At 69.6% G+C, this 56,716-nt stretch carries 50 protein-coding genes and 1 tRNA gene (2 of these 51 only partly in view); 20 read left to right on the forward strand and 31 right to left on the reverse strand.

The features are described from left to right. Positions 1-1,083: the 5' end (the start) of a ribonuclease R gene (gene rnr, locus F788_RS0107560; RefSeq protein WP_019589770.1), read on the reverse strand. Its footprint begins 1,659 nt before the window's first position; 1,083 of the gene's 2,742 nt are visible here — the first part of the coding sequence; its start codon is at positions 1,081-1,083; the stop codon falls past the left edge of the window. A gap of 211 nt (positions 1,084-1,294) precedes the next feature. Between rnr and F788_RS0107565 the strand changes: the two genes are divergently transcribed. Next, a tRNA-Leu gene (locus F788_RS0107565) sits at positions 1,295-1,381 on the forward strand. A gap of 140 nt (positions 1,382-1,521) precedes the next feature. On the opposite strand, the gene F788_RS0107570 is transcribed toward F788_RS0107565, so the two are convergent. The 12 genes from F788_RS0107570 to F788_RS0107625 all read right to left on the reverse strand — a co-directional run bounded on the left by F788_RS0107570 (position 1,522) and on the right by F788_RS0107625 (position 16,304). Further along, entirely contained in the window at positions 1,522-2,817 is a 1,296-nt protein-coding gene (locus tag F788_RS0107570; protein ID WP_018870346.1) for an adenylosuccinate synthase, read from the reverse strand. Beyond that, positions 2,817-4,007, reverse strand: coding sequence for an ATP phosphoribosyltransferase regulatory subunit (locus F788_RS0107575; RefSeq protein ID WP_019021774.1), 1,191 nt, complete (start codon positions 4,005-4,007; stop codon positions 2,817-2,819). The genes F788_RS0107570 and F788_RS0107575 overlap by 1 nt, the downstream gene beginning before the upstream one ends. Before the next feature lie 129 nt (positions 4,008-4,136). Further along, complete coding sequence (gene hflC, locus F788_RS0107580; protein ID WP_018946842.1) at positions 4,137-5,036, reverse strand: protease modulator HflC; 900 nt, start codon at positions 5,034-5,036, stop codon at positions 4,137-4,139. Beyond that, positions 5,036-6,250, reverse strand: a complete 1,215-nt coding sequence (hflK, locus tag F788_RS0107585; RefSeq protein WP_019589771.1) for an FtsH protease activity modulator HflK — start codon at positions 6,248-6,250, stop codon at positions 5,036-5,038. Before hflK ends, hflC begins: the two co-directional genes overlap by 1 nt. A gap of 175 nt (positions 6,251-6,425) precedes the next feature. Continuing rightward, positions 6,426-7,859 (reverse strand): MBL fold metallo-hydrolase, encoded by a 1,434-nt coding sequence (locus F788_RS0107590; RefSeq protein ID WP_019589772.1) that lies wholly within the window; start codon positions 7,857-7,859, stop codon positions 6,426-6,428. A 161-nt stretch (positions 7,860-8,020) separates the two neighbouring features. Beyond that, complete coding sequence (gene hflX / locus F788_RS0107595; protein ID WP_019589773.1) at positions 8,021-9,394, reverse strand: ribosome rescue GTPase HflX; 1,374 nt, start codon at positions 9,392-9,394, stop codon at positions 8,021-8,023. A gap of 53 nt (positions 9,395-9,447) precedes the next feature. After that, the gene (hfq, locus tag F788_RS0107600; protein ID WP_018870352.1) at positions 9,448-9,711 is read right to left on the reverse strand and encodes an RNA chaperone Hfq; all 264 of its coding nucleotides are present in this window, start codon (positions 9,709-9,711) and stop codon (positions 9,448-9,450) included. Positions 9,712-9,783: 72 nt separating this feature from the next. Further along, positions 9,784-10,719, reverse strand: a complete 936-nt coding sequence (gene miaA / locus F788_RS0107605) for a tRNA (adenosine(37)-N6)-dimethylallyltransferase MiaA (RefSeq protein WP_019589774.1) — start codon at positions 10,717-10,719, stop codon at positions 9,784-9,786. Beyond that, positions 10,719-12,617: a DNA mismatch repair endonuclease MutL gene (gene mutL / locus F788_RS0107610; RefSeq protein WP_019589775.1), complete on the reverse strand. Its 1,899-nt coding sequence runs from the start codon at positions 12,615-12,617 to the stop codon at positions 10,719-10,721. Before mutL ends, miaA begins: the two co-directional genes overlap by 1 nt. A gap of 93 nt (positions 12,618-12,710) precedes the next feature. After that, positions 12,711-14,087 (reverse strand): N-acetylmuramoyl-L-alanine amidase, encoded by a 1,377-nt coding sequence (locus F788_RS0107615; RefSeq protein ID WP_019589776.1) that lies wholly within the window; start codon positions 14,085-14,087, stop codon positions 12,711-12,713. 194 nt (positions 14,088-14,281) lie between these two features. Further along, a complete protein-coding gene (tsaE, locus tag F788_RS0107620; protein ID WP_018870356.1) occupies positions 14,282-14,746 on the reverse strand; it encodes a tRNA (adenosine(37)-N6)-threonylcarbamoyltransferase complex ATPase subunit type 1 TsaE in 465 nt (154 codons plus the stop codon). 25 nt (positions 14,747-14,771) lie between these two features. Next, the gene (locus F788_RS0107625) at positions 14,772-16,304 is read right to left on the reverse strand and encodes a bifunctional ADP-dependent NAD(P)H-hydrate dehydratase/NAD(P)H-hydrate epimerase (protein WP_019589777.1); all 1,533 of its coding nucleotides are present in this window, start codon (positions 16,302-16,304) and stop codon (positions 14,772-14,774) included. Between F788_RS0107625 and queG the strand changes: the two genes are divergently transcribed. Further along, the gene (gene queG / locus F788_RS0107630) at positions 16,303-17,553 is read left to right on the forward strand and encodes a tRNA epoxyqueuosine(34) reductase QueG (protein ID WP_019589778.1); all 1,251 of its coding nucleotides are present in this window, start codon (positions 16,303-16,305) and stop codon (positions 17,551-17,553) included. The two genes, F788_RS0107625 and queG, sit on opposite strands and share 2 nt — an antisense overlap. On the opposite strand, the gene pgeF is transcribed toward queG, so the two are convergent. After that, positions 17,550-18,347, reverse strand: coding sequence for a peptidoglycan editing factor PgeF (gene pgeF, locus F788_RS0107635; RefSeq protein ID WP_019021764.1), 798 nt, complete (start codon positions 18,345-18,347; stop codon positions 17,550-17,552). The genes queG and pgeF overlap by 4 nt on opposite strands. Then, the gene (gene rluD / locus F788_RS0107640; protein WP_018870360.1) at positions 18,344-19,306 is read right to left on the reverse strand and encodes a 23S rRNA pseudouridine(1911/1915/1917) synthase RluD; all 963 of its coding nucleotides are present in this window, start codon (positions 19,304-19,306) and stop codon (positions 18,344-18,346) included. Before rluD ends, pgeF begins: the two co-directional genes overlap by 4 nt. A 30-nt stretch (positions 19,307-19,336) precedes the next feature. On the opposite strand from rluD, the gene F788_RS0107645 reads away from it, so the two are divergent. Next, positions 19,337-20,239 carry an outer membrane protein assembly factor BamD gene (locus tag F788_RS0107645; protein WP_019021762.1) on the forward strand — a complete coding sequence of 301 codons (903 nt, stop codon included), beginning with the start codon at positions 19,337-19,339 and terminating at the stop codon, positions 20,237-20,239. A 28-nt stretch (positions 20,240-20,267) separates the two neighbouring features. Here the strand turns inward: F788_RS0107645 and F788_RS0107650 are convergent, their stop codons facing one another. From F788_RS0107650 to sucC, 4 genes are all read right to left on the reverse strand, one after another. Next, the gene (locus F788_RS0107650; protein WP_018870362.1) at positions 20,268-20,606 is read right to left on the reverse strand and encodes a P-II family nitrogen regulator; all 339 of its coding nucleotides are present in this window, start codon (positions 20,604-20,606) and stop codon (positions 20,268-20,270) included. Between the two features lie 70 nt (positions 20,607-20,676). Next, positions 20,677-22,380 (reverse strand): NAD+ synthase, encoded by a 1,704-nt coding sequence (locus tag F788_RS0107655; protein ID WP_019589779.1) that lies wholly within the window; start codon positions 22,378-22,380, stop codon positions 20,677-20,679. Between the two features lie 16 nt (positions 22,381-22,396). After that, positions 22,397-23,278, reverse strand: coding sequence for a succinate--CoA ligase subunit alpha (sucD, locus tag F788_RS0107660; protein ID WP_019589780.1), 882 nt, complete (start codon positions 23,276-23,278; stop codon positions 22,397-22,399). After that, on the reverse strand, positions 23,275-24,435 hold the full coding sequence (gene sucC, locus F788_RS0107665) for an ADP-forming succinate--CoA ligase subunit beta (RefSeq protein ID WP_019589781.1): 1,161 nt from the start codon (positions 24,433-24,435) through the stop codon (positions 23,275-23,277). The genes sucD and sucC overlap by 4 nt, the downstream gene beginning before the upstream one ends. Before the next feature lie 112 nt (positions 24,436-24,547). Here sucC and F788_RS0107670 point away from each other — a divergent pair, with 112 nt between their 5' ends. After that, positions 24,548-25,240, forward strand: coding sequence for an HAD family phosphatase (locus F788_RS0107670; RefSeq protein WP_019589782.1), 693 nt, complete (start codon positions 24,548-24,550; stop codon positions 25,238-25,240). 27 nt (positions 25,241-25,267) lie between these two features. Here the strand turns inward: F788_RS0107670 and F788_RS0107675 are convergent, their stop codons facing one another. After that, a complete protein-coding gene (locus F788_RS0107675) occupies positions 25,268-25,720 on the reverse strand; it encodes a hypothetical protein (RefSeq protein WP_018870367.1) in 453 nt (150 codons plus the stop codon). Positions 25,721-25,808: 88 nt separating this feature from the next. On the opposite strand from F788_RS0107675, the gene thiD reads away from it, so the two are divergent. The 5 genes from thiD to F788_RS0107700 all read left to right on the forward strand — a co-directional run bounded on the left by thiD (position 25,809) and on the right by F788_RS0107700 (position 30,064). After that, positions 25,809-26,600, forward strand: coding sequence for a bifunctional hydroxymethylpyrimidine kinase/phosphomethylpyrimidine kinase (gene thiD / locus F788_RS0107680; RefSeq protein WP_019589783.1), 792 nt, complete (start codon positions 25,809-25,811; stop codon positions 26,598-26,600). Then, positions 26,593-27,249 carry a thiamine phosphate synthase gene (gene thiE / locus F788_RS0107685; RefSeq protein ID WP_019589784.1) on the forward strand — a complete coding sequence of 219 codons (657 nt, stop codon included), beginning with the start codon at positions 26,593-26,595 and terminating at the stop codon, positions 27,247-27,249. The genes thiD and thiE overlap by 8 nt, the downstream gene beginning before the upstream one ends. Before the next feature lie 117 nt (positions 27,250-27,366). Further along, positions 27,367-28,650: a glutamate-1-semialdehyde 2,1-aminomutase gene (gene hemL, locus F788_RS0107690; RefSeq protein ID WP_019589785.1), complete on the forward strand. Its 1,284-nt coding sequence runs from the start codon at positions 27,367-27,369 to the stop codon at positions 28,648-28,650. Positions 28,651-28,677: 27 nt separating this feature from the next. Beyond that, on the forward strand, positions 28,678-29,217 hold the full coding sequence (locus tag F788_RS0107695; RefSeq protein WP_019589786.1) for a hypothetical protein: 540 nt from the start codon (positions 28,678-28,680) through the stop codon (positions 29,215-29,217). A gap of 22 nt (positions 29,218-29,239) precedes the next feature. Further along, positions 29,240-30,064 (forward strand): sulfite exporter TauE/SafE family protein, encoded by an 825-nt coding sequence (locus tag F788_RS0107700; RefSeq protein WP_019589787.1) that lies wholly within the window; start codon positions 29,240-29,242, stop codon positions 30,062-30,064. Between the two features lie 128 nt (positions 30,065-30,192). On the opposite strand, the gene pepN is transcribed toward F788_RS0107700, so the two are convergent. Next, positions 30,193-32,832 carry an aminopeptidase N gene (gene pepN / locus F788_RS0107705; protein ID WP_019589788.1) on the reverse strand — a complete coding sequence of 880 codons (2,640 nt, stop codon included), beginning with the start codon at positions 32,830-32,832 and terminating at the stop codon, positions 30,193-30,195. Positions 32,833-33,263: 431 nt separating this feature from the next. Here pepN and F788_RS0107710 point away from each other — a divergent pair, with 431 nt between their 5' ends. The 3 genes from F788_RS0107710 (at position 33,264) to F788_RS0107720 (ending at position 36,013) form a co-directional block, all read left to right on the forward strand. Beyond that, positions 33,264-34,085, forward strand: coding sequence for a TatD family hydrolase (locus tag F788_RS0107710; RefSeq protein WP_019589789.1), 822 nt, complete (start codon positions 33,264-33,266; stop codon positions 34,083-34,085). 93 nt (positions 34,086-34,178) lie between these two features. Beyond that, a complete protein-coding gene (rhuM, locus tag F788_RS0107715; RefSeq protein WP_019589790.1) occupies positions 34,179-35,192 on the forward strand; it encodes a RhuM family protein in 1,014 nt (337 codons plus the stop codon). A 50-nt stretch (positions 35,193-35,242) separates the two neighbouring features. Next, positions 35,243-36,013 carry an SDR family oxidoreductase gene (locus tag F788_RS0107720; protein ID WP_018870976.1) on the forward strand — a complete coding sequence of 257 codons (771 nt, stop codon included), beginning with the start codon at positions 35,243-35,245 and terminating at the stop codon, positions 36,011-36,013. A 102-nt stretch (positions 36,014-36,115) separates the two neighbouring features. Here the strand turns inward: F788_RS0107720 and F788_RS0107725 are convergent, their stop codons facing one another. Then, a complete protein-coding gene (locus tag F788_RS0107725) occupies positions 36,116-36,577 on the reverse strand; it encodes a UPF0158 family protein (RefSeq protein WP_019589791.1) in 462 nt (153 codons plus the stop codon). Between the two features lie 58 nt (positions 36,578-36,635). Continuing rightward, complete coding sequence (locus tag F788_RS0107730) at positions 36,636-39,272, reverse strand: PEP/pyruvate-binding domain-containing protein (RefSeq protein ID WP_019589792.1); 2,637 nt, start codon at positions 39,270-39,272, stop codon at positions 36,636-36,638. A gap of 134 nt (positions 39,273-39,406) precedes the next feature. On the opposite strand from F788_RS0107730, the gene F788_RS0107735 reads away from it, so the two are divergent. Further along, a complete protein-coding gene (locus F788_RS0107735) occupies positions 39,407-39,961 on the forward strand; it encodes a glycine cleavage system protein R (RefSeq protein ID WP_018870979.1) in 555 nt (184 codons plus the stop codon). A 19-nt stretch (positions 39,962-39,980) separates the two neighbouring features. On the opposite strand, the gene F788_RS0107740 is transcribed toward F788_RS0107735, so the two are convergent. Continuing rightward, complete coding sequence (locus F788_RS0107740; RefSeq protein WP_026332742.1) at positions 39,981-40,832, reverse strand: type II secretion system F family protein; 852 nt, start codon at positions 40,830-40,832, stop codon at positions 39,981-39,983. A 233-nt stretch (positions 40,833-41,065) separates the two neighbouring features. Between F788_RS0107740 and F788_RS0107745 the strand changes: the two genes are divergently transcribed. The 4 genes from F788_RS0107745 to F788_RS0107760 all read left to right on the forward strand — a co-directional run bounded on the left by F788_RS0107745 (position 41,066) and on the right by F788_RS0107760 (position 47,963). Beyond that, positions 41,066-41,389: a BolA family transcriptional regulator gene (locus tag F788_RS0107745; RefSeq protein WP_018870981.1), complete on the forward strand. Its 324-nt coding sequence runs from the start codon at positions 41,066-41,068 to the stop codon at positions 41,387-41,389. Further along, complete coding sequence (locus tag F788_RS0107750) at positions 41,389-42,576, forward strand: alkaline phosphatase family protein (RefSeq protein WP_019589794.1); 1,188 nt, start codon at positions 41,389-41,391, stop codon at positions 42,574-42,576. The genes F788_RS0107745 and F788_RS0107750 overlap by 1 nt, the downstream gene beginning before the upstream one ends. A gap of 64 nt (positions 42,577-42,640) precedes the next feature. Continuing rightward, positions 42,641-42,949 (forward strand): hypothetical protein, encoded by a 309-nt coding sequence (locus tag F788_RS0107755; RefSeq protein ID WP_019589795.1) that lies wholly within the window; start codon positions 42,641-42,643, stop codon positions 42,947-42,949. A gap of 283 nt (positions 42,950-43,232) precedes the next feature. Next, positions 43,233-47,963, forward strand: coding sequence for a DEAD/DEAH box helicase (locus F788_RS0107760; RefSeq protein WP_019589796.1), 4,731 nt, complete (start codon positions 43,233-43,235; stop codon positions 47,961-47,963). A gap of 59 nt (positions 47,964-48,022) precedes the next feature. Here the strand turns inward: F788_RS0107760 and F788_RS0107765 are convergent, their stop codons facing one another. Further along, positions 48,023-48,916 carry a PfkB family carbohydrate kinase gene (locus F788_RS0107765; protein WP_019589797.1) on the reverse strand — a complete coding sequence of 298 codons (894 nt, stop codon included), beginning with the start codon at positions 48,914-48,916 and terminating at the stop codon, positions 48,023-48,025. 227 nt (positions 48,917-49,143) lie between these two features. Between F788_RS0107765 and F788_RS0107770 the strand changes: the two genes are divergently transcribed. After that, the gene (locus F788_RS0107770) at positions 49,144-49,554 is read left to right on the forward strand and encodes a nuclear transport factor 2 family protein (protein ID WP_019021741.1); all 411 of its coding nucleotides are present in this window, start codon (positions 49,144-49,146) and stop codon (positions 49,552-49,554) included. Then, complete coding sequence (locus tag F788_RS0107775) at positions 49,554-49,994, forward strand: nuclear transport factor 2 family protein (protein ID WP_019021740.1); 441 nt, start codon at positions 49,554-49,556, stop codon at positions 49,992-49,994. Before F788_RS0107770 ends, F788_RS0107775 begins: the two co-directional genes overlap by 1 nt. A 12-nt stretch (positions 49,995-50,006) precedes the next feature. Here the strand turns inward: F788_RS0107775 and F788_RS0107780 are convergent, their stop codons facing one another. From F788_RS0107780 to F788_RS0107805, 6 genes are all read right to left on the reverse strand, one after another. Continuing rightward, positions 50,007-50,552, reverse strand: a complete 546-nt coding sequence (locus tag F788_RS0107780; protein WP_018870988.1) for a shikimate kinase — start codon at positions 50,550-50,552, stop codon at positions 50,007-50,009. 100 nt (positions 50,553-50,652) lie between these two features. Next, a complete protein-coding gene (gene pilQ / locus F788_RS0107785) occupies positions 50,653-52,773 on the reverse strand; it encodes a type IV pilus secretin PilQ (RefSeq protein WP_019021739.1) in 2,121 nt (706 codons plus the stop codon). A 19-nt stretch (positions 52,774-52,792) separates the two neighbouring features. Further along, positions 52,793-53,347, reverse strand: coding sequence for a pilus assembly protein PilP (locus F788_RS0107790; RefSeq protein ID WP_018870990.1), 555 nt, complete (start codon positions 53,345-53,347; stop codon positions 52,793-52,795). After that, positions 53,347-53,931 (reverse strand): type 4a pilus biogenesis protein PilO, encoded by a 585-nt coding sequence (locus tag F788_RS0107795; protein ID WP_018870991.1) that lies wholly within the window; start codon positions 53,929-53,931, stop codon positions 53,347-53,349. Before F788_RS0107795 ends, F788_RS0107790 begins: the two co-directional genes overlap by 1 nt. Before the next feature lie 12 nt (positions 53,932-53,943). Next, the gene (locus tag F788_RS0107800; protein WP_019589798.1) at positions 53,944-54,498 is read right to left on the reverse strand and encodes a PilN domain-containing protein; all 555 of its coding nucleotides are present in this window, start codon (positions 54,496-54,498) and stop codon (positions 53,944-53,946) included. After that, positions 54,495-55,562: a pilus assembly protein PilM gene (locus F788_RS0107805; protein WP_026279590.1), complete on the reverse strand. Its 1,068-nt coding sequence runs from the start codon at positions 55,560-55,562 to the stop codon at positions 54,495-54,497. Before F788_RS0107805 ends, F788_RS0107800 begins: the two co-directional genes overlap by 4 nt. A 142-nt stretch (positions 55,563-55,704) precedes the next feature. On the opposite strand from F788_RS0107805, the gene F788_RS0107810 reads away from it, so the two are divergent. Then, a protein-coding gene (locus F788_RS0107810) for a penicillin-binding protein 1A (RefSeq protein WP_019589799.1) crosses the window boundary here: on the forward strand, positions 55,705-56,716 show its beginning. Its footprint extends 1,358 nt past the window's final position; only the first 1,012 of its 2,370 coding nucleotides appear in the window; it begins with the start codon at positions 55,705-55,707; the stop codon falls past the right edge of the window.

A 56,716-nucleotide genomic window follows, 5' to 3' on the forward strand; every position in this document is an offset into this window, starting at 1 on the left:
GCATACCATGCTCAGGCGGTCGACGTCCGGATTCAGCGAGCACAGCCCATTGGACAGCGCCTCCGGCAGCATCGGGATGACCTGCTCGGGGAAATACGCCGAGGTCGCGCGGTTGACCGCCTCGCGGTCCAGCGCCGAGTCCGGCTCGACATAGTGTGACACGTCGGCGATCGCGACCCACAGCCGCCAGCCCTTGCCCTCCGGTTCACAGTACAGGGCGTCGTCGAAATCGCGGGCATCGCTGCCGTCAATGGTCACGAACGGCTTGTCGCGCAGATCGAGCCGCCCCTTCTTCGCCTTTTCCGGCACCGAATCGCCCAGCTTGTCCGCCGCTTCGGTGACCTCGTCCGGCCATTCGAACGGCAGACCCTGGGCACGGATCGCGATGTCGATCTCCATCCCCGGTGCCATGTGCTCGCCCAGGACCTCCACCACGTCACCGCGCAGACGCGACTTGCGCGAAGCCATCTCGCGGATGCGCACGACCACGATCTGGTCGTCCTGCGCCTCGCCCAGACCGTCCGGCGGTACCAGGATCTCGTGGGTGATGCGCTTGTTGTCCGGGGTCAGCAGGCCCACGCCGTCCTCGATGCGCAGACGCCCGACCACCTGGGTGGTGTTGCGCTCCAGCACCTCGACGATGCCGCCCTCACGACGCCCGCGCCGGTCCACGCCCATGACGCGCGCCACCGCGCGGTCCCCGTGGAACACCCCCCGCATCTGCTTCGGCGACAGGAACAGGTCGTCATCCTGCTCGTCCGGCACCAGGAAACCAAAGCCGTCGGGATGGCCGATCACGCGCCCGCGGATCAGGTCTTCCTGATTGACCGGGAGGTAGGCACCCCGACGGTTGCACAGCGCCTGACCGTCACGCTCCATCGCCTTGAGCCGCCGCCTCAGGGCCTCCAGCCGTTCCTCGTCCTCGATGCCGAGACGCCCGGCGATTTCCTCGAAGGACAGCGGGTTCCCCTCGAGCTGCAGCAGGTCGAGGATGTACTCGCGGCTGGGGATGGGGTTGTCGTACTTCTGCGCCTCGCGTTCGAGGTTGGGGTCGACCTGCGGCTTGCTGCGTTTTCCTGGCATTCAGTGAACTCTTTCTTCTGGTGTTGTGCCGCGCACCCGAGGTGCCCGCGGCAATGACAGGCCGGAGCCGGCCCGGTGCCCATTATGGCCCCGATGCGGCGCGGGCGCATTTCTTTCATCTGCGGAGCTCGCAGGGTTTGACAGATCCGCCAGCGCGGATTACCTTACGCGTTCCTGAAGCGCAGGCCCCCTCACAGGGCCGACCTCAAGTGCCGAGGTGGCGGAAATGGTAGACGCGCTAGCTTCAGGTGCTAGTGGGGGTAACCCCGTGGAGGTTCAAGTCCTCTCCTCGGCACCATTTTTATTCGCTTCCCGCTTCGTGCCCGAAGCAATCCTCAGATCCCGCGTCCGCAATCGCTCGCATGGCAATGGCCTGCGGGGCGTCTTTGCATGTGCGGTCGCCACCCGGCCCGCAACCGGACCGGACGGCCACCCCCGTCAGCCCCGGAACGGGTCGCGCATCACCAGCGTCTCGTCACGGTCCGGTCCGGTGGAAATCATGTCGATCGGAACACCCACCACCTCGGACAGGCGCTCCAGGTAGGCGCGCGCATTGGCGGGAAGCTGCGCATACTCCCGCACCCCGACAGTGGATTCCTGCCAGCCCGGCATCTCCTCGTAGACCGGCGTACACGAATCGTAGGCCTCCGCCCCCGCGGGCGGGATCTCCACGCGACGGCCGTCAACGTCGTAACCGGTGCAGATCTGGACCGTCTCCAGACCGTCGAGCACGTCCAGCTTGGTCATGCACAGACCACTGATGCTGTTCACCGCGACCGCGCGCCGCAGCGCCACCGCATCGAACCACCCGCAGCGGCGCGCACGTCCGGTGGTGGAACCGAATTCGTTGCCGCGGCGCGCGAGGTGTTCCCCCATGTTGTCGAACAGTTCGGTGGGAAAGGGTCCGGCCCCGACCCGCGTGGTGTATGCCTTGGTGATCCCCAGCACATAATCCAGATCGCGCGGGCCCACCCCCGAACCGGTGGAGGCGCCGCCGGCGGTCGTGCTGGAGGAGGTCACGAACGGATAGGTCCCGTGATCGATGTCCAGCAGCGTACCCTGTGCCCCCTCGAACATCACGTCGCGGCCCGCCGCACGCAGTTCGTGCAGACGGCCGGCGACGTCGGTCACCATCGGCTTGAGGCGCTCGGCATGCTCGAGGCACTGCTCCAGCACCTGCTGATGATCCACCGTCGCAGCCCCGAAATAATGTTTCAGGGCAAAGTTGTGGTAATCCATCACCTCGCCGAGCTTGGCCGCCAGACGCTCGCGATGGAACAGGTCATCCAGGCGCAGTCCGCGCCGCGCGACCTTGTCCTCGTAGGCGGGACCGATGCCGCGGCCCGTGGTACCGATGGCCGCCTTGCCGCGCGCCTTCTCGCGCGCATGATCCAGCGCCACGTGGTACGGCAGGATCAGCTGGCAGGAGTCCGACAGCCGCAGGCGATCGGTCACCGGCACGCCGCGGGCCTCGAGCTCGTCCATCTCCTTGAGCAGGGCTTCCGGCGACAGCACCACGCCGTTGCCGATCATGCACTCCACGCCTTCGCGCAGGATGCCCGAGGGGATCAGGTGCAGCACCGTCTTCTCGCCGTCAATCACCAGCGTGTGCCCGGCGTTGTGCCCGCCCTGGAAGCGCACTACCGCCGCGGCATCCTCGGTCAGTCGGTCGACGATCTTGCCCTTGCCCTCGTCACCCCACTGACTGCCCAGTACGACTACGAAACGTCCCATCAGTGCTCCACCACCGTCCATTGTTCATTGCGGTACTCCAGGCGCGCGACCCCATCCGCCACCGGTGTCTCGCCGCGCAGCTCGCGGACCACCCGCACGCCGCGCCCGCGCAGCTCGCGCACCGCGGCCTCGAGCTCCGGATCGGTTCCGGCGGGCGCGAGCACGCATTCACGCGGCCGCGCCGGATCGCCGTCGGCGTCGCCGTGCCGAACGAGCTCGCGCAGGTCGGTACTGAAACCGGTGGCCGAGCGCGCCCGCCCGAAAACGCGACCGATCTCGTTGTAGCGCCCGCCCCGGGCGATGGCCTGTCCCGACCCGGGGATAAAGGCAGCGAAGACCAGACCGGTGTGATAGGCATAGCCACGCAGCTCCGCAACGTCCACGTGCAGATCCACGTCGGTATCCAGCACCTGCAGCGCATCCACCACCGCCGCAAGGTGATCCAGGGCCGCATGCACCTCTGCGGGCGCCCTGCCCAGCGCGGCGCGCGCGCTCGCCAGGACCTCGGGTCCGCCATTGAGATCCGGCAGGGCACGCAGGGCGTCGGCCAGATCGGGGTCGAGGCCCGCCGTGCGCCATTGCGCCAGGGTCTGTTCGATTTCGGGGATGCTCTTGCGCTGCAGCTGATCGAAGAAGGCGCGCTCCTGCTCCGGCTCCAGACGCGCGGCCCGAGCCAGACTGCGGAAGATCCCGACGTGCCCCAGATCCATGCTCGGGCGGCGCACACCGCAGACCTCCAGGGTGGCCAGCATCAGACGGATGATCTCGACATCGGAATCCAGACCGTCGTGTCCGAAAAGCTCGGCCCCGGCCTGCAGCGGACTGCGGGACCCCGACCATTCGTCGGCACGCGCACGCAGCGTCGTGCCGACATAGCACAGCCGGTTGGCCCCCTCCACATGCTGGCGGTGGGCGTCGATGCGCGCGACCTGCGGCGTAAGATCCGCACGCACACCCATCAGACGACCGGTCAGCTGATCGGTCAGCTTGAACGTCTGCAGATCCAGCTCGTGGCCGGCACCGGTCAGCAACGACTCCAGGTATTCCGCCAGCGGCGGCATCACATGGTCGTAGCCCCAGACATCGAAATGGTCGAGCACACGCCGCCGCAGGCCCTCCAGGCGCCGTGCCGAATCCGGCAGCGCCTCTTCCAGTCCGTCCGGCAGCAGCCAGCGATTGATTTCCGTCATGTCATCCTTGCCTGCACGGCCTGACCCGTCCACAGGCGGGCTGGCCAGAAGAAGGGCCCGCGGTGCGGGCCCGGCTTGTGATTGGCAGAACCTGCCCGCACCGGCCCCGAAGCGGGGCCGGCCGCACGATCACTCGGCGGGCTGCGGCAGCTGCGGAGTCCGGGACGGACGCTCGCCGCCCGGAGCGTTGAAGAACTGGAAGAACTCCGAGTTCGGTTCCAGCACGAACGTGCTGTTCTCGCCCTGCAGGCTGTTGCGGTAGGCGATCAGGCTGCGATAGAAGCGGAAGAACTCTTCATCTTCGCCGAAGGAGGTACCCAGGATCTCGGTAGCCCGGGCATCACCCTCCCCGCGGATCACCTCGGAGTCACGGTACGCGTTCGCCAGGATCACCGTGCGATCGCGGTCGGCACGCGAACGAATCCGCTCGGCCTCCTCCTGCCCCCGGGCACGGAAGTCCTGCGCCACACGCTCGCGCTCGGCCCGCATCCGATCGAACACCGACTCGGAGACCTCGTCCGGCAGATCCATGCGACGGATGCGCACATCCACCAGATCGACCCCCAGCTCCAGCGCCGTCTCCAGGGCGGCCTGGCGCACCGCGCCCATGATGGTCAGGCGCTCGCCGGCGACCACGTCCTGCAGCTCGTAGCGGGCGAATTCGTTACGCATGCCGTCCCGCAGGATCTGCGACAGGCGCTCCTCGGCCAGTCGTTCGTCACCGCGGGTGGCGCGGTAGAACTGACCGACATCGTTGATCCGCCACTTGGCGTAGAAATCCACGATGATGTTCTTCGCCTCGCTGGTCAGGAACCGGTCCGGCGGGATGTTCAGGGTCATGATCCGGGCATCGAACTTCTCGACGTTCTGGATCAGCGGGAACTTGAAATGCAGCCCCGGCTCCTGGTCCACCTCGCGCAGTTCCCCCAGGGCGAACTTGATCACGCGCTCGCGCTCGTCAACGGTGTAGGTCGACAGGGCCACGACGATCCCGATGACCACCACGGCAATTCCGGCAATACGCAGCATCAGCGAACCTCCCGCGAGCGCAGGCTCTCGGTATCACGGGTCATGGAACCACTTCCGGTGGTTCCGGAGGCACCCCCAAGGGCGCCGCGACCGGTATCCAGCGGACGCGGCGTCGGCGCATCACCCGAATTGCGGGTGCCCGGCTGACCGGAGAACATCTCGCCCAGCGGCAGCATCATCAGATTGCCGCTGGCGCCCACGTCCAGCATCAGCTTGCGCGAATCCTGGAGCACGGCTTCCACCGCCTCGAGATAGAGGCGATCACGCGTGACCTCGGGGGCCTGCTGGTACTCGGCCAGCAACTGATCGAAACGGGACGCATCACCTTCCGCCCGGGCCACGACCTGATCGCGATAGCCCTCGGCTTCCTCGATGATACGGGCCGCCTGACCGCGCGCCCGCGGGATCACGCCGTTGGCGTAGGCCTCGGCCTCGTTGCGGAAGCGGACCTCGTCCTCGCGTGCACGGATGGCATCGGCAAAGGCCTCCTGCACCGCCTCCGGCGGCTGGGCCTGCTGCATGGAGACCGCGGTCACCACGATCCCGGCGCCGTAGGCATCGAGGTTCTCCTGCATCACCGTGCGGGTGGACTGGGCGATCTCGCCGCGGCCCTCGCCGAGGATGAATTCAAGATTGCCCTTGCCGACCCGCTCACGGATGGCCGACTCCATGACCTGATGCACGGTGGCATCCGGGTTGCGGACGTTGAACAGGAAATCGACCAGGTCGAGGATGCGGTACTGCACCGCGATGTCGACATCGATGATGTTCTCGTCGCCGGTGAGCATCAGCGCGCGGCTCTCGATGGTCCGCACGTTGTCCACGTTCTCGATCTCGATCCGCTCGATGGGATAGGGCAGGTGCCAGCCCGGCCCCGGACTCTTGACCTCCTGGAACGCGCCAAAGCGCAGCACCACGCCGCGCTCGCCTTCGGAGACGATGTGGAAGCCGGAGGCGATCCAGACCACCACGGCGATGATCAGGCCGAGGCTGATCAGCGCCTGGGAACCACGCCCCATGCCGCCGCCACCCAGGCCGCTTCCGCCCTGGTTGCCGCCACCAAAGATGCCGCTGAGCTGCCGCGACAGCTTGCGCAGCATCTCCTCCAGATCCGGCGGCTGCTGGCCGCCTCCGCCACCGCCGCTGCCGCCGCGGTTACCGCCTCCCCCGCTCCAGGGGTCGCGGTTGTTGTTTCCCGGTTCGTTCCAGGGCATGAATCAGGGACTCCGTCGATCGCTCGGGATGTGCCGAGAAGGCACAGGGAGCGGATATTCTAGGGGGGCACCCGGGGGCGGGCAAGCGCACCCCTGCGGGAGTCGGGTTGAGGGAAGGGCGATCCGCGGACGATCGCGGGCCCCGCGGGGTCCGCGATTCGCCCGGGCGGACCGGTCAGGCCGCGTCGCGCCGCCCGGAAGGAGAGGCTTCTCCGACGCCGGCCGCCTCCCAGGCGCCCATTCCGCCGACCACGTTCATCACGTGGCGATAGCCCAGGCGCTGCAGGATGGAAGCCGCGACCGTGGAACGGTAACCGCTGCCGCAGACCACGGCCACCGGCTCTTCCGGATCGACACCCGGGACGCCCTCACGGGTCTCCGCCACCGGCCGATGCACCGCCGCGTCGACGTGTCCCGCGGCGTACTCGGCCGGGGTACGCACGTCCACCAGCCGGGCCTCGCCGCGTGCCACGCGGTCCGCGGCTCCGCTGGCATCGACCTGGGCCAGGGTATCCAGCGGCAGGCCGGCGCCCGCCCAGGCGGCCATGCCGCCGCGCACGTAGCCGTCGATGTAGTCGCGCCCGGTGCGGACCATGCTGCGCACGGCCTGCTCGATCACTGCGGGGTCACCGCTGCCGTCGATCAGGATCACCGGGTGGTCATCCGGCGTGACCCAGCCCGCCCAGTTGGCGAACGGGCCGCGGATGCCGATGCCCAGAGCCCCCGGCACGTGGCCGCCCCCGAACGCCAGCGGATCGCGCAGGTCGATCACCGTGACCTCGCCGGCTTCCACGCGCCGCGCCACCTCGTCGGGTTCGATGGACTGCATGCCCGGCAGCGGGATGACGTCCTTCGGGCCCTCGGAGTTGATGCCCTTGTTGCGCGGATAGAAATCCGGGATCTCCGGCAGTCCGTGCAGCAGCTTCTCCACGAAGGCGTCCTCGCTCAGCGACGGATCCAGATAGGGGTTGGTCGCCCGCTCGTAACCCAGGGTGGAGACGGGACGCCCGGCCATGCCCGCGCCGCAGGCGGAACCGGCCCCGTGCCCCGGGTGGACCTCCACGCCGTCGGGCAGGTCGGCCAGCTTGTCGCGCACACTGGCGAACATCTGCCGCGCCAGCGCGCGCTTGGCCTCCTCGCCCAGCAGGTCGGGACGGCCCAGCGAGCCGACGAACAGGAAGTCGCCGGTGATCAGTGCGATCGGTTCATCACGCGACCGTGCCCCGTCGAACACCACGAACATCAGATGCTCCGGCGTGTGCCCGGGAGTGTGACGGACCTCGATGCGCACGTTGCCGATGTCGATGCGGTCCCCTTCGTGCAGATCCTCGTGCGGGAACTGCACCCGGAAATGCTCGCCGGCATCGTAGCCCGAGAGCATCAGCCGCGCCCCGGTCTTGTCCGCCAGCTCGCGGGCGCCCGAAGCAAAGTCGGCGTGGATATGGGTATCCATCACGTACGCGATGCGATAGCCATGGTCCCGCGCATAGTCCAGGTAGACATCCACGTCGCGCTGCGGGTCGATCACGGCGATCTCGCCGCTGCCCTGGCAGCCGACCACGAAGGAATGCTGTGACAGTCCGGAATCCACGAAACGTTCAAAGATCATCGTTCTACCTCCTTTCCCTGCAGCCATTGCAGGCGTTGCCCATTTCTTGACTAATTTGGTCAGTTATTAGGGCAAAAGTTCCCGTAAGGAGGTTCTGATAGAAAACGTAAATGATATTCCCGGTGCTGCGCGGCTGCCCGGGAACCCGTCAGGGCGCGCGATCAGGCACCGGAGCCCGGTGCCGGGGCGCGCGCACCGGCGGCTTGCGCGTCCTCGGCTCCCCCGGGTTCCTCGCCCGGCCCCACGAAGGCCGTTTCCGGATCCAGCCCGGCCTCGCGGAACAGGTCCTGAAAGCGCCGCTCCGGCAGCTGCACCCGCAGGCGGATCGCACCCTCATCACCGGTCTGCTCGGCCTCCACGGCGTTCTCGTCGTACAGCCGACCGCGCAGCCGCCCGGCGGACGGCGGCACCTCGACCCAGCCACGGCGCATGGATTCGGTGAAGGACTCGGCCAGGCGCTGGTACAGCCGCTCCACCCCTTCGCCGGTTTGCGCCGACAGCCAGAAGGCCTCCTCGCCCTCGCCACCGGCAAAGCGCTCCGCCGTCTCGTCGTCGCGCTCCGGCAGGGTGTCGATCTTGTTGTAGATCCGCCAGCAGGGCACGTCCTCGGCGCCGATCTCCGCGAGCACGTCCTCCACCTGGGCGATGTGCCGCTCGCGCTCCGGATCGGCGGCATCGATCACGTGCAGAAGCAGCGCCGCCTCGCGGGTCTCGGTCAGGGTCGCCTTGAAGGCCGCCACCAGTTCGTGCGGCAGGTCGCGCACGAACCCGACGGTGTCCGCGAGGATCACCGACTGGTGCGGCGCCAGATCCAGCCGGCGCAGGGTCGGATCCAGGGTCGCGAAGAGCTGGTCGGCCTGATAGACGTCGGAATCGGTGAGACGGTTGAACAGGGTCGACTTGCCGGCATTGGTGTAGCCCACCAGCGAGACGGTCGGCACCTCGTTGCGCAGGCGCGCCTGGCGCCCCTGCTCGCGCGTGCGCTCGACCTTTTCCAGTCGCCGCTCGATATGCTTGATGCGCGCCGCCAGCAGCCGGCGGTCGGTCTCCAGCTGGGTCTCGCCGGGACCGCGCAGGCCGATCCCGCCCTTCTGCCGTTCCAGGTGGGTCCAGCCACGCACCAGCCGGGTGGACATGTGACGCAGCTGCGCCAGCTCCACCTGCAGCTTGCCCTCGTGAGAACGCGCGCGCTGGGCAAAAATGTCGAGGATCAGCCCGGCGCGGTCCAGCACGCGACACTGCAGGTGCTGTTCCAGGTTGCGCTCCTGACTGGGCGACAGCTCGTGGTTGAAGATGACCAGGTCGGCCCCGTGCGCCGCCACCTGATCGCGAATGGCGTCCGCCTTGCCGGACCCCACGAACAGGCGCGAGTCGGGACGGTGCCGCGAGCCGGATTCCACGGCCACCACTTCGGCCCCGGCCGAACGCACCAGCTCCTCGAATTCCTGCAGCTGAACCTCGAGATCGGTCGCACCGCCGATGGCCATGGCCACCAGCACCGCCCGGTCGCCACCGGTCTGCGGACGCTCAAACAACGCGCGACCACCCCCGATTCGGGACCGGGCCACCCCGGAGGTGTACGACGCCCCTATTCATCCGCGGCCTCTCCGCCGCTGGCCGCGGCGCTGTCTTCATCCAGCGGCATGCGCACCTGCCGCGCGGGCACGATGGTGGAGATCGCGTGCTTGTAGACCATCTGCGAAACCGTCGAGCGCAGCAGGACCACGAACTGATCGAACGACTCGATCTGCCCCTGCAGCTTGATGCCGTTCACGAGATAGATCGACACCGGAATCCGGTCGCGGCGCAGCGCGTTGAGAAAGGGTTCCTGCAGCATTTGCCCTTTGGCCATCGGTACATTCCCTGGTTGCATTCGTCGGGGCCCGCGCCGCGGGCCGAAACCTGTAAAAAGAGTAGCATATCGTCAGCGTGATGCCGTCTCGCGCAGGGCCGCCAGGGCCTGCTCCGGGTCGATGGTTTCCGCCGGCAGCCGCGCGTGCAGCGGGAAGCGCCGCAGGCCGGTCAGCTGGCGCTTGGCCAGCTGCCGCGTCGCGGCGATCACCCGGCTGCGGAACGTGGCGAAATCGACCTCGCCGTCCAGCCACTCCCAGCCCTGGCGATAGCCCACCGCCCGCTGCGAAGGGTGCTCCGCGGTCAGTCCGGGGCGCGCACGCAGGGCCCGCAGCTCCTCCACGAACCCCGCCTCCAGCATGGCATCGAAGCGTTCGGCAATCCGCGCGCGCAGACGTTCCCGATCTTCCGGCCACAACGCCAGTGCGCACCAGCCCGCTGGCAGCCGCGCCTCGCCCCCCTGCTGGAAGCTCGACAACGGGCGCCCCGTGGCCTCGAACACCTCCAGCGCCCGCAGGATGCGCTGCGGGTCGTTGGGATGGATGCGCCCGGCGGCCGCCGGGTCCACCGCCTCCAGGGCCTCGTGCAGGGCCCGGGCGCCTTCCGTCTCCAGCCGGGCGCGCACCGCGGCGCGCACCGCTTCCGGCACCGGCGGCATGGGGTCGATCCCCTCCAGCAGCGCCCGCAGGTACAGCAGGGTCCCGCCTGCCAGCAGCGCCACGCGCCCGCGCGCATGAATCGCACGGATGCAGGCGCGCGCATCCTCGGCGAAGGCCGCTGCATTATAGGTCTCCTCCGGCTCCCGGATGTCCAGCAGATGATGGGGAACCCGCGCGCGCTCGGCCGCATCCGGCTTGGCGGTACCGATGTCCATTCCGCGATACACCTGCGCCGAATCCACGGTCACGATCTCGGCGTCCAGCCGCTGCGCGAGCTCCAGCGCCAGCCCGGTCTTGCCGGTGGCGGTGGGCCCGGCGAGCAGGACCACCGGCGGTTGCGGGACGTCCATCAGCGCCCGCGCATGAACAGCCCGTCGAGGGCGGCGTGATCCAGCTCCACCCAGGTCGGCCGGCCATGGTTGCACTGGCCGCTGCGCTCGGTGGCCTCCATGTCGCGCAGCAGCTGATTCATCTCGGGCACGGTCAGCCGGCGCCCCGACCGCACCGAACCGTGACAGGCCATGGTGCTCAGCACCTCGTTGGCCGCCGCCTCGGTACGCTGACTGTGGCCGCTCTCGGCCAGATCCCCCAGCACGTCGCGCAGGAGCGCCCCCGCATCGCGTCCGCGCAGCAGCGCCGGCGCCGCCCGCAGCCGCAGGCGTTCGCGACCGCAGCGATCCACCTCGAAACCCAGCCCGGCCAGGGTCTCCGCCTGTTCCTCGGCACGGTCGGCCTCGGTCGGGGTGACCGTCACTTCCTCCGGCACCAGCAGCGGCTGAGCCGTCACCCGCTCACGCTCCCATTCGCGCTTGAGCCGCTCGTAGGTGATACGTTCGTGCGCGGCATGCATGTCCACCAGCACCAGCCCGCAGGCGTTCTCCGCGAGCACGAAGGTATCCGCGACCTGGCCGATAGCGAATCCCAGCGGGGGCATCTCCGCAGCCTCCGCGTCCTCGCCGGGAGCGGTCTCCGCCCCGGGGTAATCCGGTGCCGCACGCTCGCCCACGGCGGCGGAACCGGCGCCCGCCGGCGGCCGGAATGCGGCCCAGGCCGCGGCAAACCCGTCACCCCGCCCGGGGTCCGCGCGCCCCCCGGCACCGGATCCGCCCCCGGGGAACGGAGCGGGGCTCCCGCTACCGCGCGCCGCACGGTCGCCCGGCGGCACCCCGTCAAGCAGCCCCGGCCGCGCATGCGGCGGGGCCTCCGGGCGCGGCGCGCCCGCCGGGGCGGCACCGGCCTCCGCGCCCTGACCGGCCTTCGCCTGCCCCAATGCGGCATGCAGCGCATGGAAGATGAAATCGTGGACCATCCGCGACTCGCGGAAGCGCACCTCCTGCTTGGTCGGATGCGCGTTCACGTCCACCTGCGCCGGATCCAACTCCAGCTCGAGCACGAACATCGGATGGCGCCCGTGGTAGAGCACGTCCTGATAGGCCTTGCGCACGGCCGCCGTCAGTACCCGATCGCGGATCGCACGGCCGTTGACGAAGAAATACTGCTGGTCGGCCTGAGCCCGGGAACGCGCCGGGGATCCCAGCCAGCCGGACAGCACCAGCCCGGAACGCTGCTCGTCCACCGGGAGCGCATCCGCCAGAAATGCCTCGCCCAGCAGGGCCCGCACGCGCGCCGCGGGGTCACCGGGTGCCGCCGGCAGGTCCAGCGTCACCCGATCGTTGTGCCGCAGCACGAAGGCGACCTCGGGGTGCGCCGCGGCCAGGGTGCGCAGCACGGACTCGCAATGGCCGTACTCGGTGCGTTCGGTGCGCACGAATCGCCGCCGCGCCGGCACGTTGAAGAACAGGTCGCGCACCTCGACCGTCGTGCCCGGCGGATGCGACGCCGGCATCACCTCGCCGAAGACATCGGAACCGTCCCCGGAAAGCTGCCAGGCGTTACGCTCGCCGTGCACCGCCGAGGTCAGGGTCAGGCGCGCCACCGAGGACACCGACGGCAGCGCCTCGCCGCGGAAACCCAGGCTGTGCAGGGCCTCCAGGTCATCCATGCTGCGGATCTTGCTGGTGGCATGGCGCGACAGCGCCAGCGGCAGTTCTTCCCGCGCGATGCCACAGCCGTCGTCGGTCACCCGGATCAGGCGGGTCCCGCCCTGCTCCAGACGCACCTCGATGCGCGAGGCCCCGGCATCCAGCGCGTTTTCGACCAGCTCCTTGACCACCGAGGCCGGGCGCTCGATGACCTCGCCGGCGGCGATCTGGCTGATCAGCTGATTGGAGAGTTTCTGGATGCCCACATCACGTCCCGGGAAAGCACTGGAACGCAGGGTAAGGAAACACCGGCGAATGTGCACGTGCGTGCTCGCCGAATCCCGGATTCGGACCGGGAGTCAACTGCCGCGGGAGGGGACCTCGAGGACCTGACCGGTATAGATGGTGTCGCCGTTGACGCCGTTGACCGCGCGCAGCTCGGACAGGGACACGCTGTACTGGTCCGCGATCCCGGACAGGGTCTCGCCGGGGCGGATGATGTGCTGCTCGGTGTCCTTGCCGCCATCGGCAATCAGCGTGCCCGGACGCGCGTGGGTGGAGAAGTACGCCCGCAGACCGGTCAGCAGGGCTTCGGCCAGCGACTGCTGGTAGCTGGAGCTGCGCAGGCGACGTTCGTCCTGCGGATTGGAAATGAAACCGGACTCGACCAGGATGGACGGCACATCCGGCGAACGCAGCACGGCGAAATTGGCCCGCTCGACCTTCGGGCGACGCACCTTGCCGACCCGGTCCAGCTCATCGATCATCCGCTCGGCCAGGGTGGAACTGGCCTCGAGGCTGCCGCTCTGGGCCAGATCCAGCAGCACGTTGCTCAGGGAATCATCACGGCCGTTCATCGGCACCCCGCCCAGGCGCATATCGGCCTGATTCTCGCGCTCGGCAAGGAAGCGTGCGGCCTCGCTGGATGCCCCGCCCTCCGACAGCATGTACACCGAGGAGCCGTTCACGCTGGGGTCCGGGAAGGCATCCGCGTGGATCGACATGAACACGTCGGCCTCCGCCTCGCGGGCGCGCTTGACGCGCTCGCGCAGGGGCAGGAAATAGTCGCCGGTGCGGATCATCACCGCCTCCATGCCCCATTCATCCTCGACCAGGTCCGCAAGCCGCTGCGACACTTCCAGCGCCACGTCCTTCTCGCGCGTGCCGTTGGGACCGATGGCGCCGGGATCATGCCCGCCGTGGCCGGCATCGATGGCCACGATCACGTCGCGCAGATCCTCCTGCGAGCGACCGCGACGCGGTTCGCGCTCCTCGCCCGCTTCCACCCGCGTGCCCGCCGAGCCGCTGCGCGTCAGGTCCAGCACCAGCCGGTGCGGGGCGCCCTGAGCCGGCATCAGCTGGAAGCTGCGCGGGCTCACGGCCTCGCGCAGATCCAGGACCACGCGCAGATCGGAACCGTTGCGCGGCGCATGGCGCACGCCGTCGATCACCGAACGCGGGTGATCATTGACTTCCAGGCTGGTGTCGGTGCTCGCGTTCGTCAGGTCCACCACCAGCCGTTCCGGCGACTGCAGGCGAAACACCTCGTACTCGGCCTCGCCCTCCATGTCGAAGACCAGACGCGTGGTTTCTCCGTCCACGGACATGCGCAGGCGCTCGACGCGCGCCCCGGCCGCCGCCGGGAGGGGCAGCGTCGCCAGACCCAGTGCACCCAGGGCGCGCAGGATCTGGCGGCGATTCGGATCGATGTCGGAACGGTGATGGCCCACGCACATACCCCGGCTGGTCAGGGACTCCACTCTTATTGTGGACAGATCCTCTGAAAAAGCAACCCGGAATGTCGCGAATTTTTAGGAAGATACCGAGGTTTCTGCGTGTACCCTCACAACCTGCGACCTCGCTCCCCACATCTCTCCGGGCGCCACCAACCACTACATGTGGTATGCGGAAAAACCCGCCAGTCCCAGATCTATTCCTGCCCCGGCGCCGCCGCCAGCGCGGCGCGGCCGGCCTCGGCGGCCGGCCCTTCCAGCCACAGCCGGCGTCCGTACTCCGGCCCGTCCGGATGTTCCTCGAGGTGGATGCGCAGGTCCGGCTCCGGCAGCCAGCCGCAACCGCGCTCCGGCCACTCGACCAGCCACAGCACCCCGGTGCCGTGCACCTCGCGCACGCCGAGGTACTCCAGCTCCTCCGGATCCCCCAGACGGTAGAGATCGAAATGCAGTACTCGCCGGGAATCCAGCTCGTACGGTTCGACCAGGGTATAGGTCGGGCTGCGCACCGTCCCCGCATGCCCCAGGGCCCGCAGCAGGCCGCGCACCCAGGTGGTCTTTCCCGCGCCCAGGTCGCCCTCCAGATAGACCGTGCGCAGCCCCGGCACCGTCGCCAGCGCCGCACCGGCCGCCTCGGTGGCGGCCGCATCCGGCAGTTCCACCGGGGCTCCGTCGAAGGCCGCCCGGTCAGAGGCCATCGTCGCCCCCCGCGGCGGCCGGCAGGGCCGCGATCAGATCCCCCGCCAGCATGCCGACGGTGCCCCCCAGTCGCCGCGCCGCGACGCGGCCGGCCGCCGCATGCCAGCCCGCCCCGGTGCGCGCCGCGCCACGCGCGTCCACGCCCTGTCCGCGCAAAGCCGCGATCACGCCGGTCAGCGCATCGCCACAGCCGGGGGTGGCCATCCCCGGATGGCCGTCGGTGACACAGTCGTACGGTCCGTCATCGGTGTCGGCGATCAGCGTCCCCGCCCCCTTGAGCAGCACGGTGCCGCCAAACCGCACGACCAGCTCCCGCAGTCGCCCCGGTCGGTCGACCTCCACCGCCGCGGCATCCAGGTTCAGCAGACGCCCGGCCTCGCCGGGATGCGGCGTCAGGACCCAGTCGTTGCTGCGTCGCGGGGTCTGCGCCAGCAGGTTGAGGGCATCGGCATCCACCACCAGCGGGCGGCCGGAATCGGCCGCCGCCAGCCACAGCTCACGCCCCCACGGACCCTGATCCAGCCCTGGCCCGATGGCCACCGCGTCCGCCCGCTCCAGCCAGCGCAGCAGCTCCGGGCCTTCGCTCACCCCGCGCACCATGATCTCGGGGCGGTCACTGCACACGAAGGCCGCATGTTCGGGATGCGTCAGCAGGGTCACGCGCCCGGCTCCGGCACGCAGCGCCGCGGTGGCCGCCAGCCGCCCGGCTCCGGCGAACCCGGGAGCCCCGCCGACGATCATCACGTGGCCCGCATCACCCTTGTGGGCCCCGGGCCGCCGCCGCGGCAGACCCGCCCGCCAGTGCCCGGGACCAATGCGCCACGCCGCCGGTGCGAAGCTCTCCGCCAGCGAATGCGGGAGATCGAGTGTGGCCACGCGGACCGTGCCCGCGTAGTCCACCGCAGCCCCCGTATGCAGCCCCGGCTTGTCGGCAATGAATGTCAGGGTGCGTGTCGCCCGCGCCGCCTGCCCGCGCAGCGCGCCATTGTCGGTATCGACCCCCGAGGGCGCATCGGCCGCCAGCACCGCCCGGTCCGCACGGTTCAGCCGCTCGATCACCTCGCCGTAGACATCGGTCAGCGGACGCTGCAGACCGATACCGAACAGCGCGTCCACCCACACATCCGCAGTGGCGGGATCGAACGTCTCCAGCGGGTGGATCTCGCCCCCGCTCTCCTCCCACAGACGCCGGGCCCGCTTCCCGTCCGACTCCTCCCGCGCCCGCGAAGACCCCGCATGCAGCACCACCTCCAGCCCGGCCGCCCGCGCGCGGCGGGCCAGCACGAAACCGTCGCCGCCGTTGTTGCCGGGCCCGCAGAGCACCCCGACCCGGGACACCCCCGGCCAGCATTCCTGCAGATGCTCGAGCAGCGCCGCACCGGCCCGGTCCATCAACTCGCCCGGCGCCATCCCGGGCAGGGCCATGGCGGTGGCATCCAGCTCGCGCATGCGCGCGGTGTCGAACAACCGCTCGCCGGGCGCGGGGCTGGCCGGGGACGGGTGTGCGGGGGCATCATTCATGTCCGTTCCTCTCCTTGCTGGCCTGTCGATCGTGCCTGACCATCCCGACCCGCGCCAATGCGCCGAACTCGCCGATCGCATCCGCCAGTGGGGGCGCGAACTCGGCTTCGCGGAACTGCGCATCGGCCCCGCGCGGGTCCCCGAGGCCGATCGCCGGCACCTGGACGCCTGGCTGGAGCGCGACTCCCACGGCGACATGCAATGGATGGCCGAGCGCGCGCCGCTGCGCCGCGACCCCGACGCCCTGGTTCCCGGGGTGCAGCGCATCATCAGCGTGCGCATGGATTACTTCCCGCCACGCACCCGCCGTCCGGCTGCCCAGCTGGCGGATCCCGAGGGCGCCTATGTCTCGCGCTATGCCCTGGGCCGTGACTACCACAAGCTGCTGCGCAAGCGACTGACCGAACTCGGCCGCCGGATCGAGGCCGAGGCACCGCACGGCTACCGCGCCTTCACCGACAGCGCGCCGGTGCTGGAGAAGGCCCTGGCGCAGCAGGCGGGGCTCGGCTGGATCGGCAAGCACACCAACCTGCTGGCCCGCGGTACCGGCTCGTGGTTCTTCCTCGGCGAACTGTTCACCGATCTGCCACTGCCGCTCGATTCCGGCCCGGCCGAGGACCACTGCGGGAGCTGCCGCGCCTGCCTGGACGTGTGCCCCACGCAGGCCTTCCGCGGCCCGCACGACCTCGACGCCCGGCGCTGCATCTCCTATCTCACCATCGAGCTGAAAGGCTCGATCCCGGAAGACCTGCGCCCGCTGATCGGCAACCGCATCTACGGCTGTGACGACTGCCAGCTGGTCTGCCCCTGGAACCGCTTCGCCGAGGTCGCGGCCGAACCGGACTTCATCGCCCGCCATGGCCTCGACAGCGCCTCGCTGGTCGAGCTGTTCGCCTGGGACGAGGCGACCTTCCTCGAACGCACCGCCGGCATGGCGATCCGCCGCATCGGCCACGAACAATGGCTGCGCAACCTCGCCGTGGGGCTCGGCAACGGTCCGGCCACCGATCAGGCGCGCGAGGCCCTGGCCGCGCGCGCCGACCACCCGTCGGCGCTGGTGCGCGAACACGTGGCCTGGGCCCGGGCACGCCTGGACGAGCGGGCCGCCGGCCGGCTCGCCGAACCGCCGGCCATCCCGGTGAAGGCGCTCACTCGCGCACCGGTCGACCCGGCCGCAAGGCCCGCCAGCATCCCCGCCCCGGAGGGCGGCACCGGACCGCCACACGAGGACCCCACGACCAGTTCCTAGGCTCCGGCCTCCGGACGGATCCAGACCAGGCTCGCGAGGCGTCCGGTGGTGCCGTCACGACGATAGGAGAAGAACCGGTCGGGGTCGCTGAAGGTGCATTCGCCGCCGCCATGCACGGCCACGCCCGCACACTGCAGGCGGTCGCGCGCCAGCGCCGCCAGATCCCCCAGCCAGTGACCGTCCCGCGCGGCCGGGCGAAAGGCCCCGGCCATCCCCGGCTGCACCGCCAGGAACCGCTCGCGCACCTCCGTGCCGACCTCGAAGGCGTCGGGGCCGATGGCCGGCCCCAGCCAGGCGTGCCAGGCCGCCTGCGGACGGGCCTCGCGCAGCGCCGCCAGCGTGGCCTCCAGGACCCCGTCCACCAGCCCGCGCCAGCCGGCATGCGCCGCCGCCACCGCCTCCCCGCCGGTGCCGGCGAACAGCACCGGCAGGCAGTCGGCCGTCTGCACCGCGCAGACCCGGCCGGGCCGGGTGGTCATCACCGCATCGGCCTCCACCGGCGCGTCGGCGGCGGCCAGTTCTTCCGCGCGCACCACTCGCGTGCCATGCACCTGTGCCGGCCAGTGCAGCTCGGCGCCGGGCACGCCCCGCGCGGCCACCGCCTGCGCCAGACGGCGCCGGTTCCCGGCCACTCGCTGCGGATCGTCCCCGGTATGCAGCGCGAGATTCAGACTGGCCCACACGCCCTCGCTGATCCCGCCGGCACGGGTGGTCTGCAGGGCCCCGACTGCGGGGGCGGCGGGCCAGTCGGGCGTGATCAGGGCCGCGTCCGGCAGCGCGTCAGCGGCGTTCATGCCTGCGCCTCCGCGTGGGCGGCATCCGCGCGCAACACCTCCAGCAGCGAGGCGAAATCCGCGGGCAGCGGCGCCTCGAAGGCCTGCGGCTCGCCCGTGGCGGGATGACGGAACTCCAGGCGCGCGGCGTGCAGCGCCTGACGCCGGAATCCGTTCACCGCCTCGCGCGCCGACTCGTCCATCCCGCGCACCGGCCGCGGCCGCCCGCCATACACCGGATCGCCCACCAGCGGGTGGCGCAGATGCGCCATGTGCACGCGGATCTGGTGGGTACGCCCGGTCTCCAGTCGCGCGTTCAGCAGGGTGTGGCCACGAAAGCGTTCCGCCACCCGGTAGTGCGTGGTCGCCGGCTTGCCCGCCGGGTTCACCGCCATGCGCTTGCGGTCCACCGGATGGCGACCCACCGGCGCATCCACCGTGCCGCCGGCGATCACCCGGCCGTGGACCAGCGCGCGGTATTCACGGTGCACGCTGCGCTCCTGCAGCTGACGCACCAGGGCGGTCTGCGCCTGCGCGTTGCGCGCGACGACCATCAGGCCGGTGGTGTCCTTGTCCAGCCGGTGCACGACCCCGGCGCGCGGCAGCACGCCGACCTCGGGCGCGTGATGCAGCAGCGCGTTGACCAGGGTTCCCTGACGATGACCCGCGGCCGGGTGCACCACCAGCCCCGCCGGCTTGTCGATCACCAGCACGTCGGCATCCTCGTACAGGATGTCCAGCTCGATGGGTTCCGGGGCATCCTCCAGCGACGGGGTCTCCGGCGGAATCAGTTCCACCGCCTCGCCACCGCGCACCGGCGTGCGCGGGCGGGGCCGGGCCCCGTCCACCCGCAGGTCGCCGGCCTTCAGCCACTGCACCAGCTGGCTGCGCGAATACTCGGGAAACGCGCGCGCCAGAGCCGCATCCAGGCGCTGCCCGGCCTCTTCCTCGGGCAGGGTTGCCCGGCGTGGTTCGCTCATGCCCTCACCCTCCGGAGGCAGGCCGCGTCAATGTTCGTCAATGGTGTAGAATCCGGATTTCATCCGCGCACAACGGTTCGCAACGAGGTTTCCGTGCTCCCAGCTTCCACCCTGCCACGCCTGTTCGTCATCCTGATTGTGGCCCTGCTCATGGCCGGCTGCGAAAGCTGGCGCGCCGATCCCACGGCCGGCTGGTCGGCCAGCCAGCTCTACAGCGAGGCCAAATCCGCCCTGGACAGCGGCAACTACAGCCAGGCCGTGGAATACTACGAGCTGCTGGAGGCCCGCTATCCGTTCGGACGCTTTGCCCAGCAGGCGCAGATCGAGATCCCTTACGCGTATTACAAGGCCGGCGAACCGGAACCCGCGCTCGCCGCGGTGGACCGCTTCGAGCAGCTCAACCCGCGTCATCCGAACCTCGATTACGCCTACTACCTGCGCGGACTGATCAACTTCAACCGCGACCAGGGCTTCCTCAGCAACGTGTTCCCGATGGATCCCACCGAGATGGACCAGGGCCCGCTGATGGACGCCTACGAGGACTTCGACCGGCTGATCCGCACCTTCCCGGACAGCCCGTACAGCGCCGACGCGCATCCGCGCATGGTGTTCATCCTCAACACCCTGGCCGCCAATGAGCTGCGCATCGCCGAATTCTACATGGAGCGCACCGCCTGGGTGGCCGCCGCCGAACGCGCGCGCCACGTGCTGGCGACCTACCCCAACGCCGACGTGACACCGCAGGCGCTGTCGGTGCTGTACCACTCCTATCGCGAGCTGGGTCTGGATGACCACGCCGACGCGACCCTGAGCGTGCTGGAACTGAACGATGCCGAGGCCGCGGTGGCGGTGCGCGGCGGCGAGCACCTGTCGGTGGAAGTGGAACGCGGCGGCCTGTGGCGCGCCTTCGAGCGCCTGCCGTTCTTCAACTGAACGGCGGCGCCCCGCGACAGACGGCCCGTCAGAGGGCCTCGCTGCCCTCCTCTCCGGTGCGGATGCGCACCACGCGATCCATGTCGGAGACGAAGATCTTGCCGTCTCCGATCTTGCCGGTGCGCGAAGCCTTCACGATCGCGTCGATGCAGGCATCCACGCGGTCATCGTCCACCACCAGCTCCAGCTTCACCTTGGGCAGGAAGTCGACCACGTACTCGGCCCCGCGATAGAGCTCGGTGTGACCCTTCTGTCGGCCGAAGCCCTGGACCTCGGTGGCGGTCATCCCGGCGATGCCCATCTCGGTCAGGGCCTCGCGGACGTCTTCCAGCTTGAACGGCTTGATGATCGCCTCGATCTTCTTCATGCGAATCCCCCGGTCTGCGCCCGCGTCCGCGGGCGAATCGTGTGCGGTTGAGTGTACCAGACCACCGGCCTCATTCCGGACGGTAGCCGGAGGTGACGGGATAGCGGCGATCGCGGCCGAAGGCGCGCGGGCTGACCCGCACCCCGGGGGCGCCCTGGCGCCGCTTGTACTCGGCCCGCAGCACCATGCGCGCGACCCGCTCCACGGTCTCGCGCTCGAAACCGCGCGCCACGATGTCCGCCACCGAGGCCTCCTCTTCCACGAAGGCCTCCAGGATCGCATCCAGCACCGGATACGGCGGCAGGGAATCGGAATCGGCCTGCCCCGGCGCCAGCTCGGCGCTGGGCGGACGCTCGATCACCCGTGGCGGGATCACCTCGCCGCAGGTATTGCGCCAGCGCGCCAGGCGCCAGACCCACTGCTTGGAGACATCCTTCAGCGGGGCGAAGCCGCCGTTCATGTCGCCGTACAGCGTGGCATAGCCGACTGCCAGCTCGCTCTTGTTGCCGGTGGCCAGCAGCATGCGACCGGTGCGGTTGGACAGGCCCATCAGCACCACCCCGCGCGAGCGGGACTGCAGGTTCTCCTCGGTCACGTCGCCGGGCGCCGGCGGCACCGACGCCAGCGCACTGTCGAGCCCGCCGAGAAACGCCTGCACCATCGGCTCGATCGCCACCTCATGGTAATCCAGCCCCAGGGTTTCGGCCTGGGCGCGGGCATCCTCCACCGACATCGACGCGGTATAGCGGTAGGGCATCATCACCGCGGTGACCCGCTCCGGGCCCAGGGCATCGGTGGCCAGGGCCGCGGTCAGCCCGGAGTCGATGCCGCCGGACAGCCCCAGGATCACCCCGGGGAAGCCGTTCTTGTCGACGTAGTCGCGGATGCCGGTGACCAGCGCGGCGTAGAGATCCGCGACTTCCGCATCCGCGGCGTGCGCGGAGCTGTCGGCCTCGGATACCGCCGCCGGCGCGGGCGGCAGCGGCGAGGCCGCCTCGGGGGCCACGACTACGGGCCGGGGCCGTCCGGCGTCACCGGCCTCCAGCTCGACCAGCGCCAGCCCCTCCTGCCAGGGGTCGAGCAGGGCCTGCGGCGAGCCCTCGGGACCGGGGTGCAGAAAGCTGCGGCCATCGAACACCAGTTCGTCCTGGCCGCCCACCTGATTCACGTAGAGCACCGGGCACCCGGTCTCGGCGACCCGCGCGGCCACCACCGCAGAACGCTCCGCCGGCTTGCCGCGATGGAACGGGGAGGCATTCAGGTTGAGCAGCACGTCGGCCCCGGCGATGCGGGCATGCGCCGCCGGGGCCGGCTGCCAGATGTCCTCGCAGACCGTGACGCCCAGGCGCCAGCCACCCAGCTGGACCACGCAGGGCTCGTGCCCGGCATGGAAGTAGCGCACCTCGTCGAACACCGAGTAGTTGGGCAGGATGTGCTTGGCGTAGCTCGCGTGGATCGCACCGTTGCGCAGCCACACCGCGGCATTGGCCAGCCCTTCCTCAATGCGCCGTGGCGCGCCCACCAGCAGGTCAATGCCGATACTGGCCTCCGCCAGGCGCTCCAGCGCCGCGTCCACCGCATCCAGGAACGCGGGGCGCAGCAGCAGGTCCTCGGGCGGATAGCCGGTCAGCGCCAGCTCGGGGAACATCACCAGATGGGCCCCGGCCGCACGCGCCTGCTGCACGAACTCGCGCATCCGCCGCTCATTGGACTCCAGCGCCCCCACCACGGGGTTGAACTGGGCCAGGGCGATGCGTGGCGCTTGGGCAGTCATGTTCGAAGTGCGGGGATCAGCGACCGGAGACGCCCAGGGCCTGCTGCATGGCCTGGCCCAGTTCCGCCGGGCTCTCGGCCACCACGGCACCGGCGCCACGCAGGGCGTCCATCTTCTGCGCGGCGGTCCCCTGCCCGCCGGCGATGATCGCCCCGGCATGCCCCATGCGCCGCCCCGGCGGGGCCGTGGCCCCGGCGATGTAGGCGGCCACCGGCTTGTCGAATTCCTCACGGATGTAGCGCGCCGCGCGTTCCTCGGCGTCACCGCCGATCTCGCCGACCATCAGTACGCCGTCGGTCTCGGGGTCGTCGCGGAACATCCGCAGGCAGTCGACGAAATCCAGCCCCTGGATGGGATCGCCGCCGATGCCGACGCAGGTGCTCTGCCCCAGCCCCAGCGCGGTGGTCTGGTGCACGGCCTCGTAGGTCAGCGTGCCCGAGCGCGAGATGATGCCAATGCGTCCGCGGCTGTGGATGTAGCCGGGCATGATCCCCACCTTGCAGGCCTCCGGGGTGATGATCCCCGGGCAGTTGGGGCCGATCAGGCGGGTGCCGGTGTCGGCCAGCATCTGCTTGACCCGGACCATGTCCTGCACCGGGATGCCCTCGGTGATGCACACCGCCAGTTCGATCCCGGCATCGGCCGCCTCGCAGATGGCATCGGCGGCGAACGGCGCCGGCACGTAGATCATGCTGACCGTGGCGCCGGTGGCCGCCACCGCACCGGCCACGGTGTCGAACACCGGGCGATCGAGATGGGTCTGCCCGCCCTTGCCCGGGGTCACCCCGCCCACCAGGCGGGTGCCGTAGGCGATGGCCTGCTCGGAATGGAAGCTGCCCTGCTTGCCGGTAAAGCCCTGGCAGATCACCCGGGTGTCGCGGTCGACCAGGATACTCATGCGGCGGCCTCCACCACGGCGCGCGCCGCCGCGTCCAGATCGGCGGCCGGGATCACGTCCAGGCCGGAATTCGCCAGGGCCTCACGGCCCTGCTCGGCGTTGGTGCCCTCCAGACGCACCACCACCGGCACGTCCACCTGCACCTCGCGGATCGCGGCGATGATCCCCTCGGCGATCAGGTCGCAGCGCACGATGCCGCCGAAGATGTTCACCAGCACCGCCTGCACCGAGTCATCGGACAGGATCAGCTTGAAGGCGGCGGTCACCCGTTCCACGGTGGTTCCGCCGCCCACGTCGAGGAAGTTGGCCGGCTCGCCGCCGTGGTGCTGGATCAGGTCCATGGTCGCCATCGCCAGACCGGCGCCATTGACCATGCAGCCGATGGAGCCGTCCAGCGGGATGTAGTTGAGGTCGTGCTCGCGGGCGCGCTCCTCGGAGGGGTCGCGCTGGTTCGGATCGCGCAGCTCGACCAGCGCCGCCTGCCGGTAGGCGGCGGAGTCGTCCAGACTCAGCTTGGCATCCAGGGCCAGCAGCTCGCCGTCCCCGGTCTGCACCAGCGGGTTGATCTCCAGCAGCTGGGCATCCGTGCGGGTGAACAGGGCATGGGTGTTGGTCGCCAGCTGGGCCATCGCCTTCGCGGCCGCGCCCTCCAGCCCCAGGGCCGCGGCGATGCGCCGGCCGTGGAACGGCATGATCCCGGTCGCCGGGTGCACCGGCAGGGTCAGGATCGCCTCCGGGCGCTCGGCGGCCAGGGTCTCGATGTCCATGCCGCCCTCGGCGGAGACCACGAAGGTCAGGCACTCCCGCGAGCGATCGACCAGCAGGGCAAAATAGAACTCGCGTGCGATGTCGGCCGCCGGTTCCAGCAGCACCCGCTCCACCGGCTGCCCCTCGGGCGCGTTCTGGTCAGTCACCAGACGCGTGCCGAGCATATCGGCCGCCGCATCCCGCGCGGCCTCGGCGTCCTCCACCAGGGTCACCCCGCCGGCCTTGCCGCGACCGCCGCTGTGCACCTGCGCCTTGACCAGCGCACGCCCCCCGCCCAGCTCGCGCCAGGCTTGCGCGGCAGCGTCCGCCGTGTCGACGACCCGGCCCTCGGGCACCGGGATCCCGGCGTCGCGAAACGCCGCCTTGGCCTGAAATTCGTGCAGATTCATGGCGGCGAGGATAGCGGCGCGCCACCGTGGCGACAACTGCCGGGACCCGCAGCGGGCGGGTGGCCGGATCGGGTAGACTGCGCGGCTTCACGCATACCCGCGACGATGCCGCATGACCCTGGCCCTGTTCGATCTCGACAATACCCTGCTCGCCGGCGACAGCGATCACGCCTGGAACGAGACCCTGATCGCCCGCGGGGCGGTGGACCGCGAGTCCTTTGCCGCGGGGAACGATCGGTTCTACGAGCAGTACCTGGCCGGCACGCTGGACATCTTCGAGTTCTGCCGCTTCGCCTTCGCGCCACTGGCGGAGCAGCCCCGCGAGCGGCTGGAGGCGTGGCGCGAGGCCTTCATGCAGGAGGTCATCGAGCCGATGATCGCGCCGGCCGCCCATGCACTGCTGCAGCGCCACCGCGAGGCCGGCGACGAGCTGGTGATCATCACGGCGACCAACCAGTTCGTCACCGCCCCGATCGCGCAGCACCTGGGAGTGCCGAATCTGCTGGCCACCATCGCGGAGGAGCGCGACGGCCGCTTCACCGGCGAGGTCGCCGGCACGCCCTGCTTCCAGCATGGCAAGGTGGATCGTCTGCACGCCTTCCTCGCCGACCACCACGACGATCCCGACGCGGTGATGGCACAGGCCTGTTTCTACAGCGATTCGCGCAACGACATCCCGCTGCTGGAACGGGTGGGCCGACCGGTGGCCGTGGACCCGGACCCGACCCTGGAGGCGCACGCCCGTGGACAGGGTTGGGAACGCCTGACCCTGCGGGCCGGGGCGCAGCCGGTCGCACTGGACTGAGACCCGCCGCCCGCCGGGACGCGACCGTCAGGCCGGATTGAACACGCCGTCCAGCGCGGCCAGACGCTGGCCCGCCGGGGTCAGGGCCCGGCCGGCCTCGTTCATCGCCGCGCGCCAGCCGGCGATCAGCTCGGGCAGGGCCTCGACCACCTGACGACGCCGCAGCCGCCCGGTGCCGGACATCGGCCACATCGGCCGGTAGTCGCAGTTGTCGGCCGCATCGCAGACCATCACGCCCCATTCGCACCGGGTTACGTCGTGCTCGTGTTCTCGCACCACGATGCGGTAGGCCCCTTCGGCGTTCATGTCCGCCATGCCCACCCCGGGCCCGACGTGTTCCACCTGCAGTTCGGCGGCGATCGCGTTCAGCTCCGCCTCCAGCGCCTGCAGGGCGTTGTCCGCCGCGGCGGTCAGCCCCGACTCTCCGCGCGCCACCGCCAGCAGCGGCTGCGCCTGTTCCACATCGAACTCCGTGCTCATGCTGCGTACACTCCCCTGTTGAAATGGCGACTGAAAAGGCATGCCCCGGGCCGCGGGGCGCGCGAACCATAGCACGGGAGACCGCGAGATGACCCATCCCCCCATCGCCCTGACCATCGCCGGTTCGGACCCCGGGGGCGGCGCCGGCCTGCAGGCGGACCTGACGACCTTCACCCGGCTGGGGGTGCACGGGGCCACGGCGGTTACCGCCATCACCATGCAGGACACCCGCAACGTGATCGACTTCAGCGTGCTGCCGGCCGCCCAGCTGCGCGCGCAGATCGAGGCCACGCTGGCGGACCTGGACGTGGGCGCGATCAAGATCGGCATGCTTGGCTCGGTGGAGAACGTGGAAACCGCCGCCTCGCTGCTGGGCGCGCACCCGCATATCCCGGCGGTGCTCGACCCGGTGATGGTCGCCGGCGGCGGGGGCGAACTGGCGACCGAGGCGGTGATCGACGCGACCCGCGAGATCCTGCTCCCGCGCGCCACCCTGATCACCCCCAACGGTCCGGAGGCGCACGCCCTGGCCGGGCACGACACCCCGGAGCACCAGGGCCCGGCCCTGCGCGAACGCGGCGCGCGCAACGTGCTGATCACCGGTGGCCACGAGGGCGGCGAGGACGAGCCGATCCGCAACCGGCTGTTCCGCGAGGACGGCCACCAGCGGATGTTCGAACTGCCGCGCCACCCGGCCGGTTTCCACGGTTCCGGCTGCACCCTGGCCGCCGCCATCGCCGCCTTCCTCGCCCGCGGGCGCGACCTGGAACCGGCGGTGATCGAGGCACAGAATTTCATGAACCACGCCGTGCAGACCGGCTACGCCCCCGGACAGGGCCAGCACGTGCCCAACCGCCTGTGCCCGGCCAGCCATGACTGAACCCGTAACCGAGCGCGCGCCCCTGCGCGGGCTGTACTTCGTCACGCCTGCCCCGCAAGCCGGGGCCGATCCGCGGCCGGCCCACACCGACGCGGCCGCCGCCGCACTGGCCGGCGGGGCCTGCTGCGTCCAGCTGCGCGACAAATACCTGGAAGGGAAAGCACAGGAGACCGTGGCACGGGCGCTCGCCCGGCTCTGCCACGACCACGGGGCGTATTTCATCGTCAACGACGACGTGGAGCTCGCCGCGCGCATCGGCGCCGACGGGGTGCACCTGGGGCGCGACGACCCCGACCCGGCCGGCGCCCGCGCCCGACTGGGGGACGCGGCGGTGATCGGCGTTTCCTGCTACAACGAGCTGGCGCGGGCGCGGGCGGCGCAGACGGCCGGGGCCAATTACGTCGCCTTCGGCTCGATGTTCCCGTCACCCACCAAGCCGGAGGCAGTACGGGCCACGCCGGAACTGATCCGCCAGGCCCGGCGCGAACTCGCCGTGGCGATCTGCGCGATCGGCGGCATCACCGCGGACAACGCCGCGCAGGTGGTGGCCGCCGGCGCCGACATGGTCGCGGTGATTCAGGGCATCAGCGCCGCGCCCGATCCCGAGGCCGCCGCCCGCCGCATCGCCGCACTGTTCCGTCCAACCTAGTCCGGGGCGTGTACATCTTTGCACCGCCGCCGCCCCGTCGCTATGGTTGCGGGGTTGCACGGTCGGGGCCGCGGCCCCGACCCCGCTCCCAACTCCCATTGCAGACAGGACACCGCCATGCAGGAAACGCTTCGCCTCTTTGAAGCCGCCAAAAACCGGATCCCCGGCGGCGTGAACTCCCCCGTGCGCGCCTTCAAGGGCGTCGGCGGGACCCCCATCTTCATGGACCGCGCCAACGGCGCCTACATGTGGGATGCCGACGGCAAGCGCTACATCGACTACATCGGCTCCTGGGGCCCGATGGTCGCCGGGCACGCCCACCCCGAGGTGATCGAGGCCGTGCGCGAGGCCTGCAACAACGGCCTGTCCTTCGGCTGCCCGACACGGCTGGAAAGCGAGATGGCCGAGAAGATGTGCGAGCTGGTCCCGTCCATGGACATGGTGCGCATGACCAACTCGGGCTCCGAGGCCACCATGAGCGCGATCCGCCTGGCGCGCGGCTACACCGGCCGCGATCGCATCGTGAAATTCGAGGGCAACTACCACGGCCACGGCGATTCCCTGCTGGTGAAGGCCGGCTCCGGCGCCCTGACCCTGGGCCAGCCGAGCTCGCCCGGCGTGCCGGCCGAACTGGCGGCGCTGACCAGCACGCTCAGCTACAACGACCCCGAGGGCGTGCGCGAGTTCTTCCGCGAGAAGGGCGAGGAGGTCGCCTGCATCATCGTCGAGCCGATCGCCGGGAACATGAACTGCATCCCGCCGGTACCGGGCTTCCTCGAGACCCTGCGCGAGGTGTGCGACGAATACGGCACGGTGCTGATCTTCGACGAGGTGATGACCGGTTTCCGCGTGTCCGCGAACTGCGCCCAGGGCTATCTGGGCGTCACCCCGGACCTGACCACCCTGGGCAAGATCATCGGCGGCGGCATGCCGGTGGGCGCCTTCGGCGGCCGCCGCGAGATCATGGAGCAGCTGTCCCCGCTGGGGCCGATCTATCAGGCCGGTACCCTGTCCGGGAACCCGATCGCGATGACCGCCGGGATCCGCACCCTGGACATCCTCAGCCGCCCGGGCTTCCATCAGGACCTGGAGGAACGCACGCGCAAGGTCGTCGCGGGCTTCGAGGAGGCCGCGCGCGAGGCCGGCGTGGCCCTGACCACCAATCAGGTCCCGGGCATGTTCGGGCTGTTCTTCAGCGAGGAGAAGGTCACCGATTTCGCCGGCACCACCGCCAGCGACACCGCGGCCTTCGGACGCTTCTTCCACGCGATGCTGGAAGAGGGGATCTATCTCGCGCCCTCGGCCTTCGAGGCCGGCTTCATGTCCAGCGCGCACTCCGACGCGGACATCGAGGCCACCGTCGAGGCCGCACGCAAGTGCTTCAAGGCGCTGGACGCCTGACCGTCACGCCCCGGCGGGTCGGCACCGATGCGCGGACCTGTCGCCCTGAGCGTGGCCGGGCTGGCCCTTCTGGCGCTGGCCTGGGTCGCGCTGAGCGGGGCCTTTCAGGGCCTGGCCAAAGACTTCGAGGGTCCGGGCAGCACCGAGGTGGAGATCCCGCGCGCCGGTGACTATCGCCTGTGGCTGTACACCCGGACCTACCTCGACGGGACCTTCCGCGAGTTCCCCGAGCAACTTCCGGACGGAACCCGGGTCGTCGCCCGGACGCCGGACGGGGACGAAGCCATCCGGCTGCAGTCATCGCGGGCCACCCTGACGTACACCTCAGGGCAGACCGAGCGGGTGGCCCTGGGACGCTTCCACTTCCCGGAACCGGGGACGTACACGATCCTCGCCGAAGGGAGGGAAGACGCGCATGCCTTCACCCTCCGCGAGGTGCGCTTCCTCGAACACGCCCGGCGTGCCGCCCTGTTCGGGATCCCCGGCGTGGTGATGTTCCTCGGGGGTATCGTCTGGGGCATCGTGGTCGCCACCTCCGGACGCCGCGACGAGGAACCCGGTTCATGACGCCCGCTGACGGCCCCCGGCCATGCCCCTGATCGACGCGCTGGCGGCCACGCCCGCCGGGCTGGCCGTGCTGTTCGTGGTCCTGGGCCTGATCACCGGCATCCCGGCCGGGCTGTTCGGGATCGGTGGCGGACTGGTGCTGGTGCCGGTGTTCGTCGCGGTCTTCACCGTACTGGGCTTTCCCGAGGCAGGGCTGGTGCAGCTGGCGGTGGGCTCGTCGCTGGGGGCGATCATCCCCACCGCGGTGCTTTCGGCGCGGGCCCACCACCGCCGTGGCGGGGTGGACGGTCAGGCCGTGCGCCGACTGCTGCCGGGGATCATCGGCGGGGCCCTGCTGGGCGCCGGCCTGGCCACCCAGCTCGACAGCGACCACCTCGGGCGCATCTTCGGCGCCTTCGAGGTCGCGATCGGTCTCTGGATGCTGCTCAACGTTCAACCGCCCCGCAAGCCAGTCCCGCGCCGCGGCGTGTGGCTGGGCGGGGGCGGCCTGATCGGTGCGGTATCCGCACTGATCGGGATCGGCGGCGGCACCCTGACCACCCCCTTCCTGGTCAGCCAGGGGCTGGAACTGCGCCGCGCCATCGGTTCGGCCGCGGCCCTCGGGGTGCCCATCTCCATCGGCGCGACCATGCTGTTTGCCCTGCCGCAATGGACCGCCGGCGACCCGGCCACCCCGGAATGGAGCCTGGGGTATCTCTACCTGCCGGCCACCGCCGGGGTAGTCGCGGGTACCGCCATCAGCGTACGCGCCGGGGTCTGGCTGGCGCACCATCTGCCGGTCGCGGTGCTGCGCCGCGGCTTCGCCGGGGTCCTGATCCTCGCCGGCCTGCTGATGCTTCTGCGCTGACTCCGGCCCGGCAGTGCGGGGATCCGCAACCGCAGGGGGCGGCGCTCCCGCGCCGCATCGCGCAGGGGGCTGCGCTCCCACAAGGGGTGGGGCACCCCGGACTGCAGGAGGCCAGCCCTCTGACCGATTCAGGCGTCGGCCAGCGCGCGCTCGATCACGTCGCGCAGGTCGCGCGAGATTTCGAGGGCGGCAAGGCGCTCGAGTTCCGCACGCATCTGCTCGCCGCGCGCCGGATCCACCTTGCGCCAGCGGGTCAGCGGCTGCACCAGACGCGCGGCGGTCTGCGGGTTCATCCTGTCCAGCTTCTCCACGAAGCCGGCAATGCGGTGATAGCCCTCGCCGTCGGCCTGGTGGAAATGGCGTTCGTTGCGGGCCATGAACGGGCCCAGCACCGCACGCACGCGGTTGGGGTTGGACCAGCGGAACCCGGGATGCTGCAGCAGGTACTCCAGGCGGTCGAAGCCGCCCGGCACCTGGCTGGCCGCCTGCAGGCCGAAGTACTTGTCCAGCACCAGCGGGTCGTCGTGGTAGCGCCGCTCGAAGTCGGCCAGCAGCAGGCCCCGGGCCTCATGGTTCAGGTCGTTGATGGCGTTCAACGCCCCCATGCGCATGGTCTGGCTGCGGGCCTTGCGGTACTGCTCAAGCACCTCGGGCACCGCGGATTCGTCACCGGCCGCCACCCGCAGTGTCAGCAGGCGGTTGCGCAGGCGCCGCTGCCCCATGGCATCGGCGGTGAACGCGCCGTTGTCGATGTCGTCCAGCTTCGGCTGGCGATCACGCAGCCGGTCCGCCAGCGGGGCGTACAGCCGCGCCTCCAGGGCATCACGCTCGTCGCGCAGACGCACCGGGTCCACGCAGTCGAACAGCTCCGCCAGCTCGCGCGGCGGCGGCAGCTGGAGGATCGTGGCCAGCAGCACGGGCTCGATCGCCGGATCCTCCAGCAGGGCCGCCAGGGCGTGCTGGATCTCCGCCTCCAGCACCGGGTCGGCGGCGTCATCCTCGATGCGCGCCCGGATCGCGCGCCGCATCAGGGTCTGCGCCGCCTCCCAGCGGCTGAAGGCATCGTCGTCATGGGCCAGCAGGTGGGCGAGGGTCGTCGCGCTCTGGTTGGCCTCCAGGATCACCGGCGCGGAAAAGCCGCGCAGCCAGGACACGGCCTGCGGGGTCGCCGAGAGTTCGTCGAAATGGAAACTCCGATCGGAGCGGTCGAGCTCCAGCACCCATTCATCCTGTTCCGGGCCGCCCTCCAGGCGCCCGCGGATGCGCCGCCCGTCTCCATCCAGCATCGCCACCCGCACCGGGATGACCACCGGCTCCTTGTGTTCCTGACCCGGCGTCGGCGGGGTGTACTGCCCCAGGCTGATGCGGAACTCGCCGGTGGAACCATCCTGCGCGGTGGCGGCGGTCACGTGCGGGGTGCCGGCCTGGGTGTACCAGCGCTTGAATGCGGTGAGGTCGCGCCCGCTGACCTCGGCCATCACGGCCACGAAGTCGTCGGTGGTGACCGCCTGACCGTCGAAGCGCTCGAAGTAGACATCCAGCCCGCGGCGGAACGTCTCGCCCCCGATCAGGGTGCGCAGCATGCGGATCAGCTCCGCGCCCTTCTCGTACACCGTCAGGGTGTAGAAGTTGTTGATCTCGGCGTAGTGATCCGGGCGCACCGGGTGCGCCAGCGGACCGGCGTCCTCGGGGAACTGATGGGCACGCAGCAGCGAGACATCGTCGATGCGCTTGACCCCGAACAGCGTGCAGTCGGTGGTGAATTCCTGGTCGCGGAAGACGGTGAGCCCTTCCTTCAACGACAGCTGGAACCAGTCGCGGCAGGTCACGCGGTTGCCCGACCAGTTGTGGAAATACTCGTGGGCGATCACCGACTCGATGGCGACGAAGTCGTCGTCGGTGGCGGTGTCGGGACTGGCCAGCACGAACTTGGCGTTGAAAAGGTTCAGCCCCTTGTTCTCCATCGCCCCCATGTTGAAGTCGTCCACCGCGACGATCATGTACACGTCCAGATCGTATTCGCGGCCGAAGGCCTCCTCGTCATAGCGCATCGCGCGCTTCAGCGAGGCCAGTGCGTGATCGCAGCGATCGGCGTTGTGCGCCTCCACATACAGCTCCAGCGCCACCTCGCGCCCGGACATGGTGGTGAAGGCGTCGCGCTGACAGGCCAGATCGCCGGCAACCAGCGCGAACAGGTACGACGGCTTGGGGAACGGGTCCTCCCACACCGCGTAGTGGCGCCCGCCGTCCAGCTCGCCGGCCTCCACGCGGTTGCCGTTGGCCAGCAGCACCGGGTACTGCGACCGGTCCGCCTCCAGGCGCACGCGGTAGGTGGTCAGCACATCCGGGCGATCGGGGAAGAAGGTGATGCGGCGAAAGCCCTCCGGCTCGCACTGGGTGCACAGGTTGCCGCTCGAAGCGTACAGGCCTTCCAGCGCGGTGTTCTGCTCCGGGTGACAGCGGCTGACGATCTCCAGCCGCGCCGCCTCCGGCAGGCCGTGCAGCAGCAGGCCGTCGGCGTCTTCTTCCAGCATGCCCTCGCCCGGCTCGGCGCCATCCACCGTCAGCGACACCAGCTCCACGCCATCCCCGTACAGCCGCAGCGGCGCCCCCGGCTCCGCCGCCTGCGGATTGCGGCGCACCGCCATGCGCGTCGTCACCTCGGTGGTCGCCGCCGCCAGATCGAAATCCAGCTCCAGGTTCTCCACCTCGAACGCCGGCGACTGGTACTCGCTCAGATAGACCGGCTGGGGGTTCGCATCACGCATTCGAGACTCCAGATCAAAAACATTGCCAAAGGTTTAACACGCCGCCGCTGCCCCGGCCCATACCCGGACGCCGGTGCCGTCATTGCAACGCCGGGGCTCCTCACAGAGGTTACTCGCTGCGCTCGCCCTCCGGGCCGGCCTGCGGCCGTTCAACGCGCTTCGCGCTTTTGTGCCACGTCGCTACGCTCCTCGCGATGACAGTGTTTCTTTCGCCCGTCATTGCGAAGCCCGACTGCATCCCCCGTCATTGCGCCCCGCTCCCCGTCATTGCGAGGAGCGCAGCGACGAAGCAATCTGCCGGCCCGAAACCACCGGAGCCCTCGAACCCACCGCACTTCCAGCCGCAGGAGATTGCTTCACCGCCTTCGGCGCCTCGCAATGACGGAGCCGGGGAACTGGCACTGTGCGTCCAATCCGTTAGCATACCGCGCATGGAATGGATCGATATCTGCTTCAACCTTACCCACGAATCCTTCAACAAGGAACGCGACGAGGTGCTCGAACGCGCGCGCGAGGCCGGCGTGTCCTGGATGCTGATCACCGGCGCCGACGCCCACCAGAGCGAGAAATGCCTGGAGATCGCCGACCAGTACCCGGAGTGCTGCCGCGCCACCCTGGGCGTGCATCCGCACCTGGCAAAGCAGTGGACCGACGCGATCGCCGCCCGGTTCAGTGACCTTGCCCGCGCGGACGAAAACGTGGTCGCCATGGGCGAGATGGGGCTGGACTACAACCGCGATCACTCGCCACGGCCGCAGCAGCGCATCGCCTTCGAGGCCCAGCTGGAGCTGGCCGCCGACCTCGGCCTGCCGGTGTTCCTGCACGAACGCGACGCCCACCACGACTTCGCGCAGATCCTGCGCCGCTGGCGCGACAAGGTGCCGGCCGCCGTGGTGCACTGCTTCACCGGCGAGGCCGACGCCCTGGCCGAATACCTCGACCTCGACTGCCACATCGGCATCACCGGGTGGGTCTGCGACGAGCGCCGCGGCAAGCACCTGCACCCGCTGGTGCCGACCATCCCGCGCGGTCGCCTGATGATCGAGACCGACGCCCCCTACCTCCTGCCGCGCACCCTGCCCAAGGGCACCGGCAAGAAGATCGGCAACGGCCGGCGCAACGAGCCCGCCTTCCTCCCCCACATCGGCGAATTCGTGGCCCAGCTGCGCGACGAAACCACCGAAGAACTCGCCGCCCACACCACCGCGACCGCCCGAGCCTTCTACAACCTTCCGCCGGCATCAGGCGAGTAATACGGTGAGAGCATCCACCCGGCCAGCTGGTGACAGGAAACACAGCCAGGAACAAGCTATAAAACAGCAACCCCTCAAGGAAGAGGAGCCGACATGACCCGGGAAGACGAAACCCCGATCGTCATCTACGAAGATGATGCCGACCACATCGTGGAAGTCCGACTGGACACCGGACGCGATACCGTTTGGTTGACGCAGCGGCAGATGGCCGAGCTCTTCGACACCTCAACCGACAACGTCGGTCTGCATCTGAAGAACATCTACAAAGACGACGAACTCGATGAACCGTCAACTACCGAGGATTCCTCGGTACTTCGACAGGAAGGCGCTCGCCAGGTCTCACGACGCATCAGGCACTACAACCTCGACGCCATCATCTCGGTCGGCTACCGGGTCAACTCCCGCCGTGCTGTGCGCTTCCGCCAATGGGCCACTCGCGTACTGCGCGAACACCTGACCCGCGGCTGGACCCTCAACCGCCAGCGCTTCGAGACCAACGCCCGGGAGCTGGAAGCCGCACTGGAGCTGGTGCGCCGTACCGCCCGCAGCCCGGAACTGGGCGTCGAAGCCGGTCGCGGACTGGTCGACATCGTGACCCGCTACGCCCAGACCTTCCTGCTGCTGCAGCGCTACGACGAAGGTCTGCTGACCGAACCCGGAGCCGAAACCGGAGGCACACTTCCAACCCCCGAAGAGGCGCGCGGCGCCCTCGCCACGCTCAAGAAAGACCTTGTCGCAAAGAAACAGGCAACCGAACTCTTCGCCCAGGAGCGCGGCGACGGCTTCGAGTCGCTACTGGGCAACCTGGACCAGTCCGTATTCGGCGAACCGGCCTACCCCACGGTAGAGTCCAAAGCTGCTCACCTGCTGTACTTCGTGATCAAGAACCACCCGTTCTCCGACGGCAACAAGCGCAGTGCCGCCTACCTGTTCGTCGACTTCCTGCATCGCAATCACCGCCTCATCAACCCAGCCGGCGAGCCCGTGATCAACGATGTAGGCCTGGCCGCCCTGACCCTGCTGGTGGCGGAATCCGACCCCGAGAACAAGGAAACGATGATCCGCCTGATCATGAACATGCTCGCGCACGAGACCGAACCCGCATGACCCACGTCGCCGCGCCAACCGTGGGCAGCAAGGCTCACCCGTGACAATCCATGTCTGAGCACACTCCCCATCAAAGTCACTCGCGGGTCGCGCTGGTCACCGGCGCGGCGCGCGGGATCGGGCTCGGGATCGCCGAGCGCCTGGTGCGGGATGGCTGGCAGGTGGTGCTGGCCGATATCGACGGCCCCGAATGCGAACAGGCCGCCACGCGCCTGGGCTCCGCCGCCCGCGCCATCGCGCTGGATGTCCGCGACGAGGAACAGGTCCGCGAGGCGATGCGGCGCACGGAGGAATGGCACGGCGGCCTGGATGCCCTGGTGAACAACGCCGGCATCAGCGACCCGCACTCCGGGCCTCTGGAGAGACTGGAGCTGACCGACTGGCAGCGCTGGCTGGATACCAACCTCACCGGCGCCTTTCTGCTCGCCAAGCACGCCCTGCCCCTGCTGCGCCGCCGCCGGGGCGCCATCGTCAACATCAGCTCCACCCGCGCCCTGCAGTCCGAGCCGGACACCGAGGCCTACGCCGCGAGCAAGGGCGGACTGGACGCCTTCACCCATGCCCTGGCCGTCAGCGCCGGCCCGGAGGTCCGCGTCAACGCCATCCGACCCGGCTGGATCGACACCCGCAACCCCGATCAGCAACAGGCCGAGCCGCTGTCCGCACAGGACCACACCCAGCACCCGGCCGGGCGCGTCGGCCAGCCCGGCGACATCGCCGCCCTCACCGCCTTCCTGCTCGGCCCGGATTCCGGCTTCGTCACCGGCCAGATCTGGACCGCCGACGGCGGCATGACCCGGCGCATGCTCTACCACGACTAACGCCCCTGGATCGCCACTGGCCGCCACACATCACGCACCGGCTCCGCCGCGGAACGGGAGACCCTTCCGCAAACCCTTTCCCGGACAGTGCGAGGCCTGCGCCTACTCGTCGACGAAAGGGATACCCTCCGCCTCGAAAAAATCGGCGAGAAACGCTTTCAGCGCCTGGTCGCGACAGGCATACCAGTCCTGGTCGATCCCCCTGTCATGGATCAGGTCCTTGAACCGGCGGAACGCACCGCGACCCCGGATGGCCTCCAGCAGTTCGGAGCGCAGGTCCGGATCTTCCTGCAGACGGCAGAACTGATCCATCACCCCGTACTCGTCAAAGTCGAACTGGTCGGGAAGCCGCACATAGTCATCCGAAACATGTACGGCCCGTACCGTCTGCAGCACCTCCTGCTGCCACTCCGGAAGCTCCTCCGGATCTTCCTCGGCCAGGATCTCGTCTTCATCGCTGAAGCCCACCACCTCACCGGTCGCCCGGTGGACATAGGTCTGCCAGCCATCCGTTAGCGGATCCATCTGTTCCAGGACGTCCTTCAACACCACCGGGAGCGGCATCGCGACCTCCTCTGCACAGCAGTCCACATCGTCTTCACGCGACGGGCCGCAGCGGATTTTAGCGGTTGCCGGGCTGACAGGCGAGCAGGCGCTGCTGCACCACATCGGCGACCACCCGCAGGGCGGCGTTGCGGGTGTCGTGGACCTGCACGGTGGCGCGTACGGCGGGGTCCACGGGCTCGCCGAGGGCGACTTCTGGATCGACCTCGGGCGTGTGCGCGGGGCACCCGTCGAGCCAGGCGGGGTGGTACTCGCAGCCCGGTTCGGCGGGGAACAGCGCGGCGTAGGCGATCCGCGCCTCCACCAGGTCCTGGAAGAAGTGGCTGCCGAACGAGAGGTCGGGGACGATGCCGGCGTCGGAGTCGGCTACCTCCACCAGCATGCGCACGCGGTCGATGTCGGCGAAGCGCACGGGCACGCCCAGTTCGGGGGTGCTGGTGCCCCAGCGGCCGGGGCCGACCAGGAGCGTGGCACAGTCTTCGGGACGGGCGTACTGGCGGTTGAGGGCACCGACCAGGCGGGCCACGGCGTATTTCTGCGGGCGGGGCAACACGGCGTAGCGTGCGCCGTCCACGCGGATGACGCGATCGATGGCGAGGTCCAGATTGCCGCCCATGAAGCGGCCGTCACTGGCGAAAAACAGGCGCTGCGGGTCAACCCCGTCCGGCAGTTCCACCGGCCGGTCGCTGCCCAGGGTGGCGAGCGGCCGGCACTGCACCAGGTTCACGCCGGCGTTGCCGTCGGCGTCGAGATGCACGGTGAACTCGACGTCCACCGGGTGGGCATAGGCGGCCTCCAGGGTCTTGAGCAGGTCGCGCATCAGCGGGGCGAAGCCGGTGCGCTGCAGCAGCGGGGTGAAGGTCACCCGCCACAGGCGCTCGTCGCGCCCCTGCTCGCGGGCGCGGCGGCCGGCCTCGCGGTCGATCTCGCCGAGCAGGTTCAGCGGCAGGTCCGGTGCGGTCCCGGCCAGTTGCTGGACGGGGACGGCAGCCTCGCGGTTGGCCTCGATGTCGAGCACATCGGCGGCGTGCTGCGAGTAGCGGTACAACTCGTCCCGGCTGTGAAACGGCCGCCGCTCGGGCCGGTCCAGCGCGACCACGCAGGCATGGTCGCGCGCGACCCGGTCGACCGCGCGGGTACCCAGCCCCAGCACCAGGCGCAGCATCCCGGCGGACGGATCCAGCGCGCCGTCCCAGACGAAGGTGTTCCACGAGACCCCGACCCCGGCGGCCTCCGGCAGGTAATAGCGCCCGTGGTAGCGGCCGTTGACCCGCTGCAGCAGCAGCGCCATGGGTTCTTCCTGATCCATCAGGCCGCGCTGGTGGCGATAGCTCAGCGCGTCGTCGCTCATGGTCGAGGCATAGACCCGGCGGATGGCGTCCTCCAGCTGCGCCAGACGCTCGCCCGGACTGCCCTGGTTCACGCAGAACACGCTCTCGTACTTGCCGGCAAAGGCGTTGCCGAAGCCGTCTTCCAGCAGGCTGCTGGAGCGCACCAGGATCGGGTACTGCCCGTAGTGGTCGAGCACCCGCTCCAGCTCGCGGCGCACCTCCGGCGGGATCTCGCCGTGCAGCATGTCCTCGCGCAGGCCGTGCGCCTCGTCGAAATAGCCCTCCGCGGTGCGCTGGCGCATCAGCCGCGGCCACCAGCCGTTGTGCACCAGATAGGCGTAGTACACGTCCGCGCCGATGAAGTGCGAGTCGTGGGGCTCCAGCACCCGCCCCCAGCGCTGCGGGTCCTGCGCCAGCAGGATGCGCCGCGCCAGCAACATGCCCGCGGCCTTGCCGCCGATGTAGCCGCTGCCGACCATGCGGCTGCGGATCGCCAGCAGCTCCTCCAGACCGAGGTGGCGCCGCGCCAGTTCCAGCATGCGCTCGTCGCGGCCGATCAGCACCCGCAGGATCTCGTCCTGTACCCGGGCGCGGTCGACCGCCGGCGTCCCCTCCGCCAGCACGTCGGAGGCGGCGAGGAACAGGCGGTCCCAGTAGTCCAGCAGCTGCCGCCCGTGCTGCTGGCCGGGGCGCTGTTCCTCCAACAGGGCCTGCAGCCGCGTGGCTTCGCTGCTGTCCACCACCGGCTCGAACTGCGTGCCGCACTGGCGGTGCGGCAGGAACATGGTCGGCGAGCTACGCTGCCACACCTTCACCGGCTGCACGTGCACCGCGTCGCCGGCGCGGCGCACGTCGATCAGCACCTGCGTGGTCTCGCGGATGCGCGACAGCGTGGTATGCGAATGGCTGTGCGGATGCAGCGCGAACCAGGCCACCGTGTCCATCTCGTACAGGTACGGGCAGATGGCGCGGAAGAAGTTGCCCACCATGTGATCGGTGGCCCAGGCATCCAGCAGATCCGACAGGCAGTCGCACAGATAGAACGCGCCGCGGCCGTACTCGGTGACCAGGCGGAAGACGTGGCGGGTGAACGGCTCGAAGCCGCGCAGGGCGTCGATGGCCACCACTTCGATCCCCGGACCGGCCTCCACCAGCGGCGGGTGGGAGCCGAAGCGCAGATAGATGATGGAGCGGTCCTGGGCACGGGCCGCCGCCACGAACGGCTCGACGAAGCGCCGATAATCCTCGATGTCGTCGACCCGCCAGACCACGTTATCGCCGATGCGCAGCCCGTCGAGCACCCGGTCCAGGCCTTCCAGCCCGGTGGAGATGGCTTCCTGCTGCGCCTGCGGATCGATGGTCATGGTGCGCCCGTGCGGCCCGGGGAAATCCGGCTCAATGTACACGTTCGCCCTGCCCCGGCACCACGATACCCGCCAGCCCGGACTTGCCGTACGATGGAGGACCCGCTGCGGCGCCAGAAGACAGGAGATCGACCATGAAGACTTCGGTAATTCTCACACTGATCGGTCCGGATCGCCCGGGGCTGGTCAGCAAGGTGGCGGCCCGTGCGCACGAGGCCGGCGGTAACTGGCTGGAGAGCCGCATGGCGCAGCTGGCCGGGCAGTTCGCAGGGGTGGTGATGCTGGAGGCCGACACCGCAGGCGTCGACGCCCTGGAGACCGCGCTGCGGGAGCTGGAAGGCGAGGGTCTGCAGATCCACATCCAGCGGGGCGACGACCTGCCGGTGCCGGAGCCCGTCCCCGCGCGGCACAAGGTGCTGCTGGACCTGATGGGGCACGACCGGCCCGGTATCGTGCAGGACATCACCGCCGTGCTGTCGCGTCACGGCGTGGGCGTGGAGAACCTGGACACGGCCGTCGAGCCGGCCTCGATGACCGGCGAGCCGATGTTCCGTGCCCGCGCCCGCCTCGGGGTGCCCGAAGGCGTGGACCTGCACTCCCTGCAGGACGATCTGGAAGCCCTGGCCAACGAGCTGATGGTCGATCTCGAACTCCGCGATCCGGAGGCCGAAACGGCGGAAACCCCCTGAACAGGCCATCCCGGGTGATTCAGACCACCAGCCAGTAGCCGATGTAGACCAGCACCAGCAGGTACACTCCGCGCGGCAGCCATTCGGCCACGATCTCGCGACGCAGGGCCAGATGCCCGTCCAGCTCGCGGGCGCGGTACTGCAGCACCGAGGGCAGACGGCCGGCCGCCTCGCCGGAGGACAGCAGCCCGGGTTCGCGGTCGGGGTCCAGCAAGGCCTCGCGTCGCAGCGCCTCCACCAACGGCAGCCCCTCCGCACAGGCCGTCGCCGCCGTGTTCAGCCGCCGCCGGAGTTCGCCGGTTTCCGCCGCGGCCAGGCCCTGCAGGGCCTGATCCGCCGGCACACCGGCCCCGAGAACCAGACCCAGATCCTGCAACAGCGCCTGCCGCCGGTCGGCCCCGGGCAGGCGCCCGGGCCGCAGCCACCAGCGCTGCCACACCTGCAGCAGCGGACGCCAGAAACGAAACGCGGCCCAGACCAGCAACCCGGTCACCACCAGCGGCTGAAGCACGGCGAACAGGTAACCGGGGCCATCCAGCACGCCCCGGAACAGCGCCGGCAGGGGCGCGAGCACCAGCGCCACCACCCAGAGCAGCGCCGGCAGCAGCAATCCGGCACGGATCCGTCGTTCGGTGTTCTCCTCGCGATGCAGCCGGTCGGCCAGCAGTCGCAGGGCCCGGTCCAGCCGCCCGGCAACCTTCAGGGCCTTCAGCAGCGGCCGCTCTTCGGGACGGATCCAGCCGGCCGTCTCCAGCGCGCGCACCGGGTCGGCGCGGCCGGCGGGCAGGCCCACCACCCCGCTGGCCCGCTGCCAGTCGACCCCTGCCTCCAGCAGGGTTGCCAGCTCGTCGAGGTGCTGCACGCGTTTCATTTCAGCGGCAAGAGGCCACAACCAGCCGGTCGACCCCCGACCACGTGTCACGTATCACAGGTATCATCAAAGGCTCCCGGCAGCAGAAACAAGCCGCTCAGTATAACCCTCCACCGTGCTGCGTCATCCCTTGGGAAACGCCCGCCCCGCGGGCGGCGGATCTGGACATCCATGCCTGTCCGGGCAGACTGGTGGGCTATCTTCCTCACGCCGAGTCTGAACAGGAGTCTCCCATGAGCATGCAGGAACAGATCACCGCCAAACTGGAGGCGGAGTTCGAGCCGGTGCATCTGGCGGTAGAGAACGAAAGCCACATGCACAACGTGCCGCCGGGCTCGGAATCACATTTCAAGGTCACCATCGTCTCCGAGGCCTTCCGTGACCAGAAGCTGGTGGCGCGCCATCGCATGGTCAACCGCACCCTGGCGGACGAACTCGCCGGCGGGATCCACGCGCTGGCACTGCATACCCTGGACCCGGATCAGTGGTTCGAGCGCGCGGGCAAGGTGGCCGATTCACCCCCGTGCGAGGGCGGTGACGGCGGCGCGAAGGCCTGATGTCCGTCGCCGAGAGCCTGCGCGCCCGCCATGACGGGCCGGGGCTGATGGACCTGCTGGGCCGCGTCGAGGCGGCCCTGACCCCCGGCGCCCCGGCACATGCCGGTGCCCTGGCGGAGCTCGACCCGGCCCTGGGCCCGAATACCCACGTGGTGCTGTGGCTGATCGACGGCTTCGCCGAGGATTACCGCCGGCACACCCCGCTGATGCAGGCCGACCACCACGCCACGCTGGAGACGGTGTTCCCCAGCACCACGGCCACCGCGATCACCAGCATCCTTACCGGCCGGCACCCGGCGCACCACGGCCTGCTGGGCTGGCACACCCGGCTGGCCGAACCAGCGCGCACCCTGACGGTGCTGATGGCGGAGGAGCGCGGCGCCGACGACCAGCCCGCGCGGCTGGACCATCGCGAACTCGCCGCCCGGGTGCAGCCGGACCGGATCATCGACCGCCTCGGATGCCCCAGCACCTTCATCGGCCCGAAGTGGATCGGCCACGCCCCCTACAACCGGATGATGAGCGAGGGTGCGGGGTTTGTCGGCTTCGACGGCATCAGCGACCTGCCGGCGCGCGTGGCCGCCCATGTACGCGCGCATCCGGGGCCGCATTTCACCTACGTCTACTGGTCGGAGCTGGATCACCTCGGCCACGAATACGGTCCCGAAAGCCCCGAGGTGGAGCGGCACCTGAAGCAGCTGGATCTCGCCTACACCGCCACCTGCGCCCAGCTCGCCGGGACCGACGCGGTGATGCTGACCACCGCCGACCACGGCATGCGTCCGGTAGAACGCCGCCTCGACCTGCGCGAGGCCCCGGCGGTGCAGGACTGCCTGCGGCACCGCCTGACCGGCGAACCGCGCGCCGCGCTGGCCCATGTGCGCGAAGGCCGCGAGGCCGCGTTCGAGGCCGCCGTCGCGCAGGCCTTCGGCGACGATATCGCCCTGCTGCCGCGCGAGGCCTGGATGGCCGGCGACACCCCGGCTCCCACCCTCGGCCCCGGACCGGAACACCCGGAGCTGCGGGCCCGCGCCGGTGACTATCTCCTCCTGCCCGCGGCCGACGCCTACCTGGTGGACCCGCCGGCCGATGACGAAGGCCCGTTCTTCCGCGGCGCACACGGCGGGCTCTCGCCCGAGGAACGCCGCATCCCGCTGTTCCTTCGGTCGCTGGCCAATTCCCGGTAAACTGGGGCGCGGACCCGCGGAGATGATCTCCCGGGCCCCAACGCCAACGCGAGCCCGATACAAGATGAACGAGACCGACAGCCCCGAAGAGAGCTACAACAACGCCGCGCGCCGCCTGATCGACCTGGCCAACCGCCTTGCCGAGGACGGTGACGCGGTCGACACCGGCGATGTCGCCGACGGTCTGCTGGCCGGCGCGGTGCACTTCTGGCTGTACAGCCGCCAGCCCTGCGGCGACGTGCGCTGCGAGGAGTGCTCGCCGTTCTCCGATGCCGAGAGCCGCCTGGCCATGCTGCACGAGCTGGTCGACGAACTGGCCCACGACAGCGAGTACTTCCACGCCAGCACCGACACCACCGTCGGCCACGCCTAGGGAAACGCCGATCAATGTCCACGTTCGCGCTCGAGTCGCTTTTGCGTGCGAACAAGGCGCGGCGACTGCCGTGCAGCATTCTGCACAAGGGAGTCGCAACGCCGTGCGCGCGCAAAAGCGGCCGAGCCCCTGCGGGGTTGGCACCCCAGGTTCCCCGATCCTGCGTTGCGGCCCTTGCCGGTAGAACCACTACCGGCTGCGCACCGCGCCTTGTCTCGGAAAACCTGGGGTGCCAACGCGAGCGTGTACATTGATCGGTGTTTCCCTGGGGAAACACCGCTCGATGACCACGCCCTTCGGGCCGGCGACCGATGCCTGGTTCCGGGAGGCCCTGGGCACCCCCACCGCGATCCAGAGCACCGGCTGGCCGGTCATCCGCGAGGGCCGGCATGCCCTGCTGATCGCCCCCACCGGCAGCGGCAAGACCCTGGCGGCGTTCCTCGATGCGCTGGATCGGCGGATGGAGGAACAGCCCCCGGAATCGCCCCCGGAATCGGCCCGGGAATGGGCCCCGGATCCGGAGTGCACCGGAGCCGAAATCACGCCCGGCTACCGCGTGCTGTATGTCTCGCCGCTGAAGGCGCTCGCGGCCGACGTGGAACGCAACCTGCGCGCGCCGCTGACCGGGATCACCCATACCGCCGCACGCCAGGGCCGGCCCGTCGCCACCCCGCGCGTGGACATCCGCACCGGCGACACGCCGCAGACGGAGCGGCGGCGTCAGGCACGCGAACCGGGCGACATCCTGGTCACCACCCCGGAATCGCTTTACCTCCTGCTGGGTTCGCGCGCCGGCGCAACCCTGGAGACGGTGGACACGGTAATCGTCGACGAGGTGCATGCCCTGGCCGGCAGCAAGCGCGGGGCCCATCTGGCGCTGTCGCTGGAACGCCTGAGCGAACGCTGCGCGCGGGATCCGCAGCGCATCGGCCTGTCCGCCACGGTGCATCCGGTCGAGGTCGCACAACAGTTCCTCGGCGGCGACCGCGAGGTGGAGGTCGTGGATGCCGCCGAACCGCCGCGGCTGGATCTGGAGATCGTCACTCCGGAGGAGACGGCGTCCGCGTCCGACCCCGGGACTCCGGGCGCGGACCCGAACGAAACCGACGATAAAACCCGCTCCGCAGCGCCGCCGATCGCGGGCGGCTCGCTGCTGGGCCAGGCCTGGCAGCAGGGCGCGGGCCGGCAGGCAACGGGCAGCCCGCCGGGCCCGCCGGTCACCGGACCGCAGGGCGGGCGCGCCGCCAGTCTGGAGCCGCGCCTGCTGGAGGCCATCCTCGCGCATCGTTCGACCATCGTGTTCGTCAACAGCCGCGGCCTGTGCGAACGCCTGGTGCAGCGCATCAACGAGGCATGGCGGGAACGCTGCGACGAAGACAACCCGGAGGACCTGGTCGCCGCCCACCACGGCAGCGTATCGCATGGCCGGCGGGCCGAGATCGAGGGCCGGCTGAAGACCGGCCACCTGCGCGGGATCATCGCCACCAGCTCGCTGGAGCTGGGCATCGACATGGGGGCCGTGGACCTGGTGGTCATGGTCGAGTCACCGGGTGCGGTGTCGCGCGGGCTGCAGCGGGCCGGACGCGCCGGCCACGGGGTCGGCCAGGTGTCGCGCTCGCTGATGCTGCCGCGCTATCGCGGCGATCTGCTGGAATGCGCGGTGATCGGCCAGCGCATGCACGCCGGGGCGCTGGAACCCCTGCAGATGCCCCGTCGCCCGCTGGACGTACTGGCCCAGCAGCTGGTGGCCATGGTCTGCGAGCGGCCTTGCACGGTGGACGAGCTGCACGCCCTGGTCACCCGGGCCGCACCATGGCGCGATCTCGGCCGCGGCCTGCTGGAGGCCACCCTGGACATGCTCGCCGGCAACCTGCCCGGGACCGAACTGGCGGATCTGCGCCCGTGGCTGGCCTGGGACCGCGCGCGCGACGAGCTGACCCCGCGGCGCGGCGCGGCCATGGCCGCCCGCCTGAACGCCGGAACCATCCCCGATCGCGGGCTGTACGCGGTGCATGCCGGCGAAGGCGGCCCGCGCATCGGCGAACTGGACGAGGAGATGGTCTTCGAGCTGAAGACCGGCGAGAACCTGACCCTGGGCGCGAGCACCTGGCACGTGGAGGCGATCACCCGCGATCGCGTGCTGGTCTCGCCCGCCCCCGGCGAGGCCGGCAAGCTGCCGTTCTGGCACGGCGACGGCCCCGGCCGTCCGGTGGAACTGGGGCGCGCCATCGGCGCCACCGCGGAGACCCTGGCGCGGCTGGAGCCGGCCGCGCGCAGCGACTGGCTCTGCCGCAACGCGCCGCTGTCGCCGGCCGCCGCCGACGAGCTCGCGGAGTACATCGGCGAGCAGATGGAGGCCGCCGGCGCGGTACCCTCCGACCGGCGCATCGTGGTGGAACGCTTCCGGGACGAACTGGGCGACTGGCGGGTGTGCATCCTGTCACCGTTCGGCGCGCGGGTGCACGCCCCGTGGGCCATGGCCCTGCAGGCGGAGCTGAGCGTCAGCGCCGAGGGCGAGGCCCAGGTGATGTACACCGACGACGGCATCGTGCTGCGGCTGGCGGATCGCGAGGATCTGCCGGATCCGGCGACGCTGTTTCCCGACCCGGACACGGTGGAGGAACTCGTCACCCGCGAGGCGGCCGGCTCCAGCCGCTTCGCCGCGCTGTTCCGCGAAAACGCCGCCCGTGCCCTGCTGCTGGTACGCAACCGTCCCGGACAGCGTACCCCGCTGTGGGCCCAGCGCCTGAAGGCCCAGCAGCTGCTGGCCACGGTGCAGCAGCATGCGCAGTTCCCCGTGGTGCTCGAGACCTACCGCCAGCTGCTGGCGGACGTGTTCGACATGGAGGCCCTGCGCGACCTGCTGGGGCGCGTACAGCAGCGCGAGATCCGGGTGCACGAGGTGGAGACGCCGCGCGCCTCGCCATTCGCCCGCAGCCTGGTCTCGGCATGGGTGGCGGCGTGGATCTACGAGCAGGATGCCCCGGTGGCCGAACGCAAGGCGCAGGCGCTGACCCTGGACCGCGGGATGCTGGCGGAACTGCTGGGCCAGGCCGAACTGCGCGAGCTGATCGACCCCGGGGCGCTGGCAGCGCTGGAGGCCGAACTGGCCCGTACCGTGCCGGGTACCCGCGCCACCGACCCGGACGAACTGCACGACCTGCTGCGCCGCCTCGGCGACCGCAGCGAGGCGGAGCTGGCCGCGTCCTGCGAGGCGCCTCCCGGGCCGTGGCTGCAGCAGCTGCAGGAGGGGCTGCGGGCGGTACGCGTGAACATCGGCGGCGAGCCGCGCTGGATCGCGGCGGAGGACGCCGCACTGTACCGCGATGCAGCGGGCGTGGTGCCGCCGCCGGGTCTGCCGGGCGGCTTTCTGCAAGCGCCGGCGCGGCCGCTGGAACAGCTGCTGATCCGCTACGCCCGCAATCGCGGCCCGTTCCGCGCGGAGCAGCCCGCCTCCCGCTACGGGTTGCCGGAGGCCGCCGTGCGCCCGGTACTGGAGGCGCTGGAAGCGGCCGGGCGCCTGCTGCGCGGGGCGATCCGGCCCGGCGGCCACGGCGAGGAATGGTGCGATACCGACGCGCTGCGCCGGCTCAAGCGCCGCACCCTCGCGCAGCTGCGCGAGGAGGCCGCCGCGGTGGACGCCGGCACCCTGGGGCGTTTCCTGCCGCAGTGGCAGGGGGTTACCGAACCGGGGCGCGGGACCGAGGCCCTGCACGAGGTGCTGGCGCAGCTGGAGGGCATCGCCCTGCCCTGGTCGGCCTGGACCGGACAGGTGCTGCCGATGCGGCTGCAGGACTTTTCGCTGGAACAACTGGACCTGGCCACGGCCACCGGGGCCTTCGTCTGGGTCGGCTGCGGGGCGCTGGGCCAGCGCGACGGGCGGGTGATGTTCCTGCGCCGGGAACGCGCCGGGGCGCTGCTGGAACCAGCGGCCGCAGCGCCCGACACGGACGCGTGCCCGGACGCATCGGCCGAGGACGGCGATTCCGGGAGTAACGGCGACAGCGAGGCCCGCCTGAGGCGCGCGATCCTGGATGCCCTCGACCGGCGCGGGGCCTGTTTCTACATGGAGCTGGAGCGCGCGGCGCGCGAGGCCGTACCCGAGGCCCCGGCGGCCGCCATCGAGGCGGCGCTGTGGGACTGCGTGTGGTCCGGCCTGATCACCAACGACACGGTGGCCCCGCTGCGGGGACTCGGCCAGCGCGGGGGATCCGCCGCGACGCGCGGCCGCCGGGGGCCCGGACGTGGCGCCGGACGGGGTGCCGGCAGGGGTCCGGGTCGGGGGCAGACGGGCATCGCCGGCGGACGCTGGTCGCGGGTGGGCGATCTGGTGGACCCGACCATCGAGATCACCGAACGCGCCCGCGACCGCACCGAGGTGCTGCTCGCGCGCTACGGCGTGGTCAGTCGCGAGATGGCGCGGGCGGAGGAGTCGCCGGGCGGGTTCGGGCGCATCTATCCCGTGTGCCGCGCCATGGAGGACGCCGGCAAGCTGCGACGCGGGCATTTCGTCGAGGGACTGACGGGGGCCCAGTTTGCGCGCGCCGGCGTGGTCGACCGCCTGCGTTCGCTGGAGGGCAGCGGGCCGGGTGCCAGTGAAGCCGACGAGGCGTGCTGGCTGGCGGCCGTGGATCCGGCCCAGCCCTGGGGCTCGCTGCTCGCCTGGCCCGAGCCGCCCCCGGGTGCGCAGCGGCGGCTGCGTCGCGTCGCCGGGGCGCTGGTCGCGCTGGTGGACGGGCGTCCGGCGATCTACCTCACGGCCTCCGGGCGACAGCTGTTCATCTGGCCGGCCGATGTCACGCGCATCGAGCCGGCCGACTGGGAACACCGCATCGTCGGTGCTTTGCGCGGGCTGATGGCCGGGCCCTGGCTGCCACGCCGCCGGGGCATCACCGTGGAACAGATCAACGGCCAGCCCGCCCGCCAGTCGCCATGGGCCGAATCCCTGCAGACCGCCGGGGCCCGTGGCGAGGTGCGCGGGCTGCGGCTGGAGCCGACCCGGCCGGTGCGATGATCCCGCAGGACCGGGGAGGCCGCGGCTCGACCCGGATCGGGTCCGAACCAGCCCCGGCGTCAGGCCCGGGCCAGCCCTTCGAGGCCGTCCTGCGCCAGCTTGCGTTCGGCCAGACGCACCGCGGCGACCAGGGCACGCTCCGGCGGCTCCCCGGAGGCGATGGCGTCGATCAGCCCGGCGTTGAAGGCGTCCCCGGCGCCCACGCTGTCGATCACCGTAAGACCGGGCGTCGGCGCGCAGTGCTCCACGCGGCCGCGGAACCCGATCCAGGCACCGGCGAGGCCGCCGGTGACGGTGATGATGGCCTCCGGGTGTTCCTCCATCAGGGCCCGCAGGGCCGCCTCGCAGGCCGCCGCCGGCTCGTCGCCAATACCGAGGCCCTCAGCCCGCGCCTGCGCCCAGTCGCGCGAGACCATCAGGATGTCGGCGAACGCGATGCAGGCCTCCAGCCCGTCGCGGGGCTTCTCCAGCTCCAGCGAGACCGGGGCGTCGTACACGCAGTCGCGCACCGTGGCCAGCACCCGGGCCAGGACCTCCGGGTTGCGCCCCTCGAAATGCAACCAGTCGTATTCCTCCCAGGCGACGCCGTGCAGGTCCTCCGCCGCCAGTTCCGGGAGATCCCGGTGATGCACGATGGTGCGCGAACCCGTGTCGCGGGCGCGCAGGATATGCGAGGTCGGCGTCGCCCCCGGCCGGCGGACCAGATGGCGGTCGTGGATCCCGCGCTCGCGCAGACGCCGGATCAGGTCGTCACCGGCGGCCCCGTCCGCCACCACCGCGGCCAGTTCCGGCCGGTGCCCGAACTGTGCCAGCAGCGCGGCGGTGTTCGTGGCGTTGCCACCGGGCCGGGTGCGGCTGGCGGCCGCACGCACCTCGGCGTCCTCGGCAGGATAAGTGTCGACATCCAGCACGTGATCGAGGGTGACGATGCCGGTCGTCAGTATGCGCGCCATGGGCGGGACTCCAGTCGGAGGATTCAGGGAAACGAAACCGCTGGGGCGCCATTGTGACGTTCCGCCCGCCCCGCGACCAGCGCCGCCGCCGGATTCCCGTATCCCCAACGGTGCGGATACTGGCAGAATTCGCCGCGCGGACCGGGGACTGAAAGAATCCGGCACAAGGAGCCCGCCCCCGCGTTCGCGGAGCGTTCGTGATCATCTGGACAAAGGACAGGACGGCCATGGCGAAATTTTCCTCCCCCGAAGCCGCCGAAGAGGCATTCTACGGCGCGTTCGAAGCCGGTGATCCGGAAGCCATGCGTGCGGTCTGGCAGGACACGCCCGACTGCGTCTGCATCCACCCCGGCGGCGAGCGCCTGCAGGGGATCGAACTGGTCATGGACAGCTGGGACGACATTCTCGCCAGCATGGAAGACACCGTCATACGCCGCTCCGGCCTCACCGTGCTCGGTGGCAGCGACCTGGTCACCCACGTGCTGCACGAACACCTGTACATGGGTGGAGACCTGCGCGGCGTGGTCCTGGCCACCAACGCCTACCGTTTTGACGGCCGGAGCTGGCGCATGGTGCTGCACCATGCCAGCCCCGATCCCACCACCCGCTCGCGCTGGAACCGCCGGAGCGTGCACTGATGGCCGGCGACGCGGTCGAGGCCTGCATGGACGCCTACTACCGGGCGTTCCGCGAGGCGGACATCGAACACATGATGGATCTGTGGGCCGACCGCCCCGACATCGTGTGCATCCATCCGGGCAGCCCCCGGGCGCACCGCGGCACCGCCGAAGTGATGGAAAGCTGGCTGCTGGTGTTCTCGCGCGAACTCAACATCGGCATCGAACCGCGCATCGTCGGCCGGTTCGAGACCGACGACAGCCTCGGCATGGTGATCGAGGAAGCCATCACCCGGCCGGGCGACGTGGCACCCACGGGCACCATCCTGATCAGCCAGACCTGGCGGCGCGTCGACGGCGGCTGGCGGCTGGCGTTTCACCACGCGTCTCACGGGCGACGCGCGGACCCCAGCCCCGAAGGCATGTTCGTGGCCGGCGGCGGCACCCAGACCCGGCACTGATCACCGCGCGGGCTACTCCGACCCCGCGCGCGGCTCGCACAGGTCCGGACGCTTCATCTGCAGCGCCGAGCACACCCCGTTGACCGCATCCCGCACCCGGCGCCCGCGGCCCTCCAGGACCATGTCCGCAACCTGCTGGTACAGCGGGTCCCGCCGCTCGAACAGCGCCTGCAGTCGGGCCCTCGGATCCTCCGCCTGGTTCAGCAGCGGCCGGTTGCGGCTGCGCCGGGTCCGGCGGAACTGCTCTTCCACCGGCACCCGCAGATAGATCACGAAGGCGTCTTTCAGCCGTTCCCGGTTCTCCGGCCGCTCCACGATCCCGCCCCCGGTCGCCAGGATGATCCCGTCCTTCTCCAGCAGTGCATCCAGGACCGCAGTCTCGCGCCGCCGGAAGCCCTCCTCGCCTTCGAATTCGAAGATGGTCGGGATATCCACCCCGGTACGCTTGCGGATCTCGTCATCGGTATCATGGAACGCCCGGCGCAAAAGTCCCGCCAGCCCCCGCCCGATCGTGCTCTTGCCGGCCCCCATCGGGCCCACCAGGACAATATTCTGCATGCGGGCAGGCTACCGGGACTCCGGAGCAAAAAAAACCCCGGGATCCGTGGATCCCGGGTTCGCTGTCACCCACCGGCGGGCCGCCAGGGCCCGGGCGGGTTCAGTCCAGCACGCGTGGCGTGACGAAGATCAGCAGCTCCGCCTTCTGCTCGGAACTCGCCCGGTTACGGAAGAAGTTGCCGAGGAACGGGATGTCCGCCAGGAACGGGACTTCGCGGACCTGTTCGCTGCTGTCGATTTCGTAGACGCCACCCAGGACCACCGTTTCACCGTCGCCCACGAACACCTGGGTCTCCACGGCGCGGCGGTTGATGGTGACGTCGTCGAAGACCACGTCGCCCGGTTCATCCTTGGTCACGCGGATGTCCATGATCACGTTGCCGTTCGGCGTGATCTGCGGCGTCACCTCGGTGGAGAGGTAGGCTTCGACCAGCTCGGTATTGGGGTTGCCCGCCTCGTCCTGCACGATGATCGGGATGTCCTGGCCCTGTTCGATCACGGCCGGCTGACCATTGGTGGTCACCACTCGCGGCGAGGAGATAATCTCGCCGCGACCCTCGGCCTGCAGCGCCGACAGCTCCAGGTCCAGCAGCAGACCACGACGCAGGATACTGAACCCGAACTCGCCCGCGTTGGCCGCGTCGGCCGGGAGGGAAGAGCCGAGGCGATTGGCCAGAGCCGCGTCGTCCGGGCTGCCGCCTCGCGCCTGATCTGCGCCCGTAAGCGAGCCCGTACCGGCCGCCGAGGTATCACCGCGAGTCCGCGTGCCGGTCACCCCGAAACGCGCCCCGAGATCGCGATTGAAGCTGTCTTCCGCGATCACGATGCGGGTCTCCACCAGCACCTGCTGCACCTGCACGTCCAGGTTCCGCACCAGTTCGCGGATATCCTCGATCCGGCGCTGGGTATCCTGGACCAGCAGCGTGTTGGTCCGGCTGTCGACCGTCATGCTGCCGCGTTCGGAGAGGAAGCGGTCTTCCTCGCCCCGGATCAGCTCGGCGATCTGGCCCGCCTGCGCGAAATTGATCTGCACGAACTCGGTGCGCAGCGGTTCCAGTTCCTGACGGTCGCGTTCGGCCTCCATCCGCTGCCGCTCACGGGCGGCGATCTGCTCCGCCGGCCCCACGAACAGCACGTTGCCCTCCATGCGCTTGTCCAGCCCGCGGGACTGCATGATGATATCCAGCGCCTGATCCCAGGGCACGTTGTTCAGCCGCAGGGTGATGTTGCCGTCCACGTCGTCGCTGACGACGATGTTCAGGTCGGTAAAGTCGGCCAGCAGCTGCAGGACCGAGCGGACCTCGATGTCCTGGAAGTTCAGGGACAGGCGCTCGCCGGTAAACTCGCGCTCTTCCTCTTCCCGCGCCTGACGCTCCGCCTCGGTGATCGGCGCCACCTCCAGCACGTACTGCCGGTCGCTCTGGTAGGAGACGACCTCGTACTCTCCCTCGGTGGCCACTTCCATGCGGACCCGGTCGCCCTCGGCGACCGTGTCGATGGTTTGCACCGGGGTGGCGAAGTCGACCACGTTCAGCCGCCGCTCCATCGACTCGTCGATGGCAGCCCGGTCGAACTGGATTTCGATACGGCCGGCCTGTTCACGCACATCGATGGCACCACCACTGCGTGACAGCCCCACCTCGACACGCCCCTCGCCCTGGTCGCCACGACGGAAATCGATGTCGGTGAGTTCAACCGGACGCGCGGAACGGGTCGTCCGCGGCTCGGGTTCGCCGACGCGCTCGGCCACGGCCTCGTCCTGCGCGTCGGCTTCGGTCACGCCGCGCCCGAGGGTCACGATGAAGTTGTTGCCATCCACCCGCGTCTGATACTCGGAGGGCTGCGTCAGTCCGAGCACCACCCGGGTACGATCGCCCGATTCCACCGCGGTGGCCTCCAGCAGGGGCCCCACGTTGAATTCCTTGCGACGGTCGCTCATCACGCTGCCGGCATCCGGCAGGTCGAAGGCGATCCGCGGCGGCGAATCAATCGCGAAGGCGCGGATGTCCTCGGGCGGGGTATCCGAAAACTGCAGGTTTACCTGTACCCGATCACCGCCAATACTGGCCGCCCGGATATCCTCCAGTTCCTGGGCGGAAACGCCCTGGGACGCCATGAACAGCAGGCCCGCCATCGCGGAGCCCGCCAGTGCGCGCATGGAAGATCCCATGTTCAGCCCCCTGTTGCTGTTGCCGGCATTGTGCCGATATGTCATTTCCATGTTTGTCTCTCCCGGGATCCTACCGATCTTCGGCCCGCTGCAAGGCGATGGAATTATCGCGCTCAATGTGCCCGCCGAAGGCGTCCGGAACCACTTCCACCAGCTCGATGCGGGTGGGCGTGATTTCGACGATCTGGCCGTGGTTCTGACCCATCCAGTTGCCTACCGTGACCTGCTGCACCGAGCGGTCCGGAGTCCGTACCAGGGCATAGCGCATGTTGTCGCGTTCCAGGGTGCCGACCATGGACAGCGAATCCAGCGGGTAGCTTTCCAGGTATTCCCGCGGCCGGTCCGGGTCGATTTCGGCATCGCCCGGCTCGCCCTCGTCCTCCGCGATCTGAGGTTGCTCGATCACGCTGGAGTCAAACGGTGAACGGGTATGTCCCGGATACAGGTAGGGCTCGTGGGGCTCGAGCGTCGGGATCGGTTCGATGCCCGAACCCGGCCGTTCGTGGACCTCGGCGATATAGTTGTGCAGGTCACTCTTGTCCTGGGCGCAGCCACCCAGCAGGCCCGCGCCCAGCACGGCGACCGCCAGGATCCGTACCCGGGGGCTGACGGAGATCCGACTCATCAGTTGTCCTCCAGATAGCGGTAGGTTCGCGCCTCGGCGTTCATGACCAGATCAAAGTCCGAGTCACCCGCGCGTCGGATGCGCATGTCGTGCATGGTGACCACGCGGGGCATCGAGGAGACGCCGCTGACGAATTCGGCCAGTTCCTCGTAGTCGCCCCGCAGCCGCAGCCGGATCGGCACCTCGGCATAGAAATCCCGTTCGCGATGGGAACGCGGCTCGAACAGCTCGATTTCCAGACCGGTCTGCAGCGCTGTCTGCGACACATCCACCAGCAGGCTGGGGATCTCCGCGCTGGTCGGCAACAGCTCCAGCAGCTCCACGAACATGTCTTCCATTTCCGCGAGCTGTTCGCGGTAATCGTCGAGGTTGGCCGCACGCTGCTGCTTCTCCTCGAACTCGTCACGCAGCTGCTGCTCCTCGCGCTCCGCCCGTTCAAGTTCGCTGAGCTGGTCGTCGATCACGAAATAGTAGGTGAGGCCCAGAATCACGGCGATGATCACCAGGAGGATCACCCCCTTGACGATCCAGGGTGCCTCGCCAATGTTGTTGAAATCGATCTCGTTGAGGTTCTTCAGGTCCATTGGGCAGTCTCCCTACTCGCCATTGTCCGGCCGGGTCTGCCGTGCGTCGAGGCGGAAATCCCTCACCTGGATACGGCCTTCCTCGCGGGTTTCGATGATCTGCAGGTTGGAGCTGCCCAGCCACGGGGAGTCATCCAGATTGCGCATCATCGCGGAGATGCGGGTGTTGGATTCCGACAGGCCGCGAATCTGAATACGCGATCCGTCCTGAGTGATCTCGTTGACGTAGGTGCCGTCCGGCAGGGTCACCACCATCTGGTCAAACAGGTGGACGGCCTCGGGGCGCTGCGCCTGCAGCGTCTGGATGACGTCCATCCGCGCGACGAGGTCCTCGCGTTTCTCTTCGAGTTCCTCGATCTCGGCGATCTTGCGGTCGAGTTCGCGGATCTCTTCTTCGAGCACCTGATTGCGGGCTTCCTGATGGTCGATCAGGGATTCCATGTAGGTGTAACCACCGAACGCGAGGACCACACCCACCGCAGCGGCCACGCCGGCGGAGACAAAGAATTGCTTGCGCCGCTGCTCGCGGGCACGTTCGCGCCAGGGAAGCAGATTGACAGAAATCATGATGTTTGCCCCCGCAGTGCCAGGCCGCAGGCCGTCAGCAGGGCCGGCGCATCATTGGTGAATCGCTGCTGATTGATGCGGCGGGACAGCGCCATTCCACGGAACGGGTTGGCCACGGAAACCGGCGTGGAGGTGGTTTCCTCCAGCATCTCGTCGACTCCCGGAATGGCCGCACAACCGCCGCCGAGCAGCACGTGATCGATGGTGTCCTGGGGTCGCGTCACATAGAAGTACTGCAGCAACCGCTGGATCTGATCCATCATCGTCTGCTTGAAAGGCTCCAGGACCTCGCTGACGTAATCCGCAGGGAGATCGCCGCTCATCTTCGCCGAGCCGGCTTCCTGATAGCTCATGTTGTAGCGCCGCATGATCTCTTCGGTGAGCATCCGGCCACCGAAATTCTGTTCGCGCGTGTACACGACCCCTTCGGTCTGCGACACGACATAGACCGCCGTCACCGACGAGCCGACGTCCACGATGGCCACCATCGGCTTGTTCTCCCGGTCCGGTATATGCTCCATCAGGCGCTCGGAGGCATGTTCGATGGCATAGGCCTCGACGTCGACCAGCTCCACCGAGAGCTTTGCCGCCTCGGCAATGGCGATGCGCGATTCCACGTTCTCGCGCCGCGAGGCAACGACGAGGACATCCTGCATCTGCGGGTTCTTTGCGTTGGGCCCCAGCACCTGGAAGTCGAGATTGACCTCTTCCAGGGTGTACGGAATGTACTGGTCGGCCTCGACGAACACCTGCCCTTCCAGCTCCGATTCGCTGAGGCTGGCAGACAGCTGGATGGTCTTGGTGATGACGGCCGAGGACGGTACGGCCATCGCGCATTGTTTGAGACGGGAACCGGAGCGCTTGACTGCACGTCCAAGCGCTGCACCAACCGCTTCGGTGTCCTGGCAGACCTTGTCGACCATGACACCGTCCGGCAGCGGCTCGACGGCGAATGCCTCGACCCGATATCCCTTTCCGTGTCGACCAAGCTCGAGGACCTTGACGGCCGCCGAACTGACATCAACGCCCAGCAGTGCGGGCCTGGATTTTCCGAGATTCAGCACACATCCCCCTGTATACCCCGATGATTGCAGCTGGTAGCGTTACAATCTCGAATGCTAGCAACGATTAATATACATGACGTTTTCGGGGTTGCAAATCGCTCTGAAGGCGATCCCTCACCTTCTCCCCACAAAATTTAGAGTCATGCACCGGATTGTGAAGCTTGTCACCGCTCTGGCGGCCATAACCCTGACCCTCGTGATCGCCGGCTCGGCGGCGCTGCTCGGGCTGTACGCCTATTACGCCCCGACACTACCCGAACCGGAAGCCGTACGCGAGGTGCGGTTGCAGACGCCGCTGCAGATCCGGGCGGCGGATGGCAGCCTGATGGGGGAGTTCGCGGAAGAAAGGCGCATTCCGGTGGAGATCGAGGATGTTCCCGAGCCCGTGATCCAGGCGTTTCTGGCCGCCGAGGACGAGCGGTTCTTCCGCCACCCGGGCATCGACGTCTTCGGTCTGGCGCGCGCCGCAGTCAATCTGGTGAGCACCGGGGAACGGACCCAGGGGGGCAGCACCATCACCATGCAGCTTGCCCGCAACATCTTCCTGACCCGGGACCGCACCTACGAGCGCAAGCTGCGCGAGATCTTCCTGGCCATCCGGCTGGAACAGGAACTCGGCAAGGACGAGATCCTGGAGCTGTATCTGAACAAGATCTACCTCGGGCAGCGCGCCTACGGCGTGGAAGCGGCATCGCGCGTGTATTTCGGCCGCTCGCTGGACGAGCTGGAACTCGACGAGATCGCCATCCTGGCAGCCCTGCCCAAGGCCCCGTCCACCACCAACCCGGTGACCAGCCCGGAACGTGCACGCATCCGCCGCGACTACGTCCTCGGCCGGATGCTGGACACCGGCGCCATCTCCGCCGAGGAGCACGCAGCGGCCGTGGAGCGGCCGGTCGCGTCGGAACGGCACACTGCACAGACCGAGATCGACGCTCACTGGGTGGCGGAGGATGCCCGCCGCATCGTCGTCAACCTGTGGGGAGAGGACGCTTATCGGCGTGGTCTGCAGGTGTACACGACGATCGACCCCGACTATCAGGAGGCCGCCAACCAGGCATTGCGCGCGGGACTCCTGGAATATGACGAACGTCACGGTTTTCGGGGTCCGGAAGCGCGGCTGTCCGACGACCAGATGGCCTCCGCCGACGCCC

Source organism: Thioalkalivibrio sp. ALE10, from assembly GCF_000381385.1.
Lineage (GTDB): Bacteria > Pseudomonadota > Gammaproteobacteria > Ectothiorhodospirales > Ectothiorhodospiraceae > Thioalkalivibrio.

What these genes read in the sequence shown, in the direction of transcription:
- hflK (WP_019589771.1), bottom strand. Translation starts at nt 6,250, where the DNA reads ATGCCCTGGAACGAACCGGGAAACAACAACCGCGACCCCTGGAGCGGG.
- F788_RS0107650 (WP_018870362.1), bottom strand. Translation starts at nt 20,606, where the DNA reads ATGAAGAAGATCGAGGCGATCATCAAGCCGTTCAAGCTGGAAGACGTC.
- F788_RS0107750 (WP_019589794.1), top strand. Translation starts at nt 41,389, where the DNA reads ATGTCCGTCGCCGAGAGCCTGCGCGCCCGCCATGACGGGCCGGGGCTG.
- F788_RS0107670 (WP_019589782.1), top strand. Translation starts at nt 24,548, where the DNA reads ATGACCCTGGCCCTGTTCGATCTCGACAATACCCTGCTCGCCGGCGAC.
- F788_RS0107800 (WP_019589798.1), bottom strand. Translation starts at nt 54,498, where the DNA reads ATGATTTCTGTCAATCTGCTTCCCTGGCGCGAACGTGCCCGCGAGCAG.
- F788_RS0107695 (WP_019589786.1), top strand. Translation starts at nt 28,678, where the DNA reads ATGCGCGGACCTGTCGCCCTGAGCGTGGCCGGGCTGGCCCTTCTGGCG.
- F788_RS0107790 (WP_018870990.1), bottom strand. Translation starts at nt 53,347, where the DNA reads ATGAGTCGGATCTCCGTCAGCCCCCGGGTACGGATCCTGGCGGTCGCC.
- rhuM (WP_019589790.1), top strand. Translation starts at nt 34,179, where the DNA reads ATGACCCGGGAAGACGAAACCCCGATCGTCATCTACGAAGATGATGCC.
- sucD (WP_019589780.1), bottom strand. Translation starts at nt 23,278, where the DNA reads ATGAGTATCCTGGTCGACCGCGACACCCGGGTGATCTGCCAGGGCTTT.
- F788_RS0107625 (WP_019589777.1), bottom strand. Translation starts at nt 16,304, where the DNA reads ATGAATGATGCCCCCGCACACCCGTCCCCGGCCAGCCCCGCGCCCGGC.
- F788_RS0107730 (WP_019589792.1), bottom strand. Translation starts at nt 39,272, where the DNA reads ATGACCATCGATCCGCAGGCGCAGCAGGAAGCCATCTCCACCGGGCTG.
- F788_RS0107755 (WP_019589795.1), top strand. Translation starts at nt 42,641, where the DNA reads ATGAACGAGACCGACAGCCCCGAAGAGAGCTACAACAACGCCGCGCGC.
- F788_RS0107765 (WP_019589797.1), bottom strand. Translation starts at nt 48,916, where the DNA reads ATGGCGCGCATACTGACGACCGGCATCGTCACCCTCGATCACGTGCTG.
- F788_RS0107575 (WP_019021774.1), bottom strand. Translation starts at nt 4,007, where the DNA reads ATGACGGAAATCAATCGCTGGCTGCTGCCGGACGGACTGGAAGAGGCG.
- F788_RS0107795 (WP_018870991.1), bottom strand. Translation starts at nt 53,931, where the DNA reads ATGGACCTGAAGAACCTCAACGAGATCGATTTCAACAACATTGGCGAG.
- F788_RS0107740 (WP_026332742.1), bottom strand. Translation starts at nt 40,832, where the DNA reads ATGAAACGCGTGCAGCACCTCGACGAGCTGGCAACCCTGCTGGAGGCA.
- pepN (WP_019589788.1), bottom strand. Translation starts at nt 32,832, where the DNA reads ATGCGTGATGCGAACCCCCAGCCGGTCTATCTGAGCGAGTACCAGTCG.
- F788_RS0107760 (WP_019589796.1), top strand. Translation starts at nt 43,233, where the DNA reads ATGACCACGCCCTTCGGGCCGGCGACCGATGCCTGGTTCCGGGAGGCC.
- thiE (WP_019589784.1), top strand. Translation starts at nt 26,593, where the DNA reads ATGACTGAACCCGTAACCGAGCGCGCGCCCCTGCGCGGGCTGTACTTC.
- F788_RS0107710 (WP_019589789.1), top strand. Translation starts at nt 33,264, where the DNA reads ATGGAATGGATCGATATCTGCTTCAACCTTACCCACGAATCCTTCAAC.
- hflC (WP_018946842.1), bottom strand. Translation starts at nt 5,036, where the DNA reads ATGCTGCGTATTGCCGGAATTGCCGTGGTGGTCATCGGGATCGTCGTG.
- F788_RS0107720 (WP_018870976.1), top strand. Translation starts at nt 35,243, where the DNA reads ATGTCTGAGCACACTCCCCATCAAAGTCACTCGCGGGTCGCGCTGGTC.
- miaA (WP_019589774.1), bottom strand. Translation starts at nt 10,719, where the DNA reads ATGGACGTCCCGCAACCGCCGGTGGTCCTGCTCGCCGGGCCCACCGCC.
- F788_RS0107615 (WP_019589776.1), bottom strand. Translation starts at nt 14,087, where the DNA reads ATGTGCGTGGGCCATCACCGTTCCGACATCGATCCGAATCGCCGCCAG.
- hfq (WP_018870352.1), bottom strand. Translation starts at nt 9,711, where the DNA reads ATGGCCAAAGGGCAAATGCTGCAGGAACCCTTTCTCAACGCGCTGCGC.
- queG (WP_019589778.1), top strand. Translation starts at nt 16,303, where the DNA reads ATGTCCGTTCCTCTCCTTGCTGGCCTGTCGATCGTGCCTGACCATCCC.
- F788_RS0107590 (WP_019589772.1), bottom strand. Translation starts at nt 7,859, where the DNA reads ATGATCTTTGAACGTTTCGTGGATTCCGGACTGTCACAGCATTCCTTC.
- F788_RS0107570 (WP_018870346.1), bottom strand. Translation starts at nt 2,817, where the DNA reads ATGGGACGTTTCGTAGTCGTACTGGGCAGTCAGTGGGGTGACGAGGGC.
- F788_RS0107700 (WP_019589787.1), top strand. Translation starts at nt 29,240, where the DNA reads ATGCCCCTGATCGACGCGCTGGCGGCCACGCCCGCCGGGCTGGCCGTG.
- pilQ (WP_019021739.1), bottom strand. Translation starts at nt 52,773, where the DNA reads ATGGAAATGACATATCGGCACAATGCCGGCAACAGCAACAGGGGGCTG.
- F788_RS0107770 (WP_019021741.1), top strand. Translation starts at nt 49,144, where the DNA reads ATGGCGAAATTTTCCTCCCCCGAAGCCGCCGAAGAGGCATTCTACGGC.
- F788_RS0107745 (WP_018870981.1), top strand. Translation starts at nt 41,066, where the DNA reads ATGAGCATGCAGGAACAGATCACCGCCAAACTGGAGGCGGAGTTCGAG.
- F788_RS0107655 (WP_019589779.1), bottom strand. Translation starts at nt 22,380, where the DNA reads ATGACTGCCCAAGCGCCACGCATCGCCCTGGCCCAGTTCAACCCCGTG.
- F788_RS0107725 (WP_019589791.1), bottom strand. Translation starts at nt 36,577, where the DNA reads ATGCCGCTCCCGGTGGTGTTGAAGGACGTCCTGGAACAGATGGATCCG.
- rluD (WP_018870360.1), bottom strand. Translation starts at nt 19,306, where the DNA reads ATGAGCGAACCACGCCGGGCAACCCTGCCCGAGGAAGAGGCCGGGCAG.
- F788_RS0107780 (WP_018870988.1), bottom strand. Translation starts at nt 50,552, where the DNA reads ATGCAGAATATTGTCCTGGTGGGCCCGATGGGGGCCGGCAAGAGCACG.
- F788_RS0107675 (WP_018870367.1), bottom strand. Translation starts at nt 25,720, where the DNA reads ATGAGCACGGAGTTCGATGTGGAACAGGCGCAGCCGCTGCTGGCGGTG.
- hemL (WP_019589785.1), top strand. Translation starts at nt 27,367, where the DNA reads ATGCAGGAAACGCTTCGCCTCTTTGAAGCCGCCAAAAACCGGATCCCC.
- F788_RS0107645 (WP_019021762.1), top strand. Translation starts at nt 19,337, where the DNA reads ATGTTCGTCAATGGTGTAGAATCCGGATTTCATCCGCGCACAACGGTT.
- thiD (WP_019589783.1), top strand. Translation starts at nt 25,809, where the DNA reads ATGACCCATCCCCCCATCGCCCTGACCATCGCCGGTTCGGACCCCGGG.
- pgeF (WP_019021764.1), bottom strand. Translation starts at nt 18,347, where the DNA reads ATGAACGCCGCTGACGCGCTGCCGGACGCGGCCCTGATCACGCCCGAC.
- F788_RS0107775 (WP_019021740.1), top strand. Translation starts at nt 49,554, where the DNA reads ATGGCCGGCGACGCGGTCGAGGCCTGCATGGACGCCTACTACCGGGCG.
- F788_RS0107735 (WP_018870979.1), top strand. Translation starts at nt 39,407, where the DNA reads ATGAAGACTTCGGTAATTCTCACACTGATCGGTCCGGATCGCCCGGGG.
- sucC (WP_019589781.1), bottom strand. Translation starts at nt 24,435, where the DNA reads ATGAATCTGCACGAATTTCAGGCCAAGGCGGCGTTTCGCGACGCCGGG.